Here is a 54,373-nt window from a genome sequence, read left to right as displayed (position 1 = left end):
CGTGAAACTTCTTTACGCAAGCCGCGCGGTGTACGGCGCTGACACGGCCACCGTCAACGCCATCCTGCAAAAGGCAAGGCAACATAATCCGGACGCCGGCATCACGGGCGTGTTGTGCCACAGCCAGCACTACTTCCTGCAATTGCTGGAAGGCGGACGCGAACAGGTCAACCAGCTCTACGCACGCATCCTGCGCGACCCGCGCCACGTCGACGTGACCTTGCTGCACTATGCCGAAATCCAGGAGCGGCATTACTCGGGCTGGGTGATGGGCCAGACCAACCTCGACAAACTGAACGCCGCCACGGTGCTGCGCTACTCGCCCCTGCCGGTATTCGACCCGTACGCCATGCCGGCAAGCAGCACGCTCGCCCTGATCGAGGAATTGGCTTCCTCCGCCGCAGTCCACGGCGGGGCCTGAGCGCAGCGGGTCCGTGATTTCGCTTAAGGCTTGGCCGTGGTGAGGTGAATTCTGTATAATGCTGCACTCCGGAAGCGTGGCCGAGTGGTTGAAGGCAGCAGTCTTGAAAACTGCCGACGGTTAATCCCGTTCGTGAGTTCGAATCTCACCGCTTCCGCCAAAACCTAGAACCAACACGTTTCAACCCGTACCGGAACCCGCACCCCTCCCTATGAGAACGCGGGTTTTTTTGTGCCTACGGGTGCCAACTCGTGCCTTGACAGCTCAGCTTTTTGGGGACATGTTTGGGGGTTACTTCGTTAAAGTTGTCCCGGAAAGTATATAAATTTACCGGTACAGAGCCGGGACAGAACCGGGACAGCCCAACGACGGCCAGCACCACGTCCCTTCGTGTCGATGTCGGCGACGCCCGCTGACCATCCGCTCCCCTGGAATTGGGCGCGAAGAGCATTCCCTGCGCCCCCTCCCGGCGCCGGCAAATCCTTACAGTTGTCTCGATCAATGCGGATGTGGGGATGTGCGAGAATTGCCGGTGGCTCATCCAATAAAGACTGAACAATTCTTAGGCAGTAACGATGCTGACTCAAAACGAAAGGGCAACATGAAGCGCATGGAGCGGGACCCCCTTAAATTCGCTGCTCTTGAGAATTACACTGCGATCGGGCGGAAAAAAGGCTTGCGCCTAAATGATCCACAAGGAATGGAAACGTTCGCTTCGGTAATGATGGAATCTCTCCAGGGCGCGCAAGCGAAGCCAACCATGCTGCATGGGAAGCGAACCGAGGCGCTCTTCGCCTATGTTGCTGGCGCGTTAGGGAATTGCGCTGTTATCAAAACGGAGGATTCTGGGGAAGTCTTCAGCGCTGGTGGAGAGATCCAAGCTCCCGACTACAGACTCATTCTGAATGATGGCACGCGAATGCTCGTTGAGGTCAAGAACTTCAGGGCGAAAGACATGGTTAAACCCTTTAAGCTCAAAATCGACGCCTTCGAAAAGCTAGAAAGGTATGCGAAGTTCGATGGGACCGAACTGAAAATTGCAGTGTATTTTTCTAGTTTTGGACGATGGGCATTGCTGTCGCCGAAAGCATTCGTTCGTTCGGATGACTGCCTCGAAATCACGATGGCCAGCGCGTTGGCAAAAAGCGAAATGGCCACGCTTGGCGACGTACATCTCGCGACAATTCCTGATCTCCGCCTGGAACTTATGGGAAACCCGGAAGAGGCAAATCCTCTGAAAGGTGGCGAAGCTGTGATCACCTTCCGCAGCGCGAAAATGCACGCTGGCGGAATTGCATTAGCCGACCAAGCCTGTCAACAGATTGCGTTCTATCTTATGCGTTATGGCCGGTGGGAGATGACGTCCCACGCTGTTATCGAAGACGGAAAACTGCAGGGCGTTGTACTAACATCGAGCGCAGAAAATCTGTCAGAAGGCCAGCCGTTCGTTTTTATCGGTGAGTTGAGCTCGATGATAAGCGCTGCCTTTGCCGAACACACGGTAGAGGATGGGAAAGTGTCCGCACTTGACATCGACCTAGATCCCGATGCGTTCAGCCCTGGCATCCCCAAGGACTTGAAGGGGCTGGAGCTACCGCTTTGGGCCTTTATCATGCAGCCAAATTACGATTTTGAAGACAACTTTACGGCGCAATTCAAGGGGCGGAAGTAAGGGTCGGCAATTCGATGCAGCTGGACACCTCCCTGCCTAAAGCAGCTACCATAGAGTTAAGTTCGAATGCCTGCTAGTTCAGACTTGATCTCGTATATTGAGAAGGCCGACCACGTAAAAAGTAGTTCCCATCATGGCACGGCTGGGCGAGGTGACACATGAATTGATCTTAGGGCATGACCCTGTTTGTCAGATTGGTGCCCTTGCCCATTCCATTTAAAAGTCCGGACGGTATCCGAGGCTACAGCAATGCGCTTAAGCCTGAATACGAGGAGGGAAGATCATGGACAGGGAATTTGTCGCCGTTGGGATCGATGTCAGCAAGCATAAGCTTGACGTTGCTTTACTGGTAGACGGGAAAATTCGTAGTAAGGCTGTAAGCAACTCAACTGCTGGTTATCACGAACTGAAGGCGTGGCTAACGAAGCAGAAGATTACGCTGGACGATTGCCTGCTCTGCATGGAATCGACTGGGGTTTATAGCGAGCCAGTCGCCACGGGCCTACATGCGCTTGGCTTAACGGTGAGTATTGTGAATCCGGCCCGCATCAAAGGCTTTGGCCAAAGCGAGCTGGTGCGCAATAAGAACGATGGCATCGATGCTGCCTTGATTGCCAGATATTGCGCCATGATGCACCCCGATCCATGGGAGGCACCGCCCCCTGAACAACGCCGGCTAAAGGCCTGGTGTGATCGTCTAAGGGCCTTGAAGGACATGCGTCTGCAAGAGGAGAATCGAATCGAAGCGTGCAACATTGCTGCGAATGCCGAATTGGTTGCTCATATCCAGCAGCATGTGATTTGGCTAAATTCTCAAATAAAACAGATAGAGCACGATATTGACGATCATATCGATCGGCATCCCAACCTGAAACGCGATGCAGAACTAATGACCAGCATTCCGGGTATTGGCAAGACTACTGCCGCTGTAATGCTAGGCCATGTGGGTGACATGCATCGATTCACTAGCGCGAAGGCTTTAGCCGCCCATCTTGGAGTGAGCCCTCGGCAGCGAACTTCAGGCATAGCTGTGCGAGGTCGCACGACCATGAGTCGAACAGGAAACCGTGCGACTCGAAGCGCGCTCTACATGCCAGCTGTCGTGGCAAGCCATCACAATCCTGCATTGCGAATATTCGCCGAACGCCTTCATGCCAACGGCCTGGCCAAGAAGGCCGTAATCGGCGCAGTCATGCGGAAGCTAGTTCACCTCATGTACGCCATTGTCAAATCGGGAATCGCATTTAGGTCCGACTACATGGACCGACAACTTGAAAAGCAAGACAGTATCTGACATGGCGCGGCGTATGGATGACAGCTTCCGTTCCATTGCCCCCGCCGGCGCCTGTCGCATCGATGGAAGGGGTAGGCATGAGCTTGCGAGTTCCGTCTGTGTTGTCGCGGGTTCTAGTCACCTTCTTTAGCTACTGACCACAGCCTGTTACGGACCATCCCTTCCAATTCGTCCATCATCACAAGTCCTTCCGCGCGCAGCTTCTTCGTCGATTCAAAGCGATCGAGCGTCACGCCATACTGAGGAACTTTGTGTTGTCGGATGCGCTCCTCGAACTCCACGTTGCTTGCGCAGATCATTTCGTTGATAGCGCGGAACTTCTCCGTGAAGCCAGCCGGAAAGAAAATGCTGGTCGAGTCGATCTGCCGCCGACATTCGCGCCACGTCTTGTCGCACTCGACAGCCCTTTGCCACTCAGACCATCTCCAGTACTCGTCCTGGCGCTCCTCTCCTTCCAGAGCTTGCAGCTCCGCGCGCTGCCACTCCTCCATACCTCGCTTCACGAGGTGCCGCTCAAGTTCCGCCTCGTTCATACGTCCGACGTTTGCTTGCATCGAGCCGATCGTTGATGCCGACAGGTCGTAAGCGGTTCGCAATAATCGCCAGGATTCCGATAGCGCGGTGAACTCATTGTCATAGAGCTTCTTGGCGCGGTGTACTTCGCGGTCTATTGTTGATTGGACCATCCGAATGGCCTGATCCTGCTCCGCTTTCAAATTCTGTAGTCGTTCGGTGAACTTGTTTTCAAGCCACTTCCCACCAAACCACTTGAACAACCCAAACGCCGCCCCAGCGACACCGATCGCAGTGATACCGAGAAGACCTGCATATTGAAGTACAAGCGCAAAGAGTTGGTTGTAGTCCATCGTATTGGAATGTTCTATGTCAGTTGTCTGAAAACGTGTTATCTATACGCCGTCTGCCGACGGAAGCGGCCGCACTTACGTAAACTTCTTCAGATATCGAGTGAACACCCATCCCTCCACCACAAAGCTCTGCTCTGAATCCGTCCACCGAATTTTTGTCCAGCTGTCTTTCATTTCGAGCACCTGAACAGGCTGACCTCGTGGAATCATCATCGGAAGTGCGGGAGCACTCTTACGTGGAGTGGTGCGGAGCTCAAGACCCTTCTTGTGGCAATCGACGAACCTCAGTTCACTGAGCAACATTGGCGTCAGCTTAAACTCTCGAGCCTGCAAACTAACAGACCTATTAGCCTCGCGCGCTGGTTGGGTCGCAGGGATCGGATCGAAGCGCTCTATCGCTCGCTTTACATACGTGTCCCAAATCGGTGTTAGGGCGAAAAGTAAGAGCGCAAAGAGACAGGGGAAAACCCTTGTCCAGAAAATGGCTGCTTGGTGGGGATCTGATTTGTTGGATCGAACTTCCTGCAAAATGGCGTCCAAAAGTCCCGCGAGCTCACTTAAACTAGCATCAGCTTCGTGCGGTACGACGGCAGCAATAATTTCGCTACCAGCCCCGCCCAACTCCGACTGGAAACTTTCGCCACCATTCAATGCCCAGTGGTCGCGCTCATCCTGCAACGCCTGTACTGTACTTAATATTCTCTCGATACTTGACCATTGGTCAGTAGCACGCTCCAGGCGCGTGGATTCAGCGAGCGCCTGAGCCAATATTCCGAGTGAGCCATCTAAGTGAAACGCTTGGTACTTCTGAAGCGCCGACGTAGACGTTGCGGCGCCCGCTAGATCAGACCATGGGTTAATCGGTGTGACAGCCTTACGCACCGCCTCGATCCAGCGCCATTCGGAAGCCCCCAAATGATCGAGGTTCGTGGCTCGTCGATCGACTTGGTCATAGATGCGAAGCTGATCAGTGATGCGTTGCGCTTCGTTTATCTGTTTTTGGACTCTCTCGTAGGCCTTGGCCAATGGCGAGTGATTGCGCTCGAAAATTGCGTCGAACACCGCCGCTCCCATACTTTTTCTGAGCTGAAAATACGGATCTACCGCTTGCGCCTGCAGTAAGGCCCGCTCCGCCGCGGAATATTGTTCGGTAAGTTTTCTTATGTGCTCAAATTGGTCGCGCGGCAGATCCATGATCGTCCTTTGCAATACACCTGTGAATTGCGCTGGCCGAAGTGCCCGCGCGGAAAATCGCAGTGTACAAGTGAAATTGCTTTCTGAGCAATCCCAAGTATTTGGGTCGTGGAGACTGAAGCTGCTAAGCCAATACGCAACTTTGCGCCGAGAACATTGCGGGAATTGATCCCGCAATGTTGTAGGTCACGCTTAGGCTAAATGAAGCCTCTTTCTACCTGTGGACGTATGCGGTGAGCGATTTGATCCACGCCTCCACGTCTGAAGATTTCCAAGCAACTAGGCGCACGCCCAGCTTGATTGATCCGGGGAATTGCCCGAGCCGCATTCTGCGGTAGATTTCAGCCCGCGATAACCCGGTTCTCTCTGTGACGGTTTGAATTCGCCAGAGACTACTTCCGTTTTCAGATGACATATTTTTGTCTCCAAAACTGAAGGCGCCAACTGGTCGTCGGCGCCGTTGAATTCTTCTGTCCCGCTGGACTTACGCTTCCGGCGTTGGGCGTAGGCTCAGCGCTGAACCGATACGACGGAGTACAGAGGGGCCTGGTTCTCGCAGCGCTTCGATCTGCGTATCCACTTCGTTTCGCCCGGGGGCATGCCGCGAAATATGCTCGCCAAACAGGAGCTTTCCGACGCCATGGGGAGCATTAAAGCGCTCAAAATAAACTTTCGCGGTGTATGGCCCGATTGTCGTCAGCTCAAGTGGTGCGGCGATCGCTACAGTGTTGTTGATAGAAGCGGAACGCCGGCGAAGCGCGTTCTACCAGGCGAAGATTGGGCGTGTCCATTCGTTCAAAGGTCCATGCCATGAAAGCGCTATTCCTCAGCCTCACCGAAGTTGCCGAAGTACTCACCCTCAGCACTGCCACCATTCAGGAACTGGTGCGCGAAAAGCAGTTCCCCCCGCCGCGCAAGCTGTCATCCTGCCGTGTAGGCTGGCTGTTGCGAGAGGTGGAAGCCTGGGCTGAAGACCGTCCTGTTTCCGACTTGCCGCCCCCACCAAACACTGGAAGCACAAAAGCATTTCGCAAAGTTCTTAAAGCTGCGGACGAAATGCACGCGCCAAAAGCGAGTGCTTCCATACAGCGAGGGGTAGATCAAACGGCTGAGCAGGGTAATCGGAAACCGTCAGGTTAGGCCAACCTTTTCGCGAGCAAGAAACTCCCCCTGGGGGTTAAGTTATGATGCAAGCATGTCAATAAACGGGTGCACCGCCATGATTTCCTCAGAGCAGCAAAATTTCGATTTTGATGGTGTGATAACAAGTGCCAACGGGCATGAATTTCCTGCATCTTGCAGGCTGACTCTACCAGACGCCACATGGCAAAGGACTGAAATTCACATTAGCGTTGCGCAGATTGCTGGAAGGCAGTCGCTTCCGAATCCCCTAAATCTCTCTGGCAACGACCGTTACGGAAGACAAGTAACAATTCGGGACATTCATTATCACAGCATCCACTTCGAATTTAATCGCCAGACCGGGCTCGCTGAGATGGAGATCAAACATGTAGGAGAGGTTGAAGTAATTCACGCCATTCCAATTTCGCAGGCTTCTCGTGTTATTAATATTTCATTAAGCGACGCTCAGTATCTGAAAAGCAAGAAAGGAAAATTAGTTGATTCGAAGGACTATACGCGAATTGAGGAACTTTTTTCACTTGACCTTCCCGAACTTGGTCACGGAACGTTTTTAAGACAGTGGCGCTTTTGGCATAACGTCGATAACGTCACTTCAAAGGGGGCGTGCAGCTTTCTTCTAGAACTCAAAGACTTGCCAAAGGGTTTCAATATTGATAGCGCCGCCGAGCAAATACGTTCGGCGCTTTCAATCCCTTCTGTATTCCTCAGGCAACGATTAGCGGTCAACGGGTGGGAAGAACAAGGGGCTACGATTCGTGAGATAGTTCGGCAGCCATTCGCGCCTATTCTACCGAAGAATTTTGCCATGCAGCCATATGAATATCTGGTGCAGGAATCGCAGTTGGAGAATGTCATGCAGCGCGCATGTGTGAACTTTTCTAAGCTTGCGCCAAAGTTAAAGAGAACGGTCGAAAAAATCGCTCTCGGCCTATCTCCTTATAACCACTTAGGCGATGAGGAGCGGTTCCGTGCAATGTTCTATGGATTAGAAAGCTGTAGAAAGCTGACGAGTAAAGTTCCGTCTGCCGAAGTACTAAAAGCAAGGGACGAAGTTCTAGTGGCATTGAAATTCGCCCATAAAGAACTATCCGGAGCAGCGGCCGAGCGAGTTAATGGCTTTATTAATAGCGTCGAAAATGGTCCCAAGGTTGATCTGCGAATTGAAATTGAAGAGGTGTTGGACAATTGGAAGGTTGCACGGTCTGACTTATGGCCGCTGTACGGCAGTGAGGCCGAGCCAGGCCTGGTGAAAATCCGTGATAAACTTTCCCACTCTGGCGGAACTTCTGTCAACAATGATAGCCTGGTCCTTGCTACCTACCATTTGAGCCTGTTGATGGAGCGAATTATCCTTGCCATCCTGGACATACCTTTGAGCGAAACTTTGTTATCGCCTGAGGCATTGAAGATTGATCCGTGGTATGCGAGGGACCGCGTGCTATCGGCCCGACGCGCAGCGTTTACCAAGTCTGTTTGGAGCTAAGAAATCTTTTTTGGGGGCATGTTTGGGGGCATATTTTTGTACTTCAGCATGCCAAACACATTATTCATGCGGCTTTCAGCAGCTTGTTCGACTGCCACCGCTCCGCCAGAATTTTGAAACAAATTCCTGTAACCAAGCGTTTTTTGTTTTTCTAGCACGACCTTTATCCGTCTGTTCAGTCGATCCTTTCTTGCTTGGCATCGATCTCCGCTCGTTTCCGCGATTCGCCGATCCGAATCGAATACTTGTACCTCTCTGTGCTTCTGACTCCCTTGTTATAAATAGTTCTGGACTGTACGCCTTCGTAGCGACAGAGATCAAAACAAATAAAACCGGCTTTTTCGAGGTCGGCAGGCGCTTCCGTTAGGAAGGAATGAACCAAATTGGGAAATCCACTTGCGGTGTCAGTCGGCGCATGCAGGTGTAGGAACTCACCGATCATCGATCCTCTCAGCGTGGAAGAGTTTTTCCGGATACTTGTTGGTTGAACAAAAACTTCGATTGGCGAGGCCGCGTAGTTCACACCGATATGAATCTCCACCGCCAAAAACATGAGCGAATCGACCGCGCGGTTTTCGCTCATATGCACGCCGATATACATGCATCCGTTTTCTTGGCAATGGAAGCCCAAGTCGGAGAGCTTTGCCTTCCGTTCGTTATGAACAACGTCGCCCTCTTTCTGGACGAACGTCTTAACGCTGCCAGCTATGGTCTCCTCGTCAAACGAATTAGAGATCTGTTCGTCGATATACCGCGAAACCCGGTTGCTGCTTGAGGCGATAATGTGCTCGATCGGAATGGGCGACTGCGCATAGGCCCCTGACATCCCAATCGATAGGGCTACAGCCAGCATCTTCATTATTGCCTTCCTTAAGCTACATTGACGCACGCAGTCTACCCGGCATTTCTTTTTTTGCAACTGGCTCGTGCGAGGTTGCCGAACCTTACCCGATGTGCCATATTTCTGCTTTTATCAAGGCTAAAAACATGACCGCTTCCCGCCGCTACAACAAACGCCAACTCAAGAAAAAACACCTGGGCGAATTCCAGGAACTCGGCTTCATGGTCGATGCGAAACTGGTTGGCACTCCTTCCGAATCCGAGCGCGATGGCTTGCTGGTGCGCTTCCTGACCGAGGCGATTGAGGCCAATGGCCTGGCCTTTGGCGGTGGCTACAGCGCGGACTTCAGCGGTTTCGTGGTTTCGCACAAGGCCTACGGCAAGGTTGAGGAAAGCGACCGCAAGCTGGTGCAGGACTGGCTGGCCAAGCAAGCCATGCTGAGCGACGTGAAAGTTGGTGAACTGCGCGACGCTTGGTACGGCTGGGGTTGATCGGGCTTACGCCCGGGCGACAAACTTTTTCGTCGCCCAAGCATTTATGCGGATCGATTTGCCAGTCCATTGCCCGCCGGTGGCCCAGCCCAGTAACGCCACCTTGGCACGCCGCTGCGCTGGCGCACGAATTCGACCGCCGCATCAATATCCTCCACCGCAGCACTGGTACGCACCAACGCCGGCGCCACGGCCAGCGCCAGCTCCATCCCCACCGGCCGTGTGGAGGCGCCGTATCACATCGTGCGTATACCCATCAAAGCCACGCGCCGCCAGGTCGGCCGCCAGCGAACCGGCACTATGCGACCCTGCACTCTTCCAAACTGAACGCACTGATCATGCCGAATAGCCTGGAGCGCGGCACGTCCGCGCATCCGCTGATCGGGCGCGGCAAGTGGCTGGAGGACAAGGAGCGCCCCGGCGCATTCAACCACGCGGCCTGCGGCAATTACCGTACGGCGGATGCGGCGTCCACGCTGGGGCCGTAGGATAGGACTTTGGGTGAGGAGAAGGACAGCGCGCGCGATCCGGCGGTCGCGCGGACATACTGGTGCATGCGCCGGCGGTACGCATGGTGCGCATTCCGGACGCCACCCACTTTCTGCACCTGGAGCGGCCGGCGCGCGGCCGGGCGCAGCTGATCGATGAGGTGGACGCTTTCGTGCCGCGCTAGCAGCCCTTGGGCTTGACGGCGGCAAACTGGCAATCGAGCGGGTGGAAGAATTCGCGCGAGGTGCCGTAGGCTTTGGCGTAGCGTTCGAACAGGCGGTCGATGTCGCCCGATTTGTAGAGGGCGGCGATGCCGCGCTCGAAGGTGTCGCGCTGTTCGGCGGTGCGGAAGACGAACCAGTATTCGTTCGGTTTGCCGATGATATCGTGGTAGGCCAGGTCGAAGTCGCCGTCGCGCAGGTAGGACTGGCGGTCCAGGTAGAAGTGGAAGATGTCCTTCTGCGAAATCATCACGTCCACCTGGCGCAGTACCAGCAGCGGCGATTGCAGCGTTTTCGGTTCCTGGTAGCGCGGGTTGCGCATGGCGGCGTCGCGGTAGGCCTGGCCTAGCATGTCGGAGGCGCCATAAAAGGCGCTCACGCGGTAGCGCGCCAGGTCGGCCACGGAGTCGAGGCGCGGCAACTGGGCGCGCCGTGTGATCGCCACGTTGTGGAAGCTGGTGACCGGCCAGCGGCTGAACACGCCCGGCAACGGGGTGGTCGGCTTGGCGCCGGTGGAGACGTCCACTACGCCGCTGCGCAGCGCCTCTTCGGCACGCTTTTTCGGGAGATAGATGAAGTCGGCGGTCACGCCTTGCGTGGCCATGGCGTCGCGCAGCACCTCGACCAGCAGGCCGCTGTTCCGGTTCGGCATGACAAACGGGGCGATGTCGTCCTGTACGCCGAACTTGATGCGGGGGCGCGCCTCAGGCTCCGCCGCCTGCGCGCTGCAGGTGAGGAGGATGGCCAGGGCGGCGGCGCGGCGCATGGTCAGCCTGCGTGGGCGGCTACGGGTTGCGGCGGCGCCCAGTTCTGCACCAGGGCCTTCTCGAATTCCTGCGCCGGCAAGGGGCGGGAGAACAGGTAGCCCTGCACTTCGTCGCAGCCGGAGTCCTTGAGGAAGGCCAGCTGCTCCACCGTTTCCACGCCTTCGGCGATCACCTTGTGCTTGAGCTGCTGGGCGATGCTGATGATGGTGCTGGCGATGGCGCAGTCGTTGGTGTCGACCGGGATGCCGGTGGTGAAGGAGCGGTCGATCTTCAGCGTGTCGATCGGGAAGCGCTTCAGGTAGGACAGGCTGGAATAGCCGGTGCCGAAATCGTCCAGCGACAGGGTGATGCCCTGCGCCGTCAGGCGGTCCATGATGCCGATCACGCGCTCGATATTGTGCATCAGCGTCGATTCGGTAATTTCCAGCTCCAGCCAGGACGGCTCCAGGCCGTAGCGCTGCAGCGTTTCCATCACGCGGCCGGGCAAGGCGGCGGTGAATTCGCGCGCCGAGACGTTGACCGCCAGGCGCACGGGCGGCAGGCCCTTCTCTTTCCAGTCCTGGGCTTGCGCGCAGGCCGCTTCCAGTACCCATTCGCCGACCTGCACCACCAGGCCGGTGGCTTCGGCCAGGGGGATGAATTCGGCCGGCGGCACCAGGCCGCGTTCGGGGTGCTTCCAGCGCACCAGCGCTTCGGCGCCGATGATCTTGCCGCTGCTGATTTCGAACTTGGGCTGGTAGTGCAACAGTAGCTGGCCGTTGCCCAGGGCCTGGCGCAGGCCCGATTCGATGCGCATGCGTTCCTGCATGCCTTTGTTCATGTCCTGGCTGTAGAAGGCGATGTGCTCGCCCTCGGTGCTGGCGTTATGTTTGGCGCGGTACATGGCGATATCGGCCAGGCGCAGCAGAGTTTCGGCGTCGTTGCCGTCCTGCGGGTAGACGCTGATGCCGATCGAGGCGCCCACGCGCAGGTCGTGGCCGTCGATCAGGAAGGGCTCGTTCAGCGCCGCCAGCAGCTTGTTGGCCACCATGCTCGCTTCGTAGTGCTGGTTGATGTCGAACAGGCCGACCGCGAACTCGTCGCCGGACAGGCGGGCGACGATATCCTGGTCGCGCAGCGCCATGCGGAAGCGCTGCGACACTTCGCGCAGCACGGCGTCGCCGATGGCGCGGCCCAGGGTGTCGTTAATCAGCTTGAAGCGGTTCAGGTCGATGAACATGACGCAGCCGTGCGCCTTGCTGCGCTGGGCCACCGTGAGGGCCTGGTCCACCAGCTTGGTGAGCAGGGAGCGGTTGGGCAGGTTGGTCAGCGCGTCGTAATAGGCCAGGTGGTGGATGCGCTCTTCCGCCTGTTTGCGTTCGGTGATGTCGGTCAGGTAGGCGATCAGGCCGATCGAGCGGTCTTCCATGTCGCACAGGGGCGACAGCGACAGGCTGGCCCAGAACACTTCGCCGTTCTTCTTTTTACGGCGCACTTCCATCAGGCGCCCGCCCTGCTCCAGAAACGGGTCGCCGAAGGTTTCGTCCTCGTCGTCGTAGAGGAAGATGATGTTGCGGCCGACCGCCTCCACCGCCGAATACCCGAACAGGCGCTCGGCGCCTTTGTTCCAGCTGGTGATGAAGCCGTTCAAGTCCATCGTCAGCACCGATTCGTGGATCTGGTCCAGGATTTGCGATTGATGCTGGAGCCGCGCTTCCACCTGCACATAGGCGTGGGTGGTGCGCTGCGCCACCGAATGCACCTGCAGCACGCTGCCGGCCAGGCTGGCCAGGCTGGCCAGGTGCTGCCTGGTCGTTTCAGTGTAGCTGTCGCGGCCCGATACTTCAAAGCGGCCGAAGTAATTGTTATCGAATTGGATCAATTGCGACAGGCCGCTCTCCCAGCCTGGCAGGCCGGCGGCGGGCGTCATGTCGCGCGGCACGTAGCGGCCGTGCGGGCTGCCGGTGACTTCGCGCGCGATGCGGCCCATTTCCTCCACCAGGGCCGGGCCGCGCAGGCGCAGCACGGCGTCGCACAGGGCGGCGCTGCTGGTCAGGAAATCAGACACCGGATGGGCGTACATGCTTACACGTTCCTGCTGACTTGCAGCGCCCAGTGGTAGGCCTGCAGCAGGCTGCGCCAGTAAGTCTCGTTGTCGATGCCGACGTCGTTCAGCGCGCTGCTTTGCGGTTCGTGCATTTCCACCAGGGCCAGCATTTCGCCCAGCGGGCCGCTGCGGTCCAACAGGGCGGCCACCACGTCCAGGTCCAGGTTCAGGGCCGAGACGATTTCCGTCATCGGCATGGCCAGCAGCACGTCCAGCAGCGAGAACACGCCGACCAGGAAAGCCAGGTCCTGCTCGTCGCGGTCGCCCTCATTCAGTTTGCACAGGGCTTCCATCTGCGCGGCGCGCAGGGCGGCCAGCGGCAGCAAGGCATTGGCCTGGCCGTCGTCCTGCTGGCGCGCGTACAGCAGCAGCTGCAGCCAGCGCTGCAGCTGGCGCCGGCCCAGCATGTTGATGGCCTGGCCGAAGTTGTGGATTGGGTTGCTGTTCGGCGCGAAGGCGGCCGAATTCACCAGTTTCAGGAGCTGGTAGGAGAGCGCCGGGTCTTGCTTGAGCAGGGTTTCCAGTTCGCGCGAGTCGGCGTCCTGCGCCAGCAGGCCAAGCAGGGCAAGCAGGCGTTTGCGCGAGGTGCCATCGCCCTGCCCCGCGTCGTGCTCCTGGGCGCGCGGCAGCTCGCCGCGCAGCAGTGCAAAACCGGGCGGCATGCTGGCGGCGTTGCGCGCCAGGTGCGGGCCGGGCAGCGTCATCATGGCCAGGGCGCTTGGCAAGGCTTGGGCGCAGTCGAAATCCAGGCCGCGGATGCCGCACTGGGCGGCGCTGATCGTGACTTCGCCATCGGCCATCAGGCGCAGGCCGCGCTCGGCCAGTTCCTTGCAGCGCTTCTGCACCGCGCCGTCGGCCAGGCTGGCGGCGGGTACGGTGAAGACCATGCGGTCCAGGGGCAGCGCATCGAGTTGCGCCGGTTCCAGCGCCAGCGGGTCGGCCAGGGGAATGTAGTAATCGATGGAACCCAGTTCCTGGGATTCTGGGCATCCCAGCAGGGATTGCAGCACCGGCAGCGTGGCGGCGCAAGGCATTTGAAACGCTAATCCGGCCCACTGGTTGTGGGCGTTCAGGACCGGCTTGATTCCCACCAGCGGAAACGAATTTGAATCAGGCGCAAACATCGGAATCTCGGTGCGGTAATTGCCACAATGGTAAATGTTTTATTGATGTAAAGCAACCATTGTGCGCACACTGCCACACCCGTGTTACAAGACTTGTGGAATATAACAGAAATTGCTCAAAAGTCAGGTTTTAGGCCTTAGAGGCCAGCATCGAATTGCCGGCTTTGTGCCCGGAACGATACATTGATGACTAATTTTGCAATGTTCACTTCCCAAATTGCGCGTGTTGCACGGCAAACTTGATCAATTCTGCCTGCCCCTCGATGCCGAGCTTGCGCTTGATATTCAGGCGGTGGGTTTCCACCGTGCGCACGCTCAAGTCCAATTCGCGCGCGATGTGCTTGTTCGATTCGCCATTGGCCAGGTGGCGCAGCACTTCGGCTTCGCGCGAGGTGAGCTGGTTGTCCTGCGCCCGCGGCTTGGCCAGCTGCTGCGCCAGGTTGGCGCTGTAGTAGATGCCGCCGCCCATCACGGTTTCGATGGCCACCACGATATCCTTGCCCGGTGCGTCCTTCAGCACGTAGCCGCGCGCGCCGGCCTGGATGGCCTGGGTCACGTATTCCAGCTTGTCGTGCATGGACAGGATCAGCACCGCGATCTGCGGGAACTGCTGCTTGAACTGGGCGGTGGCCTCGATGCCGTTGGTGCCGCGCATATTAATGTCCATCAGCACCAGGTCGGGCTGGTGCTGGCGCGCCGCTTCCAGCGCTTCGGCCGCGCTGCCGGCTTCACCCACCACCTCGAACTGCGCCATGGCTTCCAGCCGCGCGCGCAGGCCGTCGCGCACAAGCGGGTGGTCGTCTACTAACAGGATCCTGGTCATTCTTTGCTCCGGATTTCTACCCGCGCCAGCACCACGGTGCCGGCTGGGGAGGATTCAATGCGCAACTGGCCGCCGATGGCTTCCATGCGTTCCATCATATTGCGCAAGCCGATGCCGCGCTTGGGGTGGCCGGCAATGCCCTCTGCATCGAAACCGCTGCCGTTATCGGCAATGCGCAGCGAGATGCGTTCGGCGTCGCCTTCCAGGTCGATGCTGATGCGGGTGGCGCCGGCATGGCGCTCGATATTGGTCAGCGCTTCCTGGGCGATGCGGAACAGCACCGTGTTGGCCACGTCCGGCAGGCGGTCAGTGCAGCCGATGGCGGCGAAGGCCACCTCCACCCCGCTGTGCACGCGGAACTCGCCGGCCAGGTGGTCCAGCGCGGCGGCCAGGCCCAGGTCGTCCAGGATGGCCGGGCGCAGGTTGTGCGAGATGCGGCGCACCTCGCCCAGCACATTGTTCAATTGCTCCACCGTGTGCTCGAAAGCGGCTTTGGCCTTGTCCTGCTGCGCCGGGTTGGCCAGGCGGATGATGGCCGCTTCGATCTGCAGCTTGATCGACACCAGCCACTGGCTGATGCCGTCGTGCAGGTCGCGCGACAGGCGCGCCCGCTCCTCCTCCTGCGATTCGACCACGCGCTGCGCCAGCGCTTTGAGCTTGGCGTCGGCCACCCGGTTGTCGCGGATATTCAGGGCCAGGCCGGATACGCCCACCGCCAGCAAGGCCAGCGCCGCGATGGCGGCCATCCACAGCAGCGTGTTGCGGATATTGCCGCGCTGCTGGGCGTCCACCTTGGCCAGCGCCGCGTCGACATCGTCCAGGTAGATGCCGGTGCCCAGCATCCAACCCCATTCCCTGACCGGGACCACATAGCCCAGCTTGGGCGCCGGCTTGTGGGTGGAGGGCTTGACCCAGTTATAGCGCTCCAGCCCTCCGCCTTCCCGCGCGCGGGCTAACAGGCGTTGGATGGTAGGATTTCCTTCCTGGTCCTTCAACAGGAACAGGTTCTGCCCGACCAGCTCCGGCTGGCGCGGATGCATCAGCGAATTGCCCTGCATATCGTAGACAAAGAAGTAGCCGTCGTCGCCGAAGCTCAGGGTGGACAGGATGCGTTTCGCCTCGTCCAGCGTGGCCTGGTCTTTGCGGCCGGACTGCACCAGGTGCGAAATGGAGTGCGAAGCGAGCGCCACGTAGTGCTTCAGCTCCGCCTCCTTGCTGGCCAGGTAGGCTTGCTGGATGGTGTCGCGCTGCTGCTGGGCGAGCGTGGTCGCCTGGTAGCGCACCGCAACCGCTATCGCGCACAGGGCCAGGATCAGGGGCGCAATCGCCAGGAAGAGGAACTTCTGCCGCAGCTTCATGCCTGCGATTGTAAGCCTGCCGCCGCCCGCCTGTCCTACGTAGTTCTACGCAGCGGCTTTGCGTAGTGGTGCGCTTGTGACAGATATTCGATTCCTGAATACTGGGCATTCATCCATGGAGGAGACCCCAATGAATCCCGTTTTGAAGAAACTTGGCTGGGCAGGCCTGTCGCTGCTGGGCGCCGGCGCCCTGGGCGTCGTGGCGCTCAAGCGCGGCGAGCCGGTCAGCGCCATCTGGCTGGTGATTGCCGCCGTCTGCGTCTACCTGATCGCCTACCGCTTCTACAGCCTGTTCATCGCCACCAAGGTGATGGGGCTGGAAGGCAACCGCCTGACCCCGGCCTACAAATTCAACGATGGCCTGGACTACGTGCCGACCAATAAGAACGTGCTGTTCGGCCACCACTTCGCCGCGATCGCCGGCGCCGGCCCGCTGGTCGGCCCGGTGCTGGCGGCGCAGATGGGCTACCTGCCCGGCATGCTGTGGATCCTGGCCGGCGTGGTGTTTGCCGGCGCCGTGCAGGACTTCATGGTGCTGTTCATTTCCACCCGCCGCGACGGCCGCTCGCTGGGCGACCTGATCAAATCCGAACTGGGCCCAATCCCGGGCAATATCGCGCTGCTCGGCACCTTCATGATCATGGTGATCATCCTGGCCGTGCTGGCGCTGATCGTGGTGAAGGCGCTGGCGCACTCGCCATGGGGCTCGTTCACCGTGATGGCCACCATCCCGATCGCGCTGTTCATGGGCGTGTACTCGCGCTATATCCGCGTCGGCCGCGTCGGCGAAGTGTCGCTGATCGGCTTCGTGCTGCTGATGCTGGCCATCGTCGGCGGCCAGTGGGTGCAGGAAAACCCGGCCCTGGCGCCGATGTTCACCTTCAGCGGCACTGAGCTGACCTGGATGCTGATCGGCTACGGCTTTATCGCCTCCGTGCTGCCGGTGTGGCTGCTGCTGGCGCCGCGCGACTACCTGTCCACCTTCCTCAAGATCGGCACCATTGTCGGCCTGGCGGTGGGCATCATCATCGTCGCGCCCATGCTGCAGATGCCGGCCCTGACCAAATTCATCGACGGCACCGGCCCGGTATGGTCGGGCAACCTGTTCCCCTTCCTGTTCATCACCATCGCCTGCGGCGCCGTGTCCGGCTTCCACGCCCTGATCTCCTCCGGCACCACGCCCAAGATGATCGAGAACGAAACCCATGCCCGCTTCATCGGCTACGGCGCGATGCTGATGGAATCGTTCGTCGCCATCATGGCGCTGATCGCCGCTTCGACCATTGAACCGGGCGTGTACTTCGCCATGAACTCCCCGGCCGCCCTGATCGGCACCACCGCCGAATCGGCTGCGCAGGCGATTTCCGCCTGGGGCTTCCGCGTCACCCCGGAGATGCTGACGCAGACCGCCAAGGACGTGGGTGAAGCCACCATCATCTCGCGCGCCGGCGGCGCACCGACCCTGGCGGTCGGCATGGCGCACATCCTGTCGAACGTGGTGGGCGGCAAAGCCATGATGGCGTTCTGGTACCACTTCGCGATCCTGTTCGAAGCGCTGTTCATCCTGACCGCGGTGGACGCCGGCACGCGCGCCGGCCGCTTCATGCTGCAGGACTTGCTGGGCACCTTCTCGCCAGCGCTGAAACGCACCGACTCCGTATTCGCCAGCCTCCTGGCCACCGGCCTGTGCGTCGCCGCCTGGGGCTACTTCCTGTACCAGGGGGTGGTCGACCCGCTGGGCGGCATCAACACCCTGTGGCCGCTGTTCGGCATCGCCAACCAGATGCTGGCCGCCGTAGCGCTGATCCTGGCCACCTGCGTGCTGTTCAAGATGAAGCGCGCCAAGTACGCCTGGGTCACCATCACCCCGACCGTGTGGCTGCTGCTGTGCACCCTGGTGGCGGGCTGGCAGAAGATCTTCGACGCCAATCCGAAGATCGGCTTCCTGGCGCACGCCGCCAAGTACCAGGGCGCGCTGGCCGAAGGCAAGGTGCTGGCCCCGGCCAAGTCGCTGGAGCAGATGCAGCAGGTGGTGTTCAACGACTACCTCGATGCAGGCCTCGCCGCCTTCTTCATGGTGGTGGTGATCAGCGTGCTGGTGTTCGGCGCGCGCACCGCGCTGGCGGCCTGGAAAGCCAGCCGCCCGACCCACAACGAAAGCCCGGCGCAGTACTCCACTGCCGCTGTGGCCAAGTAAGGCGAATAAGGCCATGTTCGGCGAAATCGCCAAGGCCGGCCGCTACCTCGGGCAAAGCATGCGCCTGATGTGCGGCCTGCCGGAATACGACACCTACGTCGCCCATCGCGAAAGCACCCACCCCGGAGAGCCCGTGATGAGCTACGAAGAGTTCTTCCGCGAGCGGCAAGAAGCCCGCTACGGCGGCGCCGGCAAGCGCGGCGGCTGCTGCTAGGCAATAAATGTCCACTTCGGGGTGAGGAATAAAAGTGGACATTTATTTGGGAAATGTCCACTTTTCTTCCTGACCCCGAAGTGGACATTTTGCTTGGTGCAACGACAAAGTTAGAGGCAAATCAAAGCGTCGAATTTCTTAGCATTTATTCTTTGCCCGATGGAATCGTCCAACGGCGGCGAAAATGCTCAACTTCGAACGCTCCGGCTTAAGCCAGAAACTGACCATCATCTCGGTACTCACCACCGGCAGCGCCTTGCTGCTGGTGTTCCTGGCGTTCGCCATCACCACCATCCACGCCCATACCAGCGAGGAGCGCAAGCAGCTCACCTCGCTGGCTGACGTTATCGGCGCCAACAGCGTCGCTTCGCTGCTCTACACGGACCGTCCCACTGCCGAGCAGGCGCTGGCTGCCCTCGCCGTGAAAAGCGACATCACGCGCGCCGCCCTGTTCGACCGCGAAGGCAAATTGTTTGCCAGCTACCCTGCGCCTGGCACGGATCCGGCCATCGGGGCGGTGGCGGCGCTGGATGCGGGGCGGCTGCGGCAGCTGGCCGGGGGCGAACTGGCGGAGCATGGGGGCCGGCCTTGGGCCCCTTTGCTGCGGCTGTATCGTCCGGTGCGGGTGCGCCAGCATGTGATCGGGGCGGTGATGATCGAGGCGGGCCAGGCTTCGTTGTGGCTGGGCATCGTGCGCAACCTGGGCATCACGGCGGCGGCAACCGGCTGCTCGTTCTGGCTGGCGCTGGTGCTGTCGGCGCGCTTCCGCAAGGGCATTACGCAGCCGATCGGGCAGTTGATCGCGGCGGCCGACAAGGTGAGCAGCAGCCAGACCTATGCGCAGGTGCAGCATGCGCGCCGCGATGAACTGGGCACGCTGATCGATAGCTTCAACGGCATGCTGGCGCAGATCGAGAGCCGCGATACAAAGCTGGCGCAGTACCGGGGCGAGCTGGAACGGCAGGTCAGCATCCGCACGGCGCAGCTGGAGAAGGCGAAGGATGCGGCGGAGGCGGCAAGCCAGGCGAAGAGCGCTTTCCTGGCCAATATGTCGCACGAAATCCGCACGCCGATGAACGGAGTGCTGGGCATGGCGGAGCTGCTGGCGGCGACCGAGCTGACGGAGACGCAGCGCCATTACACCAGCATGGTGCGCCGTTCGGGCGAACACCTGCTGGTGATCATCAACGATATCCTGGACTTCTCCAAGGTGGAGGCGGGCAAGCTGACGGTGGAGTACATTAACTTCAACCTGCGCGAGCTGTTGGACGATATCGAGCATGTCTTTGCGCCGCAGGCGCAGGCCAAGGGCATCGAGATGGAGTTCGCGGTGGCGAACAATATCCCGCTGGCGATCTGCGGCGATCCGAACCGGCTGCGGCAGGTGATCGTCAACCTGCTGGGCAATGCGATCAAGTTCACCGACCAGGGACGCATCACCGTGGCGGTGCGGGTGGCGCAGGAGGATGCCCAGTCGGCGCGCCTGCGCGTGGAGGTGCACGATACCGGCATAGGCGTGTCGCGCGAGGCGCGTTCGCATATCTTCGATTCGTTTTCGCAGGGCGATGGCTCGACCACGCGCAAGCATGGCGGCACCGGGCTGGGCCTGGCGATTTCCAAGCAGCTGGTGGAGCTGATGGGCGGCGCGATTGGGGTCGATAATGCGCTCGGGCGTGGCTCGGTGTTCTGGTTCACGGTGCAGTTCGACAAGCGCCGCGTGGAGGCGGACGATGCCGGCTTCCAGCAGCGCCCGACCAAGGGCTTGCGGGCGCTGGTGGTCGATCGCGAGCCGGAGCGTGCGCTGGCGCTGCAGCGCTTGCTGCAGCGCTGGCACCTGCTGGGCAGCTGCGTGCCAAGTGCGGCCGACGCCCTGCGCGAGCTGCATGCGGCGGCGGCGCGCGGGGCGCCTTACGACGTGGCGCTGCTGGATATGGGGCTGGACGATATCGGCGGGCTGGCGCTGGCGGCGGAAATCAAGTCGGATGCCGATATCGCGGCGGTGCGCCTGATCCTGCTGGCCACCGAGCGCGATGCGGCCGATCCGGTGCAGCGGCGCGCGGCGGGGGTGGCTTTCCAGCTGATCAAGCCGGTGCGTGAGCCGGACCTGTACGACTGCATCGTCTCGCCGGCGCGCAGCAACGACGGCGTGGGGGCGGCCGCCCTGGCGGGAGTGGCGCCGCCGCATGCGCTGCCGCGTGGGCGCGCAGGACAGCGTCCGCGCGCTTTGCTGGCGGAGGATAACCCGGTCAATGTGGAGGTGGCGTCGGCCATGCTGCGCGGGCTGGGCATGGAGGTGGCCTGCGCCGCCAACGGTGAGGAGGCGCTGGCCGCGGTGCGCGCGGGCGACTATGACCTGGTGCTGATGGATTGCATGATGCCGGTGATGGATGGCATGGCGGCCACCGCTGAAATCCGTCGCCTGGAGCAGCAGCGCGGCCGCACGCGCGCCACGCCGATCGTCGCCATCACGGCCAATGCGCTGCAGGGCGACCGCGAGCGCTGCCTGGCGGCGGGCATGGACGATTACATCAGCAAGCCTTTCTCGCAGCAGGCGTTGGCGGACACCCTGGGGCGCTGGATCGCCCTGCCCCGCCCGATGCCGACCGCCCATGCGCCGCCGGCCGCAACGGAGCCGCCGCTGCAGCGCGGCGCGGCCGGGGCGCAGGGGCCTGCCAGCCCGCCGCTGCAGCAGGGGGCGATGCCCGCCGCCGCACAACATGCCGCCGCCGAAGCCAGCCAGCAGCGCGCTGCGGCCCTTCTTCCCCCGCCGCCCGAGCGCGAGCGCCTGCAGGCCCCGGCCGCGCCTGCGGCGGCGCTCAACCCGCTGGCGCTGGACGCCATCCGCGCACTGAGCCCAGACCAGGGCGACGCCCTGCTGCAGCGCGTACTGGACGCCTTCCTGCAGGATACGCCGCGCCAGCTGGCCGCACTGCGCGAAGCCATCGCCGGCAACGACGCGGAGGCCGTGCGCAAAACCGCCCACAGCCAGAAGTCGAGCGCCGCCAACATCGGCGCCGACACGCTGGCAAAACTATTCAAAGACCTGGAGCACATCGGCCGCGCCGGGCAGACCGACGGCGCGGCAGTCCTGCTGGCGCAACTGGAGCTGGAGTTCCAGTCGGTCCGGCAGTCGCTCAGCACCATCCTCGCGAAGGGAGCATGACATCATGGCAGCCCTGTATTCCCCCAAACGCGGCACCGTGCTGGTGGCGGACGATGATCCCGTCATGCGCCTGCTGATGCTGGAAATGCTGGCCCAGGTCGGGCTGGATGCGGTGGAGGCGAGCGATGGCCGCGCCGCCGTGGCCAGCTTCCGCGACAACGCGCCCGACCTGGTCCTGCTGGACGTGGACATGCCGCTGCTGGACGGCTTCTCGGTCTGCCGCGCCATCCGCAAGCTGGAAGGCGCCGGCTCGGTGCCGGTCATCATGGTCACCGGCGGCGACGACCTGCAGGCTGTGACGCAGGCCTATGAAGCCGGCGCCACCGATTTCGTGTCGAAGCCGATCAACTGGCCCATCCTCGGCCACCGCGTGCTGTATGTGCTGCGCGCCAGCGACGCCATCGCGCGCCTGCGCATTGCCGACGCCCACAACCGCGCCGTGCTGGCCGCCATTCCGGACACTTTCTTCCGCCTCAGCGCCGACGGCTACTATCTCGATTACGAAGAGGGCCACGAGCCTGGCGCCGACTTCGCCAGCCGCGAGTGCGTCGGCCGCCACATCCGCGACGTGCTGCCGCCCGCCATCGCCGCGCGCATGCTGGAGCAGCTGTCGGCCGTGCTGCATTCGACCTCCGTGCATTCGGTGGACTACGAACTGACGCGCGGCGGCGTAACCCACCATTTCGAGGCGCGCCTGGTGGGCACTGCCGCCGGCGAGGTGCTGGGCCTGGTGCGCGATATCAGCGAGCGCAAACGCACCGAGGAGCAGATCCGCAAGCTGGCCTACTGCGACAGCCTGACCGGCATTCCCAATCGCCAGGCCTTCCTGGAAACGCTGGAGCGCGAGCTGGCGCGCTCCCAGCGCGAGCAGCGCAAGTTCGCCATCCTGTTCATGGACCTGGACTCCTTCAAGCGCATAAACGACACGCTTGGCCACAATATCGGCGACCTGCTGCTGCAGATCGTCACCGAGCGTCTGCGCGAAACCATCCGCCCGGGCGACCACCTGTGCAGCCTGGCGCGCCTGGGCGGGGACGAGTTCACCATCCTGCTGCCCGACATCGAACGGGTGGACGATGCGCTGGCCGTGGCGCACCGCGTGAAGGACGCCATGCGCCGCCCTTTCGTCCTGGACGGGCACGAGATCTTCGTCACCGCCAGCATCGGCATCTCGCTCTACCCGGAGGATGGCGAGGACTGCACCTCGCTGCTCAAGTTTGCCGACACCGCCATGTACCACGCCAAGAACTGCGGCAAGAACAACGCCAAACTGTACAGCTCGTCGCTGACGATGCAGATCATGAGCCACGTCAAGCTGGAAGTCGGCCTGCGCAAGGCGCTGCAGAACAATGAGCTATACCTGCTGTACCAGCCGCAGGTGGATGTGCCGAGCACGCGCATCGTCGGCGTCGAGGCCCTGGTACGCTGGCGCCATCCCGAACACGGCATCATCCCGCCCAACGACTTCATCCCGCTGGCGGAGGAAACCGGCTTGATCGTGCCGATCGGCGAGTGGGTGCTGCGCACCGCCTGCACCCAGGCGCGCGCCTGGCAAAGCCAGTACGGACAAGCGGTGCGCATGGCGGTCAACCTGTCGGCGCGCCAGTTCAAGGACGAGAACCTGGCGCAGATCGTGCTGGCGGTGCTGCAGGAAACCGGGCTCGATCCCAGCCTGCTGGAGCTGGAGCTGACCGAAGGCACGCTGATGGACAACGCGCTGGCCACGCTGGCCACGCTGGAGCAGCTGCGCGGCATCGGCGTCTACCTGTCGATCGACGATTTCGGCACCGGCTACTCGTCCATGAGCTACCTGAAACGCTTCGACGTACGCGCGCTGAAGATCGACAAGAGCTTCATCAGCGGACTGCCGCAGGACAGCGAAAACGCCGCCATCACGCGCGCCATCATCGCCATGGCGCACGGCCTGCGCATGGTGGTGGTGGCGGAAGGCGTGGAAACGCGCGAGCAGCTGGACCTGCTCAAGCACTACGGCTGCGATATGGCGCAGGGCTACCACCTGGGCCGGCCGGCCCCGCACGAGGACATCAGCCGGATACTCGGCGGCGTGGGATCAGGTGCTGCGGCGGTCTAGCATGGCGCGCGCAATGGTGCCGGCGTCCACGTATTCGAGTTCGCCGCCGACCGGCACGCCGCGCGCCAGGCGCGTCACGGCCAGGCCGCGCGCTTTCAGCATCTCGCTGATGTAGTGGGCGGTGGCTTCGCCTTCGTTGGTGAAGTTGGTAGCCAGGACCACTTCCTGCACCACGCCGTCGGCGGCGCGCGCCAGCAGCTTTTCCAGGTGGATGTCCTTGGGGCCGATGCCGTCCAGCGGCGACAGGCGGCCCATCAGCACGAAGTACAGGCCCTTGTAGGTCAGCGTCGATTCGATCATCGCCTGGTCGGCCGGCGTCTCCACCACGCACAGCAGGCGCGTGTCGCGCGATTCGTCGGCGCAGGTGTCGCAGATGTCGGTTTCGGTGAAGGTGTTGCACAGGGCGCAGTGGTGCACCTGCTCCACCGCCTGGTACAGGGCGCGCGACAGCATGGCGGCACCTTCGCGGTCGTGCTGCAGCAGGTGGAAGGCCATGCGCTGGGCCGATTTGGGCCCGACGCCCGGCAGGCGGCGCAGCGCCTCCGTCAGGAATTCAAAGGACTTCGCCATGGGATCAGGCTTGCTTGAAGGCGCTCAGGGAATCGGCCGTCATGGTGGGGACGAATTCGGTGATCGTGTAGCTGGCGGCGCCGGCTTCGTTGAAGGGGTCGAGCTCGATCACCGCTTCAATATCGGCCCGGCTGTCCGCCGTGGCCAGGATGATGCCGCCGGTGCGCGGCACCTGGCGGCCGGACATCAGAAATATACCGTTGGCATATTGCTCGCGCAGGTACTCGCGGTGCGCGGCGAGGAGCTTGTCGATCTCCTCGGCCGGCTTCAGGTACGTGAGCGTGATGATGAACATGGCCGCGGCTTAGCGCCTTAGAAAGGCATCTTGAAGCCCGGAGGCAGCGGCAGGCCGGCGGTCAGGCCGCTCATTTTCTCCGAGGCGGTGGCTTCGGCCTTGCGCACGGCGTCGTTAAAGGCGGCTGCGACCAGGTCTTCCAGCATGTCTTTGTCGTCGCCCAGCAGGGATGGGTCGATCGATACGCGCTTGACGTCGTTCTTGCAGGTCATGACCACCTTGACCATGCCGGCGCCGGACTGGCCTTCGACTTCGATCAGGGCCAGCGCTTCCTGCGCCTTCTTCATATTGTCCTGCATGGCTTGGGCTTGCTTCATCAGGCCGGCCAGTTGGTTTTTCATCATGGTGTGGTTCTCCGTATTTCGGTGTTGATTATGGGGTTCAGTGCGCGGGCGTCATCGGCGCCACGATCGAGCCGGGCACGATGAAGGCGCCGAAGTCGCGCATCATTGCTTTGATAAACGGGTCGGCGGCGACGGTTTCCTCCGCCGCGCGCTGGCAGTTGTCGCGGTGGACCTGGGCTTCGACGCTGGTGGTGTACCAGGCCTTGCCGATCTCGGTTTCCACGCGCGTGGCGCGGCCGAAGCGCTCGTTCAGGGCGCCGGTCAGTTTTTCCACGTTGGCCGGGGTGGCCCAGGTTTCGATCGGGCAGCGGATGCGGAACACCGCCATATTGCCGTCGAAGCTGCAGCTCACCAGTTCGGCCTGGGTGGCCAGCTGCTGCGCCACGCCGCGCAGCGGCAGGTGGGCGGCCAGCGCGGGCCAGTTGCCGTCCCAGCCCAGTTCCGGCACCGGGGTGATCACGTATTCATACGGCGCCTTCGCTGGCGCGGCGGCGCGCTGCTGCGGCGCGGATGGCGACAGGCCGCCGATATGGTCGGCGCCAGCCGGCACGGCCGATTCTTCCGAGAAGCCGGTGACCCATGGCGGCAGGTCGTCTTCCTCCGCCTGCTGCTGCGGAGGCGCTTCCAGCACGGCGGCGCCGCCCTGCTCTTCCCATGGTGCGGCGGAAGGCGCGGTCGGGGCGCTGGCGGCCGGGGCGTCTTCCCACGGCGCCGGGGCGCGGACTGCGGCTTGCGCGGCGGGCGCGCCGTAGGCGGAGCTGGCGGCCGATGGCGCCGGGGCGCCGCCAGTCGCGGCGCGCATCGCGGCCGCTGCCGGCGACATCGGTGCGGCCGGAGCCGACATCGACGGGCCGCGCGGCGGCGCTGATGGTACAGGCTGTGCCGCCGGGGCCGGCGCGGCTTGCGACGGCGCGGTGGCGCTCGGTGCCGCATCGGCTGCCGGCGCTGCCGGACGCGCTGGCGCCGGTGCGCGCTGGCCGGTGCGGGCAGCGGCAGCGGCACGCGCAGCTTCCAGCGCGGCGTTGATGGCCATCTTCGCCGCGCTCATTGGCGCTGCGGTGGACGCGGGTGCCGCCGGGGCCGGGGCCGGAGCCGGGGCTGGGGCTGGGGCTGGCGGGGCAACTGGCGCGGGGGCCGATGACGCCGGCGCGGGAGCTGGTGCCGCAGCCATCGGCGCGGATGCAGGCGCCGCTGCTGGCGCAGCGACGGCGGGCGCGCTGGCCGGTACAGGGGCTGCTGGTGCGCTGGCCGGGGCCGGGGCCGCGGCAGGCGCCGGAACGGCAGCCAGTGCCGGGCCGCTCGCTGCCGGCGTATTGGCCGCCGCTGCTGGTACTGGTGCAACCTGCTGGACTGGCGGTGCCGGCGGCACAGCTGGCGCGGTGGCGGCAGGCGCCGGCTGGCCCACTGGAACGCTCATGCGGTCCGCCGTCGCCGCCGAAGCGGCCATGGCGGCGGCAGCTGCCGCGCGCGCCGGATTGGCGCCGGCTGGACGTGCCGCTACCGGGGCGCTGGCCGGCTGGCCATCTGCCCCACCGATGCCGGGCCGAAAGGCAAGCATGCGTAACAGGGTCATGGAGAAGCCGGCATATTCATCCGGCGCCAGCCCCAGTTCATTACGGCCATGCACCGCGATCTGGTAATACAGCTGCACTTCCTCCGCATCGAACAGCGCAGCCAGGCGCACGATATCGTTATATTCCGGCAGGTCCGCCGGCACGGCGGAAGGCACGGTCTGCGCCAGCGCGATCCGGTGCAGCAAGGTGCCCAGGTCCTGCAGGGCACCGTTATAGGACAGCGAACGCGAAGCCATTTCATCGGCCACCGCCATCAGGTCGGCGCCATCCTTATTGGCCAGCGCATCGAGCAGGCGCACCAAGTAAGACTGGTCGAGCGCGCCCAGCATGCCCTGCACCGAATCCAGCGTCACCGCGCCAGCGGCGTAAGCGATCGCCTGGTCGGTCAGCGACAGCGCATCGCGCATCGAACCGTGGGCGCCCTGGGCCAGCAGGCGCAAGGCCGGCTGCTCGAAGACGACGCCCTCCTGCCCCAGGATATTCTCCAGGTGGCCGACGATATGCCCCGGCGGCATCTGCTTCAGGTTGAACTGCAGGCAGCGCGACAGCACGGTGACCGGGATCTTTTGCGGATCGGTGGTCGCCAGGATGAATTTGATGTGCTCCGGCGGCTCCTCCAGCGTCTTCAGCATGGCGTTGAAGGCGTGGTTGGTCAGCATGTGCACCTCGTCGATCATATAGACCTTGAAGCGCGCATTGGACGGTGCGTACACCGCCTGCTCCAGCAGTTGCGCCATCTCGTCGACGCCGCGGTTGGACGCCGCGTCCATTTCCACGTAGTCGACAAAGCGGCCGCCGTCGATCGCGGTACAAGCCTCGCATACGCCGCACGGGGTGGCCGTGATGCCGCCATTGCCGTCCGGGCCGACGCAGTTCAGCGATTTGGCCAGGATACGGGACAAGGTCGTCTTGCCGACACCGCGCGTCCCGGTGAACAGGTAGGCATGGTGCAGGCGCCCGGTATGCAGCGCATGGGTCAGCGCACGGACAACGTGCTCCTGGCCGACGAGCGTTTCAAAATTCCGGGGACGGTATTTGCGAGCGAGGACTTGATAGGACATGTGCGCGATTTTACCGTAGATGCCGAGGCAGCGGACAACATTAGACGTTCGACCAGACTTGGACTACACTTTGCATTTTTTGCAACTGCGCAACAGCCATGAAGAAACTGATCTTGTTGTCCCTGCTGGCTATGGCCGGTACCGCCCACGCCCAGGAACGCGATTGGACCACCTACCGCAAAGTCATCGAGAGCCTGCGCCTGGACCGCTTCTACGCCATCCCGCCGGCCGAGCGCGACAAACTGGACATGTACCTGACCGTCAAGCCGGCCAATACCCAGCTCAAGCCGACGGACATGAACCTGACCGTGGTCGCCAACGGCAACCGCTTCGCCCTGCCCGTCGATGAAAAAGGCAATCTGCACCTGGAGCCGAACGCGCAATGGCTGGCGGCGGACGCCAAGATCACCACCACCCATCCCAAGGGCGAGAAAATCTCGGTCAGCTACAACCTCGACGCGGTGGTGCCGGAAGGCACGCAGTGGCAATACAACAAATTAATGGACAGCGTGGCGCAGGGTAACGCCGCCATCAACAAGGTGGCGGGTGCGTTCAGCCTGCTGGCTCCCACCATGCGCTCGGTCCTGCTCAGTTTCGACAAGCCGGCGCAACTGACCATCCAGTCGCGCACGGGGACCAGGCAATACGCCAGCGACGCCAAGCACAAGATCCTGCTGCCGGCCGACAAAGCACTGCTAAAGGAGAATCCGCTGGTGCTGGTGTCGAGCCGCCCGGTACAGGCTGCGCTCGATACGGATTAAAAAAAAGCTGCCCAAGGCAGCTTTTTTCATGAATTCAAAGAGGCGAGCCTGATCTGCGGCACTTGCGGTGAACAGCTTTGGCTGCTTCGTTCCCGACCTGACCAGGTTAACCGTGCCACAATGCGCAGGGGCCCGCCCGGGCGCAATTATAGGCTATAAACCGAGCTGCTGCCAAATTCCATCCACGCGTGCCTTCACCTCGTCGCTCATGGTGATGACGGTGCCCCACTCACGGCTGGTTTCGCCCGGCCATTTATTGGTGGCGTCGATGCCCATCTTGCTGCCCAGGCCACTGACCGGGGAAGCAAAGTCCAGGTAATCGATCGGCGTATTGTCGACTAGCGTGGTGTCGCGCGTCGGGTCGACCCGGGTGGTAATGGCCCAGATCACCTCTTTCCAGTCGCGGATGTTGACGTCTTCGTCCACCACGATAATGAACTTGGTATACATGAACTGGCGCAGGAAGCTCCACACGCCGAACATCACGCGCTTGGCGTGGCCGGCATACTGCTTGCGGATCTGCACCACGGCCATGCGGTAGCTGCAGCCTTCCGGCGGCAGGTAGAAGTCGGTGATTTCGCTGAACTGCTTTTGCAGCAGCGGCACGAACACTTCATTCAGCGCCACGCCCAGCACGGCCGGCTCGTCCGGCGGTTTGCCGGTGTAGGTGGAGTGGTAGATCGGGTCGCGCCGCATCGTGATGCGGTCGATGGTGAAGACCGGGAACCAGTCCTGCTCATTGTAATAACCGGTATGGTCGCCATACGGGCCTTCCAGGCCATGCTCAAAGCCGGACGGATGGTTTTCATCCGGGTAGATATGCCCTTCCAGCACAATCTCGGCCGATGCCGGCACGCGCAGTTCGCTGCCGATGGCTTTTACCAGCTCGGTGCGGCTGCCGCGCAGCAGGCCGGCGAACTGGTATTCCGACAGGCTGTCCGGCACCGGCGTCACGGCGCCCAGGATGGTGGCCGGGTCGGCACCCAGCGCCACGCACACGGGATACGGCTGGCCGGGATTACGGATGCAGTGCTCGCGGAAGTCGAGCGCGCCGCCGCGGTGCGCCAGCCAGCGCATGATCACTTTGTTACGGCCCAGTACCTGCTGGCGGTAGATGCCCAGGTTCTGGCGCTTCTTGTTGGGGCCCTTGGTGATCACCAGGCCCCAGGTGATCAGGGGCGCCACGTCGCCGGGCCAGCAATGCTGGATCGGCAGGCGGCCCAGGTCGACGTCATTGCCTTCCCAGACAATCTCCTGGCAGGGTGCGCCGCGCAGTTCCTTGGGCGACATGTCCCACACGGCTTTGACCAGCGAGCCCAGGCCCATCAGGTCCTTGAAGCCCTTGGGCGGTTCGGGTTCTTTCAGTTGCGCCAGCACGTGGCCGATCTTGCGCAGCTCGCCCACATCGTCGGCGCCCATGCCGAGCGCCACGCGGTGCGGGGTGCCGAACAGATTGCCCAGCACCGGCATGTCGAACCCGGTGGCTTTCTCGAACAGGATGGCCGGGCCGCCGGCGCGCAAGGTGCGGTCGCAGACCTCCGTCATCTCCAGGTGTGGCGAAACAGGCAAGCTTATGCGCTTAAGTTCGCCAATTGCTTGCAGTTGGGAAATAAAATCTCGGAGATCGCGATATTTCATACTTTTTTACGATTTTTTTGCTTCGGACGAGGCGCCTGAGCACTTTTGGTCAAGTCGTTGATTTTATTGGTTTTTGCCAACATGTACACGAGAAAATCATACTCAAAAGTAATAAAGAATGCGCGTGTTAGTATTGACTAGATATATCACCCCTCCTACAATTTGACCTACTTGATGAGGACATGGCCTTTATGCCAACTAAGTTGTCACTCATTACATTCACGGAGTCCGGGCTCCATTAGACATTTTAAGGAGTGTTTTTCGCGAGGCGTCTGCCTCTCCCCCCGGAACAAGTTGTGTTGCAACTGGCCCCAAACGAATGGCCAGCTTAAGCAAACAATAATGGCGTTCTATCCCGTGCGACCTGTGCGGCGGTGGACGAAGATAACACTGATGTAACGACAATGGCACGTCGAATGACCGCGATTTTGCGCGGCGGGGACGCGTTTTGACTCTTACATTTCAGGGGAGTTCTGATGAACAATCAATTCAATGGGCTGCTGCTTAGCGCCCGCCAATGGGCCCGCCAGCCCGCCGCGTGGATTAGCACGCAGAGCATTTCGGCACGCGGCCTGCTGACCGCCGCTCAGTCCATGCTGAGCATCCTCGGCATCGCAGCACTGGTCATGGCGTGCGCCATGGTGGCACGTCCGGACCTGGCCAAGCGCCTGGTCGATGCCCTGCACGGCCAGCCGGCTGTGGCGGCGCAAGTGGTGGTGGCGCCGCCGCTGTCCGAACTGATGGAAGCACCTGCCGTACGTCCGGCCGGCGCCGTGGCAGCAGCGGAAGCGCCGCTGACGCCAGAGGAAAAGGCCCTGATGGGCACCAAGAAGCAGCAGGACGCCGTCACCAACTGGCTGTCCAAGCGTTACCGCGTGGCGGGCGACGCGACCAATATGCTGGTGTCCACCGCTTACCTGACGGCGCGTGAAATCAAGCTGGATCCGCTGCTGATCCTGGCCGTGATGGCGATCGAGTCGGGCCTGAATCCGTTCGCGGAAAGCCCCATGGGCGCGCAAGGCCTGATGCAGGTGATGTCCAAGGTGCATACCGATAAGTTCCAGGACATGGGCGGCGTGCAGGCTGCACTGAACCCGGTGGCCAATATCCGTGTCGGTTCGCTGATCCTGAAGGATTACGTGTCGCGCGGCGGTTCGGTGGAAGCGGGCTTGAAGTCCTACGTGGGCGCTGCTGCTTTCGAGACCGATAATGGTTACGGCTATAAGGTGCTGTCCGAGTATTCTCTGCTGAAGCAGGTTTCGGCCGGCAAGAAGGTGCCTTACATTACTCCTCCGCAGATGGCTGCAGCGCCAGCCAAGCCGAAGGAAGCGCCAACCACTGTGGCGCAGGTTGAAAAGCCGATCAGCGCGGATCAACTGGCCGGCCTGTAAGCGCCCTGCCCCTCTATATATTAGAAGCCACCTGCGGGTGGCTTTTTTACTTGGCGGGAGACAAAGCGGCGACTGTGCCGCCATCGGCGCCTGCCTGCAGCGTGAGCGCCAGGCCGATGCGGCTTGCCAGGCGGCGTGCGATCGACAGGCCCAGTCCGTGGCCGCTGCTGGCGGCGCCTTTCGCGCCGGCCTCGAACAGGCGGGCCTGGATGGCGGGGTCGATGCCAGGTCCGTCGTCTCTGACGGCCAATAGGCCGTCGGCAAAGCTAACGCGCACTGTGCCGGCCTGGGTGTGCTGGAAGGCGTTGCCAATAATATTAGCCAGCACGATGCGCAAGGCGGCTGGCGGCACGCGGAACGATGCTTGCGGCGCAAGCGCCACCTCGACCTCGACCGCCTTCCCCTCCAGCAGGTGGGCCAGCTGGACCACCGTGCTTTCCACCAGCGGCAACAGGGCCACCGGATCCTGCGCACCTGGCAGCGCCCCTGCGGCGGCATCCCCGTGCGCCAGGTCTTCGCGCGCCAGCGCCAGCAAGGTATCGACCGTTTGCGCCATATGCGTTGCGGCGCTGCGGATACGCTGCAGCTGTTGCGCGGCTTGCGGTGGCATGGGCTGGGCGGCCAGCAGGAACGCGGCGCCCTCGATCACTGCCAGCGGCGTGCGCAGTTCATGGCTGGCGTCGCGCGTGAAATGCTGTTCGCGCTCGATGAAGGTGGCCACGCGCGCCAGGGCGTCGTCCAGTGCGCGGGCCAGCGCGCCGATTTCGTTGGCGGGATAGGCGGCCGCGAAGCCTTTCGGCAGCTGGGCCGGTGCGGCGCTGCCGACCAGCTGCGCCAGCGCTTCCAGCGGACGTGTCGCGCGCCATGCCAGCCAGTAGCCCAGGGCCAGGGTCAGCGCCAGCATGACCAGCAGCGATGCGCCGAGCAGGCCAAGCACCAACGGCAGGCGCGGACGCACCAGCAGTTCGCGGCTCACTTCCGCCACCAGCAGCGTCGGCGCCGCCGCGCGCGGCAAATTGAGCTGGCGGACGTGGTAGTGGCGGCCCGCTTCGCCGAAGAATTCGCCGCCCCGCATGACGCCGGGCTGGCGGCGCAGGTCGTCGGGCAGGCTGCTGCTGTCGCGATGCAGGCTGACATAGGGCCGCAGCGGCGCGGCCAACCGGGCGGAGGCCTGCCAGCTCGCCTGCTGGTGCGCGGTTTCCTGCTCCAGCATATTGGCAAAGAACTCGTCTTCCAGCGTGTACATGAAAACCACCGCGAATGCTGAGAACAGCAGTGCAGTGCACAGGGCGATCAGCGCAAAGGCGGCAGTCAGGCGGCGGCGCAGGCTATGCGGGGCCGGGAGCGATGCACGGGCACTCATGCGGCTGCATCCAGGCGGAAGCCGACGCCGTGCACGGTCAGCAGCATCGGCTGCGCGAACGGCTTGTCCAGCGCCTGGCGCAGCTGGTACAGGTGGCTGCGCAAGGCATCCGAGTCGGGCGGATCGTCGCGCCACAGGATCTGCGTCAGCTCGCTGCGCGTCATCACGCGGGGATGCGCCTCCGCCAGCGCCAGCAGGAGCTGGTAAGCCACCGGCTGCAGGCGCAGGGCCTGGCCGGCGCGCGTGACGGTCTGCGCGCGGCGGTCGATGCGCAGGCTGCCGACCGCCAGCGCCGCATCGCGATGGCGCATGGCCAGCGCCTGGCAGCGCGCCAGCAATTCCTCCATGGCGAAGGGCTTGACCAGGTAGTCGTCAGCGCCGGCATCGAAGCCATGCAGCTTGTCCTGCAAGGTATCGCGTGCGGTGAGCATCAGCACCGGCAGGCGGCGCGGCAGGCGGGCGCGCAGCTGGCGGCACACTTCCAGCCCGTCGATGCCGGGCAAGGCCAGGTCCAGCACCAGCACGTCGTAGGGATGTTCGAGCGACAGCGCCAGGCCATGCTCGCCGTTGGCCGCGAAATCGGCGCTGTGGCCGACGCGATCGAAGGCGTCGGCCAGGTTGCGGGCCAACAGCGCGTTGTCTTCGACGACCAGTATGTTCAGCGGCATCCCTATCCTTTGGCCAGGCGCTGCAGCTGGAACGCGTCCGCCACCCTGCCCTGCATGCCCGCCACCACGGCGTGCATCAGCACCAGCATCTTATCAAAGCGCTCCCCTTGCCGGAGTTCGGCGCGCGCGGCGGCCAGGCCATCGTTGTAATAGGCGGCCAGCGCCAGCACGCTGCGTTCCTCGCCGGTTTCCGGCCGGGCGGCGGGCACGGCGCCCAACGCCTTGACCATTTCCTCCGCCGTGGCCCAGGTCGACCAGGGATTCTGGCCGGTGACCAGCTTGCCGTCCACCACCACGTGCCCCACATACTTGGGGGCGGCGGAGAACTTTGCGCCCAGCGCGCGGGCACGGTCTTCCAGCAGGAATGGCAGGCGCTGGCGGGCATCCTTCATCAGGAACAGCTCCTCGTCGTTGGTAAAGCCTGTCATGCGGCGGCCGGCCACCACGCCTAACAGCGCGGCGGGGCCGTGGCACACGGCGCCCAGTACGCCGCCGCGCGCCGCCATGCTGGCGACAATGCGCGCGATATCCGCGTTGCCGGGGAAGTCGAACATGGCGCCTTTGCCGCCGACGAAATAGACAGCGCTGTAGCGCGCCGGGTCGACCTCGGCCAGGCGCACGGTGGCCTGCAGCTTGCGCTGCGCGTCGGCGTCGTTGAGGAAGGCATAGTCGGCATCGCCCATATCGTCGGTATCGATGCGCTCAGGCGGGCGCCCACCCTGCGGCGAGGCGATTTCGACCTCAAAGCCACTGGCCTGGAAGACGTAATAGGCGCGCGCGAGCTCGGTCAGCTCAAAGCCGGCCTTCTTAGTGGAGCCGGGAAAATGCGCGGCGCTCGACACGACCGCCAGCACGCGCCCGCGCGGCGCCACCGGCGTGCTGGCGAGCCAGGCGATATCAGCCGGGCGCGCCTGTGGATTGGCACGCGGCTGCGCATCCAGTCCGAAACTGAGGAAATACAGGTAGCCGGCAGCCGCCAGCAAGACCAGCGTTGCAGCCAGCCAAGCCGCCGCGCGCAGGATTTTCTTGAACATTCGTGCTCCCAGAAAAAAATGGGGACGTACCCCTAAATTAATGGGGTACGTCCCCATTTTCTGGGAAACATTTTGCGCGGGGGCGCGTGAAGCGGATGTGAAGCTGCGGCTTACTTTTTCTTGTCGGCGGCGACTTCGTCGGCGCGCAGCTGGGCGGCCAGCTTGTCGAGCACGCCGTTGACGTATTTGTGGCCGTCGATGCCGCCGAAGGATTTGGTCAGCTCCACTGCTTCGTTGATGACGACGCGGTAGGGAATCTCGATGTGGTTCTTCAGCTCGTAGGCGCCGATCAGCAGCACGGCGTGCTCGATCGGGGACAGCTCGGCCACGCCGCGGTCCACCAGCGGCGAGAAGGCTTCACGCAGCTCGACCGATTGCTTGATGGTGCCGCGCAGCAGGTCGGCGAAGTACTCGCCGTCCGCCTTGTCGAAGCCGTGGGCGGCGCGGATGTTGTTGACCACCTTGGTGGCGTCTTCATTGTTCAGCAGCCACTGGTACAGGCCCTGCAGCGCGAACTCGCGGGCGCGGTGGCGCGGGGTGCGGTTCTTGCTCGGGTTGGCGTGCGTCATTTTGTCGTTCATGTTCTTACCTTCTTGTTGAATTACTCGTCGTCGCCCACGTCCTGGTTCAGCTCTTCCAGGGCGATCGACAGGTTGGCCATTTCGACCGCGCAGCGGGCGGCTTCGGCGCCTTTGACGGCCATGCGGACTTCCGCCTGCTCGTCGTTCTCGGTGGTCAGGATGGCGTTGGCGATTGGGATGCTGTAGTCCAGGCCGACGCGCGTGATGCCGGCGCCGGATTCATTGGACACCAGCTCGAAGTGGTAGGTTTCGCCGCGGATCACGGCGCCCAGTGCGACCAGGGCGTCGAACTGGTTGGACTCGGCCATCTTTTGCAGCACCAGCGGCACTTCCAGCGCGCCCGGCACGGTCACGTGCAGGATGTCTTCGTCGGCCACGCCCAGGTTCTTCAGCTCTTGCAGGCAGGCCGACAGCAGGCCGTGGCAAACGTCTTCGTTGAAGCGCGCTTGCACAACGCCGATACGCAGGTTTTCGCCGGACAGGTTGGTTTCGTAGGTTGCTACGGTCATGGTGGTCCTCTTTTCTAGATTTCGGGTTAAGCCGTGTCTGATCGCTCAGGCGGCAGGTTTGGCCATGTAGCCGGTGACTTCCAGGTTGAAGCCGGTCATCGACGGCATCTTGCGCGGGCTGGCCAGCAATTGCATCTTGCTGACGCCGACCTCGCGCAGGATTTGCGCGCCAATGCCGTAGCTGCGCAGGTCCATGCTGGCGGCGCGGCCGGTCGGGCGCACGTTCTTGTCCAGCGCTTCGAGCTGGCCGAACAGCTGCTCGGCGGTTTCGCCGCAGTTCAGCAGCACCATCACGCCCTGCTCCGCGCCCTTGATCGCTTTCAGCGAGGACGACACGTTCCAGGAGTGGGTGGTGGCTTCGGTTTCCAGCAGGTCCAGGATCGAGACCGGCTGGTGCACGCGCACCAGCGATTCCTTGCCCGGCGCCATCTCACCGTGCACCAGGGCCAGGTGGGCTGCGCCGCTTGGCTTGTCACGGAAAGCAATCATACGGAAATCGCCATGCGCGGTGCGCAGCGGACGCTCGGCAATGCGTTCCACCATGCATTCGTTCTGGCTGCGGTAGTGGATCAGGTCGGCGATGGTGCCGATCTTCAGGCCGTGTTCCTTGGCAAATTCCAGCAGTTCCGGCAGGCGCGCCATGGTGCCGTCATCCTTGATGATCTCGCAGATCACGGAGGCCGGCGTCAGGCCTGCCATCTCGGTCAGGTCGCAACCGGCTTCGGTATGGCCGGCGCGCATCAGCACACCGCCCGGTACCGCGCGCAGCGGGAAGATGTGGCCCGGCTGCACGATATCGCTTGGCTTGGCGCCCTTGGCCACGGCCACCTGGATGGTCTTGGCGCGGTCGGCGGCCGAGATACCGGTGGTCACGCCTTCCGCCGCTTCGATCGAGACGGTGAAGTTGGTGCCAAAGGAGGTGCCGTTCTTGGCCGTCATCATGGTCAGGTCGAGCTGCTTGCAGTGCTCTTCCGTCAGGGTCAGGCAGACCAGGCCACGGGCGTGCTTGATCATGAAATTGATCGCTTCCGGCGTGACGTGTTCGGCGGCCAGCACCAGGTCGCCTTCATTTTCGCGGTCTTCTTCGTCGACCAGGATCACCATGCGGCCGGCGCGCAGTTCGGCGACGATTTCTTCGGTGCTGGAAATGGACATATTTTTTCCTTTGATGTGAGGCACAGGGCGTTTCTTTGTTAACCCGCTATTTTAAAGGATTTGGCGCACTTCCGCCCCGTAAGCGCCACCTTTAGGCGATTTGGCCTAGACTGAATTGCTTTTCTAACCCTAAAGGAGGCAGCGATGAAGACTAGCGGTTCGGCCGTCTGGACTGGCGGCATCAAAGATGGACGTGGGGCAATTAGTACCGTCAGCGGCGTGCTGCAGGCCGCCCCCTACGGCTTTTCCAGCCGTTTCGAAGGCAAACCCGGCACCAACCCCGAAGAATTAATCGGCGCCGCGCATGCCGGCTGCTTCACCATGGCCCTGTCGCTGATCCTCGGCGAAGCGGGCCTGACGGCCGAAAAGATGGAAACCAAGGCCGAAGTCACCCTGGACAAGGTAGCCGACGGCTTCGCCATCACCGCCATCCACCTCGACCTGACGGCAAAAATCCCTGGTGCCGACAAAGCCAGGTTCGAAGAGCTTGCCAATAAAGCAAAAGTTGGCTGCCCCGTCTCCAAAGTCCTGAACACCAACATCACCCTCAGCACCACCCTCCTCTGAGCAGACAGTGTCCGGCCCTTGGGCCGGACGGGCCATCCGGCTGGTTTCCGGGATGCCGAAAAAAAATCCCTTGAACTTTTTAATTGCGACCACTATTATTAAGTCATTGGATGACAACCGTCATCAATAACCAACAAGGAAACCATCATGAACATCAAAGATTCCGTCGTCTTCATCACTGGCGCCAACCGTGGCCTGGGCCTGCAACTGGCGAAAGCCGCACTCGCCGCCGGCGCGAAAAAGGTCTACGGCGCCGCGCGCGATGCCAAATCGATCACCCTGCCCGGCGTCATCCCGGTCCAGCTCGATGTCACCAACCACGACGAAATCGCCGCCGTCACGCGCGAATACAAAGACGTGAATGTACTGATCAACAATGCCGGCATCGTCAAGGCCGGCGGCATCCTGGCCGACAACTCCCTCGAACAGGCCCGCGCCGAGCTGGAAACCAACGTGATCGGCCCGATGCTGCTGAGCAAAGGCTTTGCCCCGACCCTGAAGGCCAACGGTGGCGGCGCCATCGTCAACATCCTGTCCGTGCTGGCCTGGCTGAGCCAAGGCCCGACCAATACCTACAGCATGTCGAAATCGGCTGCCTGGGCCCTGACCAACGGCCTGCGCGTGGAATTGGCGGCACAAGGCACGCAGGTGGTTGGCGCCCACATGGGCTATATGGAAACCGACATGACCGCCGGCTACGATGTGCCGAAGGTCAAGCCGGAAGATGTGGCAGCGCAGATCTTCGCCGCGCTGGCGGAAGGAAAAGAAGAAGTGCTGGCGGATGACCTGACCCGCCAGGTCAAACAGGGCATCAACGCGGAAGTGCCGGCCTACATCGCCGTCTCCCGCGCCGCCTGAGCTGGTGGAACCGCAGCCGCCCGGACGCTTACTGCGCCCGGGCGGCCTCTTTACGGGGAATCATGCCGAGTGTGCCAAGCCAGGCCTCGACCAGCGCCGGCCACTGTGTGATCTGGTGTTCGGTCGGACGCAGCGCAAACGCATGGCCGCCCTGGGCATAGAGGTGCATCTCGACTGCCACATTCGCCTTCCTCAACGCGGCGTAATACAGGAGCGAAAACTCCACCGGGTCGATCGGATCGTCCTGCGCATGCAGCAGGAAGGTCGGCGGCGTCTGGCTGGTCACCCGTATGGTGGGATTCAGCTTGGAGAGATCGGCTTTATAATTGATCGACATATGCCCCGGATAGAGCGAAACCGCAAAGTCCGGGCGGCTACTCTGCTCATCGGCCTTGTCGACAGGCGCGTAGATGCGCTGGTGGCGCGTGCTGACCGCCGCAACCAGGTGGCCGCCGGCCGAAAAGCCCAGCACACCGATCTTGTGCGGATCGATCTTCCACTCCGCCGCGTGGTGACGCACAAGGCCTATGGCCCGCTGTGCATCCTGCAGCGCCGTGTGCACCTTGGGAATGACGCGCATATTGCGCTCCACATCCCAGTGCGGACCCGATCCCGGCACGCGATACTTCAGCAGCACGCAGGTCACGCCGATTGAGGTCAGCCAGTCACAGACCTCCGTCCCTTCCAGGTCAATGGCCAGCACGCGGTAGCCGCCACCCGGGAAGACGACGACAGCGGCACCCGTGTTGCCGCCCTTTGGCGGGTAGACCGTGAGCGTGGGCCGGGTAACGTTGGCGACTTCCAGCCATGGCCGGCCGGCGACCGGGTGGTCATCGCGCAGGCGCATGCTTTCCGGACCCTTGGCGGGCTTCGCCTCCGGTATCACGCCAGGCCAAAGAGGCAATTGCTGCAGGCCGTCCGCCGGCTGCCATGCTTCTGCCTGCGCGCTGGCAGCAACGACCAGCCCCATCAAAGCGAGAATTCTTTTCATTTACTGCACTCGCCCAGCAATCGCCTTCGCAACCCACTTGTCGACGGCGTTTCCCTTGGTTTTGACATTCAGGCCGCTCGTCGTCGCCACTACCCTGCCCTTGGGGTCCAGCAAGGCAAGGGTTGGATAAGCTTTCACGCCCGCCTGCTCGATCAGGGGTTGGGCATCCGCCAGGGTGCGCCAGCCAAAACCTGTGCGCTGGGCGAACTGGCGCGCCTCGTCGCTCGAATCGAAAGTAATGGCCAGCGTGGCGTATTCCTTATTCAGCCCGGCAAATTCGTTCAGCATGGGCACCTCCTTGATGCACGGCGCGCAATCGGCGAAATAGAAGCTCACCAGCGTATAGCGGCCGCGCAGCGCGGCACTATCGACCGTGCTGCCATCGGTCGCGGCCAGCTTGAAATCGGGGAAGACCATTCCTGGCTCCAGCCTGGATTTTGGGATCGGCGACGCGGATTGCGGTGTTTCCAGCTTCAGCACTGCCACGGCTTGCTCGCCGTCCTTGCGCTTGTTCATGCTGAAGCCCGCGCCCGATATCTTCTTCTCAAACTGCGCAAAACTGATCAGCGCCCCCTTGGTATCGCGATACTCGACGCTTTGATAATCGGCCAGGCCCATTTGCTCCCTGAATTTGATTTCAGCGCTGGAGACTGGCGCGGCACAGGCAAGCTGCGGCGCAATAGTGGCCGAAAGTGCCAGGAGAACGGCAGCAATTTTGCAATTCATATCGTTATTAAAAATGAGTTTGATTGAAGCTGGATCAGTTGTAGCTGCCGCCCAGGAAGGCTTGGTAGACGCCGATCGTCTGCGGTTTGGACATTGAGTTCATGTGGCCCGCTTCCTCGACTGCTACGAAGCGCTTGCGAGGATTAGTGACGCCGTCGAACAGTTCGCGCGAGGTGGCAATCGGGGTTTGGACGTCGTTGACGCCGTTAATCACCAGCAGCGGCCCCTGGAAGGCGCGCAACGCGGCGCGATTGTCGATGGCGGCCAGGTCCTGGTCCAGGTTGATGCGCACGAAAGCCTTGGCATACCAGGGGATCTGGTTGTCGGCGTAGGCCTGGGCATTGGTGCCGGTGCCTTCCAGCACCAGCGCATCCAGCTCGCGCTTGGCGGCCAGGCGGGCGGCGACGAAGCTGCCGAAAGAGTGGCCGTGGACGACCAGTTTCCCTTTGGTCGTGGCGCGCACATGGTCGTACAGCGCCAGCGTCTCTCGCTCAAGGTCCGCCAGGCCAAACGGGGAATCCGGGGCTTCGCTGCGGCCAAAGTCGTGATAGTCGAAGCTGATCACGTTCGCGTTCATCTCGGTGAATGGCTTGGAGAACACGCCGCCGTGGGCATCCACACGGACTCCGGAACCCATGAAGTACAGCACCGTGAACTGCGCGTCAGGCTTGCGGACATGGATGCCGCGGCTGATGGCGCCATCGGGATGGGTGAACTCGATATTCTCAACCTGATAGGCCGGCGCAGTCTTCTTCAAATGCGTCACCTTTCCGCTATCGCGCGGAAGGAATTGCTTGGCAGTGAGGTTGACGGTCGAACAGCCGCCAAGTGCGGCAAGCATGGCGGCGGAAAGCAGCAGGCGTGGAATATTCATTGCGGTGTCAGGCGCGTTTAAAGGGACAGCAAGCGTAGCATCTTGCTATCCCCTGAAAACACGCACATTGTCACCGCACGCGCTGATCAGGACTTGAGCGAGAGCATGCGTTCGACGTAGCGGGCGATCAGGTCGATTTCCAGGTTGACCTTGGAGCCGGCTTTCAGGTGCTTGAGCGTGGTGACCTGGATGGTGTGGGGGATCAGGTTGATCGAGAAGGAGCAGCCGGTGTCGCTGTCTTCAACACGGTTGACGGTCAGCGAGACGCCATTCACCACCACGGAGCCTTTATAGGCCAGGTATTTCGCCAGGTCGCGCGGGGCTTCGATCACCAGTTCGTGCGATTCGCCGACCGGCTCGAATTTGCGCACCACGCCCAAGCCATCGACGTGGCCGGATACCAGGTGGCCGCCCAGGCGCTCGGCCAGGGTCAGGGCTTTTTCCAGGTTCACTTCGGTGGTGGTGTCCAGGCCGACGGTCTTGTTCAGGCTTTCGCGCGAGACGTCCACGGTGAAGCCGGTGGCGGTCTTTTCCACCACGGTCATGCAGGCGCCGTTCAGGGCGATTGAGTCGCCCAGGCCGACATCGGCCATCGGCAGGCCGCCGGCGTCAACGTCCAGGCGCACGCCTGCATCGGCGCCGCCAGCCAGCGGGGTTACGGATTTGATTTTGCCGACAGCGGCGACGATTCCAGTAAACATAATGATCTTCAGTGTGGGTTGAATCGGGCAAGGATACGCAAATCGGCGCCGACTTGCTTTACCTCGTGGAATTTCAGGTTGTGCTTTCCGCTCAGCTCCGTGAGCGCGGGCAGCGCAAACATGCCTTGGGCGTCACCCAACAGGGTCGGCGCCAGGTAGACCAGCAGCTCGTTGACGCAGCCTTCGCGGATCAGGGAACCATTCAGCTTGCCGCCCGCTTCCACGTGCAGCTCGTTGATCTGGCGGCGGCCCAGTTCCCGCATCAGCTCCGGCAGGTCGACCTTGCCGTGGGCGTTGGGCAGCACGATGACTTCCGCGCCCTGGTCGCGCAGGATGGCCTCTTTTTCCGCGTGGTGGGCAGCCGCGATGATCCAGGTGCCGCCGCCTTGCAGAACCCGCGCCTGCGGGCTGATTTCCAGCTTGCTGTCGACCACGATGCGGCGCGGCTGGCGCGGGGTTTCGACGGCGCGCACATTGAGCTGCGGGTCGTCGGCCTTGACGGTGCCGATGCCGCTCAGGATGGCGCAGGCGCGGGCACGCCATGCATGGCCGTCGGCGCGCGCTTCCGGGCCGGTGATCCATTGGCTTTGGCCGTTATGCAGGGCTGTCATGCCATCCAGGCTGGCAGCGGTCTTCATGCGTACCCACGGCAGGCCATGGCGCATGCGTTGGAAGAAGCCGATATTCATTTCATAGGCCTGCTCGGCCAGCAGGCCGCTGCTGACCTGGATGCCTGCCGCCGCCAGGCGCGCCATGCCGTTGCCGGCCACCAGCGGATTGGGGTCTTCCATGGCGGCTACCACGCGCCCCAGGCCCTCACGCACCAGCGCGTCGGCGCAGGGCGGCGTGCGGCCATGGTGGCTGCAGGGCTCCAGCGTGACGTAGGCGGTGGCGCCGCGCACGTCGTGGCCGCGCCGCCTGGCGTCCTTGATGGCCTGGATCTCGGCATGGTCCTGGCCAGCGGCTTGCGTCACGCCTTCGCCGATCACCACGCCGTCGCGCACGATGACGCAGCCGATGCGCGGGTTCGGGGACGTGGTGTACAGGCCTTTTTCCGCCCATTGCAGGGCCAGCTGCATGCCTTCGAGGTCGCTGTTGATATTCATATGCTTGCGCAGGTTGCCGGTTCCAGGGCGGGGTCGCACAGCCGCGCCCTGCCCTGCATATTGATCTTGATATTGCGCTGCACGCCGGCCAGTTCAAGGGTGATGGTGCCGAAGTTGGCGGCATTCGGGTGGGCGGCGCGGCAGCTGCGTCCTGCTGCATTATATGCGACGTAAAACGGGGCCGTGGCGTCGGTGAACTTGGCCTTGACCTTGAGGCGCTCGGGCGGCGCCTTGTGGCGGCTGAGGATGGGTTCTCCCTGTTCGACGATGCGGTTGGCATTATTGTCAACAACGATCAGCCAGCCCTGCTGCCAATCGCCGCTTTCGGCCAGCAGGGTGACGACGCGGCGCCGGGCGATGGCCTGGGCGCGGGTTTCGTTGATGGCGGCGAGCAGGTCGGCGGAGGCCGCGCGCAGCTGGCGGCCTGCCAGCATGTCGCTCAGTTGGGGGATGGCGGAGGCGAACAGGATCGAGAGGATGGCAAGCACGATCAGCAGCTCAAGCAAGGTTACGCCGAGCAGGCCGGGAGCGCGCGTTGCGGCACGGCGCGGGCGCGACGCCCTCGCGCGCGCGGCGCGGCGGTCGGCGGCGCCTAGCGCCAGCAGCCGGGGCCGGGGCCGCTGGCGAGGTGCAGGCCGGTGCTGGTGAGGATCAGGCGTTCGCATCGCGGATCCTTGAAGCTGTTGTCCACCTTGGGTGTGCCGGGCGTGGCGACCAGCTGGATGCAGTCGCGGATCTGTTCTCCCTCGCAGGCTTTGCCTTCCACCTCATAAGCACTGGACTTTGGCGCGCGGCCGGACCACCAGCGGAACTGGGCCGGCGCCTGGCCTGTGCTGGCGGCGGAAAACGCCACGTACGTGTTGAAACGGGTGAAATGGCGCTCCTGGTGCTGCATCATTTCCTGCAGTGCGGCCTGGGCCTCGCCACGGCGCATGCGGATCACCGCCTCGCTCCACACCGGCATGGCAACCGCCAGCAGGATGGCGGCGACCGCCAGCGCGACCAGGATGCCGAACAGGCTTTCGCCTTTGCTGCTGGCGGCCTTCATTGCCCGTCCCCCGCGTCCGCTGCATCGTGCAATGCCTGCCAGTCCATGATCTCGCGCCAGCTATGGCGACGCACGGGCAAAGGCGGCTGGAAGCTGGCCTGCAGCACAGCTTCCGAACCCGGGCGGGTGCCGAAACCAATTACAGTCACGCGGTAATAGTGGGCTGGCGGCTTGCCCGGCGGCGTATAGGTGACGCGCTCGACCAGATAGCGCGGGCGGCGGAAGGGCAAAGACGCCTCCCCCACGTCCATCGCCGCGCCGGTCATGGCACCGTACTCCGTGCCGCCGTCGCCGGCCAGGTCCACCGTTTGCCAGGCCGGCGCAGGTGCCGGGCCATCCGCCCCGGCACCCGTTGGCGACACTTCGACCGGCACGCTGAGACCCGCATTGATATCGCGTTCTGCATCCATCATGGCATCCTCCGCAGCCTGGAAGGCGATCAAGCGGTCACGCTCAGCGCGGGCGGCCTTCTCGCCCAGCATGGCGGTGTGCGCCGCCGACGCCCCCAGCGTCAAGGCGGCAAGCAGCAGCAGGAACGTGACGGGAAGCGTGACGCCGCGCTGCTTGTAGTGGCGCATGGCAGGCTCCTAAGGATTGCGCAGCGCGACCGTAGTACCGAAGATGCGGCGCGCACGGTGCCGCATTGCCGGCGGCAGGCTCGCCTCATCGACCAACGCGGCCGCATCGTCGCCCGGCAGCAGCGCATAACTGGATAGCAGCGGGCCCGGACGGGAGCCGCGCTCGCCGTGCAAGAGCAAAGCGATACGGACGCTGGCAACGCGACGCCAGTTGGGCTGCAAGGCTTGCTCCGCCGGCGGCAAGGCGGCATCGCGCGCATCGATGGCGCTGGCGGTGAGGTAGAGGTTGGGGATGCCGTCGCGCGGCGTATCCGTATCCAGGCCATACAGGACATGGAAGGCATCCACCCCGCGCAGCACGGCGTCGGCACCCCAGCTATGTTCACTCTTGTATTTACAGCGCAGTTCCGCCACCCCGTCGCTGGCCTTGGCGACGTAGAAAATGCTCCAGGCCCACTCTCCCGGATCGGCAGGAAAGCCGGCGCAATTGAGCATCGCGCTGCCCGCCTTGGCGCCCGCGCCCGCAATGGCCGCGGACGAAAAGCGGATGGCCAGTACATCGCTACCGTTCACCGATGGTTGCGGCGTCCCCATCCCCGCCGCACCTGTGGCCACGCTGGCATCGTCGCGCCCCTCCACCGCCAGCGGAGGCAACGGGCCTGCAACCGCGTCGGGTTCGCCGGGAAAACCGGCCTGGCGCACAGCCTGGCCGATGATGGCAAGGGCGAACCGGCCATTGTCGTCGATGCGCGTATTGGCCCCGTTGAACTGGAAATCCTGGTTGGAGGCATGCAGCAGCGTCGCCGCCACCAGGGTAACAAGGAGACTCAAGGTCATGGCGATGACAACTTCGGCCACGGCCACGCCGCGCTGACGGCGCCTCATGGCTCGCCTCCGGTCGGCGGCGCGTCGGGCGAAGCCTCAGGCGCAGGGCCGGGCGGCGCACCGGGCGCCGACGCCGCAACGCGCAAGGCGAACTGCGGCACGGTGCTCCCCGCCTGCTGGCTGCGCCAGCCGATCTTGATGGCGATGGGTGCCTCCGCGCCTCCGCTGCAAGCCCACTGCATCGCGGCGGCGCCATCGCGGCAAACGACGGCGCGGGCGGACGGCAGGCTGGCCTGGAGATGCAAGCGGAACTCATCCAGCTCGCGCTGCACGAGGGCCGCCGCATCGCAGGGCGCATCGCTACAGGCGCCCGGCGCAGCCGCCTCCCCCGGCACCGGACCAGGCGCCGCCAGTGCCGCATCGAATTCAAAGCCAAGGTAGGCGGAGGACTGCGTAGCGTTGGCCCGGATGCGGTCCGCGAGCGTGGCAGCCGCTTGCAGGGCTTCGGTCTGCAAGGCCGACTCCTGGCGCGTGCGCATGGCGTGTGCCTGCATCGCCAGCGCGCCGACCAGCCCCACGGCCAGCAACAGCACAGCGACCAGCACTTCCACCATAGTGAATCCCGCAGTTGGACGACGCATGGCGCAGCCCTCCCCTGCTGTTCACATTAGCCAGCAGCGGTCACGCGGATTTGAGGAATATCAAGCCTTGGGATTGAGCTCTTGACCGTCGCCAACTTCTTCGATCGCATCCTGGAATTCCGCCAGGTCCTCGAAGTTTTTGTAGACGGAAGCAAAGCGGATATAGGCCACTTTGTCGAGACGCTTCAGCTCAGCCATGACGAGTTCGCCGACGTAGACCGAATCGACCTCACGCTGGCCGCTGGTCAGCAGCTTCTCCTCGATCGACGCCACCGCCTTATCGACCGACTCCGCCGCCACCGGACGCTTGCGCAGGGCCAGCATCAGGCTGGCGCGCAGCTTATCGGCCGAATACTCGGTACGGCTGCCGTTCTTCTTGACCACATAAGGCATGGTCAGCTCGATGCGTTCCCAAGTGGTGAAACGCTTATCGCAATTGACGCAGCGCCGGCGCCGCTTGATGGCGTCCCCCTCCTCCGACACGCGGGTGTCGAGGACCTGGATATCATCGTGCTGGCAGAACGGGCATTTCATGGGATAGAGCGTCTCTTATTATGTAATGAAAAAGCGCCGGACCTTGCGATCCGGCGCCTTGATAGTACCAACCGCCCGCTTAGGCGTAAACAGGGAATTTATCAGCCAGCACCTTCACAGCCGCTTTCACGCGCTCGATGGTTGCTGCGTCGTGCGGGTTATCCAGCACGTCGGCGATCAGGTTACCCACCTGCTCCGCCTCGGCTTCCTTGAAGCCACGGGTGGTGAAGGCTGGCGAACCCAGACGGATGCCGGAAGTCACGAATGGCTTCTGCGGATCGTTCGGGATACCGTTCTTGTTGCAGGTCATGTGCGCCTGGCCCAGGATCGCTTCCGCTTCCTTACCGGTCAGGTTCTTGGCGCGCAGGTCGACAAGGAACACGTGCGACTCGGTGCCGCCGGACACGATGCGCAGGCCGCGCTTGATCAGGGTCTTGGCCAGCACGTCAGCGTTCTTCACCACTTGCTGCTGGTAGGCCTTGAACTCTGGCGACAGGGCTTCCTTGAACGCCACCGCCTTGCCAGCGATCACGTGCATCAGCGGGCCACCCTGGATGCCTGGGAAGATTGCCGAGTTGATGATCTTCTCGTGCTCCGCCTTCATCAGGATGATGCCGCCGCGCGGACCGCGCAGGGACTTGTGGGTGGTGGAGGTTACGAAGTCAGCGTGCGGCACTGGGTTCGGATACAGGCCGGCGGCGATCAGGCCAGCGTAGTGGGCCATATCGACCATGAAGTAGGCGCCGACAGCCTTAGCGACTTTGGAGAAACGCTCGAAATCGATCTTCTTCGAGAAAGCCGACGCGCCAGCGATGATCAGCTTAGGCTTGTGCTCTTTGGCCAGGGCTTCCATGGCGTCGTAATCGATATCCTCTTCCGGGGTCAGGCCGTAGGAAACGACGTTGAACCACTTGCCGGACATATTCAGGCCCATACCGTGGGTCAGGTGACCGCCTTCGGCCAGCGACATGCCCATGATGGTATCGCCCGGCTTCAGCACGGCAAAGAACACGCCCTGGTTAGCCTGGGAACCCGAGTTAGGCTGCACGTTCGCCGCTTCCGCGCCGAACAGCTGCTTCACGCGGTCGATGGCCAGCTGTTCCACGACGTCGACGTTTTCGCAGCCACCGTAGTAACGCTTGCCTGGATAGCCTTCCGCATACTTATTGGTCAGCTGGGAGCCCTGGGCTTCCATCACGGCTGGCGAAGTGTAGTTCTCCGAAGCGATGAGCTCGATATGGTCGTGCTGGCGCTTGTTCTCGTTCTGGATAGCGGCAAACAGCTCCGCGTCAACGTTGGCGAGGGTGTGATCTTTTGCGAACATGAAATTACTCCAGTTTTTTAAGGCAGATTGGATCGAATCGGGAGCCAAAAAGTGACAGGGCAGCCGAAACGCACGTTTCCATCGTGGCTGCCCAGGCGAACGGCTGTTTGAGATCTCACGTTCCCCGGTGGTTGCCCACCTCTCACCAGCAGCGCAAGCGCCAGCTAGTTTTTCGCCAGTTACGTGAGACAGTAATGGAGCCAAGATTGTAAGTTAAGTAGCAGATAACGGCAACGGTTGTGCCGTTTTCCCCGGAAAACCGCCCCAAACCAGTGCCCAAACCAGTGCCAGGTCTGTCATTCGGACAGCTAGCGCTATCCTTTGATCTTTCTCAATACGCAAAAATGGCCTGAAACGCGTATTGAGAAAGATCAAAGAATTGGTCTGGCTGTCCGAATGACAGACCTGGCACCGGTTTTGGCCGGTTTTGGCCTACAATCAGCGCTTCAATATTGGGAGTTCGACCATGATCGTGTTAGTTACCGGCGCTACCGCTGGTTTTGGCGCCGCGATGGCGCGCGTTTTTGTGCGGAATGGGCATCGCGTTATCGCGGCTGGGCGCCGGACTGAGCGCTTGGAGGCGCTGGCGGCGGAATTGGGTCCGAACTTGTTGCCGGTTAAGTTGGATGTGACCGATAAGTCGGCTATCCTGGCCGCCCTGGCTTCCCTGCCCGCTGATTGGCGTGAAGTCGATGTGCTGATTAATAACGCTGGCCTGGCCTTGGGCGTGAAGGGGGCGCATGAGGCGCCGCTGGAGGATTGGGAAACCATGATCGCCACCAATTGCACCGGCCTCGTCACCATGACCCATGCCTTGCTGCCGGATATGGTGGCGCGCGGCCGTGGCACCATCATCAACCTGGGCTCGGTGGCTGGCCATTACCCGTATCCGGGCGGTAACGTGTATGGGGCGACCAAGGCTTTTGTGGAACAGTTCACCCTGAACCTGCGCGCCGATTTGATCGGCACCGGGGTGCGGGCGACCAATATCGCGCCGGGCCTGTGCGGTGGCACCGAGTTTTCCAACGTGCGTTTGAAGGATGATGCGGCGGCGGCGAAAGTCTATGAGGGCACGACGCCGCTTACGGCTGACGATATTGCAAATACTGCTTACTGGATTGCAACTTTACCGCCACATATTAACGTGAATTTGATTGAATTGATGCCAACTTGCCAAGGTTTCTCCCCCTTCGCCATTAAACGCGGCTAAAATGCCGGCGCATGTAAGGGAAAACCGTAAGCAATTGTTACGATATTGTGCAAATGTCCAAATTCGCCTAATTATTTGGCGTAAAATGTTGCCCATTCTCATTTAGTAGCTGTTCTATCCATATGTCGTCTGTGTTCACCTGGGAGGTCCGTGTCTATTACGAAGACACGGATGCCGGCGGGATCGTCTACTACGCGAACTATTTGAAGTTCTTCGAGCGCGCGCGCACCGAGTGGTTGCGCGCTCTCGGCGTTAACCAGGACATCCTGCTGCGTGAGCACGACGCCATGTTTGTTGTCAAAAACGTCAGCGCGGACTACCACGCGCCGGCCCGTTTGGACGATGTAATAAAATTGACGCTTCGTATCGAAAAGCTGGGCCGTGCGTCGATCCAGTTCGTGCAGGAAGCGTGGTGCGGTGAGCGCCTGCTGAATACTGCCCATGTCAAAGTTGGCTGCGTCGATTCCGCCCTGCGTCCGCGCGCTGTGCCGGATGCCGTGGCTGTCCGCATGCGCGCATAATAATTAGACCGAGAAACAATGAACGTCACCCAAGACCTTTCTTTCATCGCCCTCATCTCCAACGCCCACCTGATCGTTCAGTTGATCATGGCGTTGCTGCTTGCGATTTCCGTCATCAGCTGGACTTACATTTTCAAGAAGCTGTTTGATGTGCGCGGTGCGCGCAAGCAGACCATCGAATTCGAGAAGACTTTCTGGGCCGGCGGCAACCTGCATGCGCTGCATGCGAGCGCCGGCAGCAACCGTGCCAACAGCGGCGCGCTGGCGCGCATTTTTGAGGCGGGCATGGGCGAGTTCATCAAGGGCAAGCAGGCGGCTGCGGCCAGCCGCGATATGGACCTGGGCGCGGTACTGGACGGTGCGCGCCGTGCCATGCGCGCGGCTTTCCAGCGTGAGATGGATGCGCTGGAGGCGCACCTGGCGTTCCTGGCGTCGGTCGGTTCCGTGTCGCCGTACATCGGCCTGCTCGGCACCGTGTGGGGCATCATGAATGCGTTCCGCGGCCTGGCCAATGTGCAGCAGGCTACGTTGAGCGCTGTGGCGCCTGGTATTGCGGAGGCGCTGATTGCGACCGCTATCGGCCTGTTCGCGGCAATTCCAGCCGTGGTGGCGTACAACCGTTTCTCGCACGATATTGACCGCCTGGCGATCCGCTTCGAGAGCTTCGTTGAAGAATTCTCGAACATCCTGCAGCGCCAGTCCCGTTAAAAGGCGAAACTGAAGATGGCTTCTTCCCTCTCCAGCAGCATGCGCGGCGGCCGTGGCCGCAAGCTGAAGTCCGAGATCAACGTCGTGCCGTATATCGACGTGATGCTTTGCCTGCTGATCATCTTCATGGTGATGCCGACCTCGAACAACCCGCAGTCGATCGACCTGCCGCACGCGGAGAAAGCCGTGCGTCCGCCGGATGCCTTCATCCAGGTGCAGGTGAAGCCGAATGGCTCGCTGTCGATCGGCATCGCCGGCAAGGCGGCCGATGCGCCGGAAACCGAGCCGAACCGCGAGGCCCTGGTGCGCAAGCTGCGCGCCCTGCACGAACAATATCCTGAGTACCCGGTGCTGATCGCCGGCGATAAGGAAAGCAAGTACGACGATGTGATTCAGCTGATTTCCGAAGCGAAAAAGATGGGGATTCACCGCGTTGGCCTGGCAACCAAGTAAGGCATGGCAATGACGATGGCAGATGCTGGCGGACCGTACCGTGTGCCCAAGCGGCACACCGGTACGCGCGCGTTTGCGCTCGCCGTGGCTGTGCATGGCGTACTGTTCCTGTTCCTCTGGGTCGGTATCCGCTGGAACAATGAAGTGGTGGGCGTGGATGCCGAGATCTGGGATATGACGACCCAGATGGCGGCGCCCAAGGCCGAACCGGAACCGGAGCCCAAGCCTGAGCCGGAACCCGAGCCGCCCGTGCGCGAGCCGGTCAAGGAAACGCCGCCGCCGGAAGTGGTGAAGCCGCCGCAGCCCGATCCTGAAATCGCGCTGCGCAAGCAGAAGGAAAAAGAGAAGAAGGAACTGGAAGAGAAGAAGCTGGCCGAGCTGAAGAAGAAAAAAGAAGAAGAGAAAAAACTGGCCGAGCAAGAAAAGCAGGAAAAGCTGGAGAAAGAAAAAGCCAAGAAACTGGCGGAACTGAAAGAGAAGGAAAAGCTGGCCAAAGCCCGTGAAGCGGAAATGAAGCGCATCATGGGTTCGGCCGCAGCCGGCTCCACCGGCACGGCAGCCAAGTCCACCGCACCGCGCCTGGACGATGGCTACAAAGCTGCGATCGTGACCAAGATTCGAAGCTTCCTGAACTATCCGGGACAGGAAGATGTCGAAGCTGTGTACACCATCACCCAGCTGCCGACTGGTGAAGTAATGGGCGTCCGCAAGGTAAAATCCAGCGGCGTCGCGGCTTATGACACCGCGATCGAAAACGCGATCCGCAATGCCTCGCCCCTGCCCAAGCGCAAGGACGGCACCGTGGAGCGCGAGATCACGGCGACCTTCAAACTCAAGGAAATGCGGCAATAAGGATCGTGAGAATGATTAACAACGCTAAATATCTGTTTGTCCTGGCCGGCGCGGCGTTCGCGCTGTCGGCACAGGCCCAGCTGCGCGTGGAGATTTCCGGCGTGGGCAGCAACCAGATTCCGGTGGCGATTGGCCCCTGCGCCAATGAAGCGGCGGCGCCGGCCCAGATCTCGGAGATCATCAAGGCCGACCTGACCCGCAGCGGCATGTTCAAGATCATCGACGCGGGTGCGACCACCAATCTGATGCAGCTGGATGCGACCAGCTGGAAGGCGCGCGGCGCCGATGCACTGGCCGCCTGCGCGGTCACCCCGTTGGGCAACGGCAGCTTCGATGTGCAATACCGCCTGCTGTCGACCGGCGCCGGCAATGACCTGTCCGCCATGCGTACCCAGGTGCCGACCCAGTACGGCCGCCTGGCAGCACACAAGATCGCCGACGATATCTATGAAAAGCTGACCGGCATCAAGGGCGTATTCTCGACCCGCATCGCGTACGTGGTCCAGCAAGGCAGGCAGTACCGCCTGGAAGTGGCGGACGCCGATGGCGAGAACGTGATCCCGGCCCTGGTATCGACCGAGCCGATCATCTCGCCTGCCTGGTCGCCGGACGGCACCAAGGTGGCCTATGTCTCGTTCGAGCAGCGCAAGCCGGTAGTGTACGTGCAGAACCTGGTGACCCGCCAGCGCACCGTAATCGCCAACGAAAAAGGCAACAACTCGGCGCCGGCCTGGTCGCCGGATGGCAGCAAGATCGCGGTGGCCCTGTCCAAGACTGGCAATACCCAGATCTTCATCGCCAATGCGGACGGCTCCGGCCTGCGTCGCCTGACCAACGGCTCCACCATCGACACCGAGCCGCAGTTCAGCCACGACGGCCAGCACGTCTACTTCACCAGCGACCGCAGCGGCGGCCCGCAGATTTATCGCATGAGCGTCAACGGCGGCGAAGCGCAGCGCGTGACGTTCGGCAGCACCTACAATATCAGCCCGCGCATTTCCGCCGACGGCAAGACGCTGGCTTATATTTCGCGGCGCGACGGCAATTTCCAGCTCTACGTGTTGGACCTGGAATCGCGCCAGGAGCAACGCCTGTCCGATACCACCAGCGACGATTCGCCGAGTTTCGCTCCGAATGGCAAGTACATCCTGTACGCCACTCAGAACGGCGGCCGCCGCTCGCTGGCCGTGGCATCGACCGACGGCCGTGTTAAGCAGCGCCTGAGCATTCAGGCGGGCAATATCAAGGAACCCACTTGGGGTCCTTTCATGAAGTAAAGAAGTAAAAAGAGAGAAGTAGCACCTTTAACGACCAGGAGAAATAAAAATGCGTAACGTAAAACACGTAGCCTTCATCCTCAGCACCGCAGCCCTGCTGGCAGCTTGCTCCACCCCGAAGCCAGCTGAAAAAGCACCAGAAGTGGTAGAAAAGCCAGCCGCTCCAGCCGCTCCAGCTGCTGACACCCGTAAAGTTGAACCAGTGCAGGCAGCCGTAGACGAACTGGACATCCCAGGCGGCAAGCTGGCCAACCGTTCCGTGTACTTCGACTTCGACAGCTACGTTGTGCGTGAAGACGGCAAAGAAGTGGTGCAGAACCACTCCGCATACCTGGTGAAGAACGCCCAGCGTTCCATCCTGATCCAAGGTAACACCGACGAGCGCGGTGGCTCCGAGTACAACCTGGCCCTGGGCCAGAAGCGCGCTGAAGCCGTGCGTAAGTCGATGGCCGCCCTGGGCGTGCCAGAAGCGCGCATGGAAGCCGTGTCCCTGGGCGAAGAGAAGCCAAAGGCAACCGGTTCCAACGAAGAAGCATGGGCACAGAACCGCCGTGCTGACATCGTGTACAAAGCCAAGTAATCTTCCGGCTTAACATGACGCACAAGGGGCAGCGCGCAGTTTATACTGCGCCCTGCCCCATTTCTTTTTTTGTGCAAGGAAAGAACAATGAAATTCACCAAGTCCGCCCTGATGGCAGCCCTGTTCGCTGCCACCCTGCCCCTGAGCGCCTCCGCCGGCCTCTTCGACGATGAAGAAGCGCGCAAGGCCATCACCGACCTGAAAGCCAAGGTCAGCAAGCTGGAAGCGGACCTGAAAAACCTGATCGACACCAAAACCGACAAGAGCGCCACGCTGGACCTGATCGCCAGCCAGGACCAGATGCGCGAAGAAATTTCGCGCCTGCGCGGCCAGGTCGAAATCCTGCTGAACGAAATCCAGGTGGCCCAGAAGCGCCAGAAGGACTTCTACACCGACCTGGACGCCCGCCTGAAAAAGCTGGAGCCGCGCCAGGTCACCATCGACGGCCAGACCACCTCCGTCAACATGGACGAGCAGAACGCCTACGACAACGCCATGGCCCAATTCAAGGGCGGCGACTACAAAGGCGCCGCCAACGCTCTGCAAGACTTCGTGAAGCGCTACGGCGCCTCGGCCTACGCCTCCAACGCCCAATACTGGCTTGGCAACGCCTTCTACGCCCAGGGTGATTGCAAAAATGCCATCACCGCCCAGCAAGTGGTGGTGAAGAACTGGCCGGACAGCCCCAAAGCCGCCGACGCCATGCTGAACATCGCCAGCTGCCAGATGGAGCTGAAGGCCGTCAACAACGCCAAAAAGACCCTGCAAGACCTGATCAAAGCCTACCCTGGCACTGCCGCCGCCGCTACCGCCAAAGAGCGCCTGAAAGGCAAGTAAGCCGAGCGGCACAAGCGAACAAGGGGACTGACCCTTCGGGTCCGTCCCCGATGCCCGCGATCCAAAAAAGTGCCGCGCAGCATTTGACAGATCCAATAGCCCAGCCTATAATCTCGCTTCTTCTTTCGACGGGTCGTTAGCTCAGTTGGTAGAGCAGCGGACTTTTAATCCGTTGGTCGCAGGTTCGAGCCCCGCACGGCCTACCATTCGAATAGAGGAACCTTGGGTCGTTAGCTCAGTTGGTAGAGCAGCGGACTTTTAATCCGTTGGTCGCAGGTT

Annotated in this window: 56 protein-coding genes, 2 tRNA genes, 1 other RNA gene and 1 riboswitch (1 of these 60 cut by a window edge); of the genes, 26 read left to right on the top strand and 33 right to left on the bottom strand. The window is 62.2% G+C overall.

Annotated features, from left to right (window positions below):
• From ACE3TQ_RS05155 to ACE3TQ_RS05140, 4 genes are all read left to right on the top strand, one after another.
• Positions 1-421 carry the 3' portion of a BLUF domain-containing protein gene (locus ACE3TQ_RS05155; protein ID WP_374580889.1) on the top strand. Its footprint begins 5 nt before the window's first position, so only the last 421 of its 426 coding nucleotides appear in the window; its start codon lies off the left edge, out of view; the stop codon is at positions 419-421.
• 70 nt (positions 422-491) lie between these two features.
• Positions 492-581 (top strand) — tRNA-Ser (locus tag ACE3TQ_RS05150).
• A 441-nt stretch (positions 582-1,022) separates the two neighbouring features.
• The gene (locus tag ACE3TQ_RS05145) at positions 1,023-2,093 is read left to right on the top strand and encodes a hypothetical protein (protein ID WP_374580888.1); all 1,071 of its coding nucleotides are present in this window, start codon (positions 1,023-1,025) and stop codon (positions 2,091-2,093) included.
• 283 nt (positions 2,094-2,376) lie between these two features.
• Positions 2,377-3,387, top strand: coding sequence for an IS110 family transposase (locus tag ACE3TQ_RS05140; protein ID WP_374580887.1), 1,011 nt, complete (start codon positions 2,377-2,379; stop codon positions 3,385-3,387).
• 113 nt (positions 3,388-3,500) lie between these two features.
• Here the strand turns inward: ACE3TQ_RS05140 and ACE3TQ_RS05135 are convergent, their stop codons facing one another.
• The 3 genes from ACE3TQ_RS05135 to ACE3TQ_RS05125 all read right to left on the bottom strand — a co-directional run bounded on the left by ACE3TQ_RS05135 (position 3,501) and on the right by ACE3TQ_RS05125 (position 5,862).
• On the bottom strand, positions 3,501-4,253 hold the full coding sequence (locus tag ACE3TQ_RS05135) for a hypothetical protein (RefSeq protein WP_374580886.1): 753 nt from the start codon (positions 4,251-4,253) through the stop codon (positions 3,501-3,503).
• Between the two features lie 75 nt (positions 4,254-4,328).
• Positions 4,329-5,447, bottom strand: a complete 1,119-nt coding sequence (locus tag ACE3TQ_RS05130) for an SH3 domain-containing protein (RefSeq protein WP_374580885.1) — start codon at positions 5,445-5,447, stop codon at positions 4,329-4,331.
• Positions 5,448-5,661: 214 nt separating this feature from the next.
• Positions 5,662-5,862, bottom strand: coding sequence for a helix-turn-helix transcriptional regulator (locus tag ACE3TQ_RS05125; protein WP_374580884.1), 201 nt, complete (start codon positions 5,860-5,862; stop codon positions 5,662-5,664).
• Positions 5,863-6,257: 395 nt separating this feature from the next.
• Between ACE3TQ_RS05125 and ACE3TQ_RS05120 the strand changes: the two genes are divergently transcribed.
• On the top strand, positions 6,258-6,587 hold the full coding sequence (locus ACE3TQ_RS05120; RefSeq protein ID WP_374580883.1) for a helix-turn-helix transcriptional regulator: 330 nt from the start codon (positions 6,258-6,260) through the stop codon (positions 6,585-6,587).
• 79 nt (positions 6,588-6,666) lie between these two features.
• Complete coding sequence (locus tag ACE3TQ_RS05115) at positions 6,667-8,073, top strand: hypothetical protein (RefSeq protein WP_374580882.1); 1,407 nt, start codon at positions 6,667-6,669, stop codon at positions 8,071-8,073.
• Between the two features lie 175 nt (positions 8,074-8,248).
• Here ACE3TQ_RS05115 and ACE3TQ_RS05110 read toward each other — a convergent pair whose 3' ends face one another.
• Positions 8,249-8,932: a hypothetical protein gene (locus ACE3TQ_RS05110; RefSeq protein ID WP_374580881.1), complete on the bottom strand. Its 684-nt coding sequence runs from the start codon at positions 8,930-8,932 to the stop codon at positions 8,249-8,251.
• Between the two features lie 128 nt (positions 8,933-9,060).
• On the opposite strand from ACE3TQ_RS05110, the gene ACE3TQ_RS05105 reads away from it, so the two are divergent.
• From ACE3TQ_RS05105 to ACE3TQ_RS05095, 3 genes are all read left to right on the top strand, one after another.
• Positions 9,061-9,405 carry a YggL family protein gene (locus ACE3TQ_RS05105; RefSeq protein WP_374580880.1) on the top strand — a complete coding sequence of 115 codons (345 nt, stop codon included), beginning with the start codon at positions 9,061-9,063 and terminating at the stop codon, positions 9,403-9,405.
• Between the two features lie 338 nt (positions 9,406-9,743).
• Entirely contained in the window at positions 9,744-9,893 is a 150-nt protein-coding gene (locus tag ACE3TQ_RS05100; RefSeq protein WP_374580879.1) for a hypothetical protein, read from the top strand.
• Positions 9,894-9,955: 62 nt separating this feature from the next.
• Positions 9,956-10,078: a hypothetical protein gene (locus ACE3TQ_RS05095; protein ID WP_374580878.1), complete on the top strand. Its 123-nt coding sequence runs from the start codon at positions 9,956-9,958 to the stop codon at positions 10,076-10,078.
• On the opposite strand, the gene ACE3TQ_RS05090 is transcribed toward ACE3TQ_RS05095, so the two are convergent.
• From ACE3TQ_RS05090 to ACE3TQ_RS05070, 5 genes are all read right to left on the bottom strand, one after another.
• Positions 10,075-10,881 carry a substrate-binding periplasmic protein gene (locus tag ACE3TQ_RS05090; RefSeq protein ID WP_374580877.1) on the bottom strand — a complete coding sequence of 269 codons (807 nt, stop codon included), beginning with the start codon at positions 10,879-10,881 and terminating at the stop codon, positions 10,075-10,077. The two genes, ACE3TQ_RS05095 and ACE3TQ_RS05090, sit on opposite strands and share 4 nt — an antisense overlap.
• A gap of 2 nt (positions 10,882-10,883) precedes the next feature.
• Entirely contained in the window at positions 10,884-12,944 is a 2,061-nt protein-coding gene (locus tag ACE3TQ_RS05085) for a putative bifunctional diguanylate cyclase/phosphodiesterase (RefSeq protein ID WP_374580876.1), read from the bottom strand.
• Positions 12,945-12,946: 2 nt separating this feature from the next.
• Positions 12,947-14,002 carry an HDOD domain-containing protein gene (locus tag ACE3TQ_RS05080; protein ID WP_374580875.1) on the bottom strand — a complete coding sequence of 352 codons (1,056 nt, stop codon included), beginning with the start codon at positions 14,000-14,002 and terminating at the stop codon, positions 12,947-12,949.
• 295 nt (positions 14,003-14,297) lie between these two features.
• A complete protein-coding gene (locus ACE3TQ_RS05075) occupies positions 14,298-14,915 on the bottom strand; it encodes a response regulator (protein WP_374580874.1) in 618 nt (205 codons plus the stop codon).
• Positions 14,912-16,273: a cache domain-containing protein gene (locus tag ACE3TQ_RS05070; protein ID WP_374580873.1), complete on the bottom strand. Its 1,362-nt coding sequence runs from the start codon at positions 16,271-16,273 to the stop codon at positions 14,912-14,914. The genes ACE3TQ_RS05075 and ACE3TQ_RS05070 overlap by 4 nt, the downstream gene beginning before the upstream one ends.
• Positions 16,274-16,403: 130 nt before the next feature.
• On the opposite strand from ACE3TQ_RS05070, the gene ACE3TQ_RS05065 reads away from it, so the two are divergent.
• The 4 genes from ACE3TQ_RS05065 (at position 16,404) to ACE3TQ_RS05050 (ending at position 23,939) form a co-directional block, all read left to right on the top strand.
• Positions 16,404-18,470 carry a carbon starvation CstA family protein gene (locus tag ACE3TQ_RS05065; protein ID WP_374580872.1) on the top strand — a complete coding sequence of 689 codons (2,067 nt, stop codon included), beginning with the start codon at positions 16,404-16,406 and terminating at the stop codon, positions 18,468-18,470.
• 13 nt (positions 18,471-18,483) lie between these two features.
• On the top strand, positions 18,484-18,684 hold the full coding sequence (locus ACE3TQ_RS05060) for a YbdD/YjiX family protein (RefSeq protein ID WP_374580871.1): 201 nt from the start codon (positions 18,484-18,486) through the stop codon (positions 18,682-18,684).
• Between the two features lie 184 nt (positions 18,685-18,868).
• Positions 18,869-21,847 (top strand): response regulator, encoded by a 2,979-nt coding sequence (locus ACE3TQ_RS05055; protein WP_374580870.1) that lies wholly within the window; start codon positions 18,869-18,871, stop codon positions 21,845-21,847.
• A 4-nt stretch (positions 21,848-21,851) separates the two neighbouring features.
• Positions 21,852-23,939 carry a putative bifunctional diguanylate cyclase/phosphodiesterase gene (locus ACE3TQ_RS05050; RefSeq protein ID WP_374580869.1) on the top strand — a complete coding sequence of 696 codons (2,088 nt, stop codon included), beginning with the start codon at positions 21,852-21,854 and terminating at the stop codon, positions 23,937-23,939.
• On the opposite strand, the gene recR is transcribed toward ACE3TQ_RS05050, so the two are convergent.
• From recR to dnaX, 4 genes are read right to left on the bottom strand one after another with little or no spacing between them, the layout of a single operon-like run.
• Positions 23,919-24,509 carry a recombination mediator RecR gene (recR, locus tag ACE3TQ_RS05045; protein ID WP_374580868.1) on the bottom strand — a complete coding sequence of 197 codons (591 nt, stop codon included), beginning with the start codon at positions 24,507-24,509 and terminating at the stop codon, positions 23,919-23,921. The genes ACE3TQ_RS05050 and recR overlap by 21 nt on opposite strands.
• 4 nt (positions 24,510-24,513) lie before the next feature.
• Complete coding sequence (locus tag ACE3TQ_RS05040) at positions 24,514-24,804, bottom strand: YciI family protein (protein WP_374580867.1); 291 nt, start codon at positions 24,802-24,804, stop codon at positions 24,514-24,516.
• A gap of 17 nt (positions 24,805-24,821) precedes the next feature.
• The gene (locus ACE3TQ_RS05035; RefSeq protein ID WP_374580866.1) at positions 24,822-25,148 is read right to left on the bottom strand and encodes a YbaB/EbfC family nucleoid-associated protein; all 327 of its coding nucleotides are present in this window, start codon (positions 25,146-25,148) and stop codon (positions 24,822-24,824) included.
• Positions 25,149-25,185: 37 nt separating this feature from the next.
• Positions 25,186-27,783, bottom strand: coding sequence for a DNA polymerase III subunit gamma/tau (gene dnaX / locus ACE3TQ_RS05030; RefSeq protein ID WP_374580865.1), 2,598 nt, complete (start codon positions 27,781-27,783; stop codon positions 25,186-25,188).
• A gap of 98 nt (positions 27,784-27,881) precedes the next feature.
• Between dnaX and ACE3TQ_RS05025 the strand changes: the two genes are divergently transcribed.
• Positions 27,882-28,544: a DUF2987 domain-containing protein gene (locus ACE3TQ_RS05025; protein ID WP_374580864.1), complete on the top strand. Its 663-nt coding sequence runs from the start codon at positions 27,882-27,884 to the stop codon at positions 28,542-28,544.
• A gap of 38 nt (positions 28,545-28,582) precedes the next feature.
• On the opposite strand, the gene ffs is transcribed toward ACE3TQ_RS05025, so the two are convergent.
• An RNA gene (ffs, locus tag ACE3TQ_RS05020) (signal recognition particle sRNA small type) lies at positions 28,583-28,681 on the bottom strand.
• A gap of 16 nt (positions 28,682-28,697) precedes the next feature.
• Positions 28,698-30,182, bottom strand: coding sequence for a 4-hydroxy-3-polyprenylbenzoate decarboxylase (gene ubiD, locus ACE3TQ_RS05015; protein ID WP_374580863.1), 1,485 nt, complete (start codon positions 30,180-30,182; stop codon positions 28,698-28,700).
• Positions 30,183-30,658: 476 nt separating this feature from the next.
• On the opposite strand from ubiD, the gene ACE3TQ_RS05010 reads away from it, so the two are divergent.
• Entirely contained in the window at positions 30,659-31,573 is a 915-nt protein-coding gene (locus tag ACE3TQ_RS05010; protein ID WP_374580862.1) for a transglycosylase SLT domain-containing protein, read from the top strand.
• Positions 31,574-31,619: 46 nt separating this feature from the next.
• Here ACE3TQ_RS05010 and ACE3TQ_RS05005 read toward each other — a convergent pair whose 3' ends face one another.
• The 6 genes from ACE3TQ_RS05005 to ribBA all read right to left on the bottom strand — a co-directional run bounded on the left by ACE3TQ_RS05005 (position 31,620) and on the right by ribBA (position 36,883).
• A complete protein-coding gene (locus ACE3TQ_RS05005) occupies positions 31,620-32,936 on the bottom strand; it encodes a sensor histidine kinase (RefSeq protein ID WP_374580861.1) in 1,317 nt (438 codons plus the stop codon).
• On the bottom strand, positions 32,933-33,598 hold the full coding sequence (locus tag ACE3TQ_RS05000; protein ID WP_374580986.1) for a response regulator transcription factor: 666 nt from the start codon (positions 33,596-33,598) through the stop codon (positions 32,933-32,935). Before ACE3TQ_RS05000 ends, ACE3TQ_RS05005 begins: the two co-directional genes overlap by 4 nt.
• An 8-nt stretch (positions 33,599-33,606) precedes the next feature.
• The gene (locus tag ACE3TQ_RS04995) at positions 33,607-34,638 is read right to left on the bottom strand and encodes a type 1 glutamine amidotransferase domain-containing protein (protein WP_374580860.1); all 1,032 of its coding nucleotides are present in this window, start codon (positions 34,636-34,638) and stop codon (positions 33,607-33,609) included.
• A 110-nt stretch (positions 34,639-34,748) separates the two neighbouring features.
• Positions 34,749-35,219, bottom strand: a complete 471-nt coding sequence (gene nusB / locus ACE3TQ_RS04990) for a transcription antitermination factor NusB (protein WP_374580859.1) — start codon at positions 35,217-35,219, stop codon at positions 34,749-34,751.
• A 20-nt stretch (positions 35,220-35,239) separates the two neighbouring features.
• A complete protein-coding gene (gene ribH, locus ACE3TQ_RS04985) occupies positions 35,240-35,728 on the bottom strand; it encodes a 6,7-dimethyl-8-ribityllumazine synthase (RefSeq protein ID WP_374580858.1) in 489 nt (162 codons plus the stop codon).
• Positions 35,729-35,773: 45 nt separating this feature from the next.
• Positions 35,774-36,883 carry a bifunctional 3,4-dihydroxy-2-butanone-4-phosphate synthase/GTP cyclohydrolase II gene (gene ribBA, locus ACE3TQ_RS04980; RefSeq protein ID WP_374580856.1) on the bottom strand — a complete coding sequence of 370 codons (1,110 nt, stop codon included), beginning with the start codon at positions 36,881-36,883 and terminating at the stop codon, positions 35,774-35,776.
• 144 nt (positions 36,884-37,027) lie between these two features.
• Between ribBA and ACE3TQ_RS04975 the strand changes: the two genes are divergently transcribed.
• Both ACE3TQ_RS04975 and ACE3TQ_RS04970 read left to right on the top strand, forming a co-directional pair.
• The gene (locus ACE3TQ_RS04975) at positions 37,028-37,450 is read left to right on the top strand and encodes an OsmC family protein (protein WP_374580854.1); all 423 of its coding nucleotides are present in this window, start codon (positions 37,028-37,030) and stop codon (positions 37,448-37,450) included.
• A gap of 147 nt (positions 37,451-37,597) precedes the next feature.
• Positions 37,598-38,308, top strand: a complete 711-nt coding sequence (locus ACE3TQ_RS04970) for an SDR family oxidoreductase (RefSeq protein WP_374580853.1) — start codon at positions 37,598-37,600, stop codon at positions 38,306-38,308.
• Between the two features lie 28 nt (positions 38,309-38,336).
• On the opposite strand, the gene ACE3TQ_RS04965 is transcribed toward ACE3TQ_RS04970, so the two are convergent.
• From ACE3TQ_RS04965 to glyA, 12 genes are all read right to left on the bottom strand, one after another.
• Entirely contained in the window at positions 38,337-39,299 is a 963-nt protein-coding gene (locus tag ACE3TQ_RS04965) for an alpha/beta hydrolase (RefSeq protein WP_374580852.1), read from the bottom strand.
• Complete coding sequence (locus ACE3TQ_RS04960) at positions 39,300-40,025, bottom strand: TlpA family protein disulfide reductase (protein ID WP_374580851.1); 726 nt, start codon at positions 40,023-40,025, stop codon at positions 39,300-39,302.
• A gap of 34 nt (positions 40,026-40,059) precedes the next feature.
• Positions 40,060-40,899 carry an alpha/beta hydrolase gene (locus tag ACE3TQ_RS04955; protein ID WP_374580850.1) on the bottom strand — a complete coding sequence of 280 codons (840 nt, stop codon included), beginning with the start codon at positions 40,897-40,899 and terminating at the stop codon, positions 40,060-40,062.
• Positions 40,900-40,985: 86 nt separating this feature from the next.
• Positions 40,986-41,600: a riboflavin synthase gene (locus tag ACE3TQ_RS04950; protein ID WP_374580848.1), complete on the bottom strand. Its 615-nt coding sequence runs from the start codon at positions 41,598-41,600 to the stop codon at positions 40,986-40,988.
• An 8-nt stretch (positions 41,601-41,608) separates the two neighbouring features.
• Entirely contained in the window at positions 41,609-42,706 is a 1,098-nt protein-coding gene (gene ribD / locus ACE3TQ_RS04945; protein WP_374580847.1) for a bifunctional diaminohydroxyphosphoribosylaminopyrimidine deaminase/5-amino-6-(5-phosphoribosylamino)uracil reductase RibD, read from the bottom strand.
• A complete protein-coding gene (locus ACE3TQ_RS04940) occupies positions 42,703-43,371 on the bottom strand; it encodes a GspH/FimT family pseudopilin (protein ID WP_374580846.1) in 669 nt (222 codons plus the stop codon). The genes ribD and ACE3TQ_RS04940 overlap by 4 nt, the downstream gene beginning before the upstream one ends.
• Positions 43,299-43,754, bottom strand: a complete 456-nt coding sequence (locus tag ACE3TQ_RS04935; protein WP_374580845.1) for a type IV pilin protein — start codon at positions 43,752-43,754, stop codon at positions 43,299-43,301. The genes ACE3TQ_RS04940 and ACE3TQ_RS04935 overlap by 73 nt, the downstream gene beginning before the upstream one ends.
• Positions 43,751-44,332: a pilus assembly protein PilX gene (locus tag ACE3TQ_RS04930; protein WP_374580844.1), complete on the bottom strand. Its 582-nt coding sequence runs from the start codon at positions 44,330-44,332 to the stop codon at positions 43,751-43,753. The genes ACE3TQ_RS04935 and ACE3TQ_RS04930 overlap by 4 nt, the downstream gene beginning before the upstream one ends.
• Before the next feature lie 9 nt (positions 44,333-44,341).
• Positions 44,342-45,217: a PilW family protein gene (locus ACE3TQ_RS04925; protein ID WP_374580843.1), complete on the bottom strand. Its 876-nt coding sequence runs from the start codon at positions 45,215-45,217 to the stop codon at positions 44,342-44,344.
• Positions 45,214-45,798 (bottom strand): type IV pilus modification protein PilV, encoded by a 585-nt coding sequence (pilV, locus tag ACE3TQ_RS04920; RefSeq protein WP_374580841.1) that lies wholly within the window; start codon positions 45,796-45,798, stop codon positions 45,214-45,216. Before pilV ends, ACE3TQ_RS04925 begins: the two co-directional genes overlap by 4 nt.
• Positions 45,799-45,858: 60 nt before the next feature.
• The gene (gene nrdR / locus ACE3TQ_RS04915; protein WP_374580840.1) at positions 45,859-46,332 is read right to left on the bottom strand and encodes a transcriptional regulator NrdR; all 474 of its coding nucleotides are present in this window, start codon (positions 46,330-46,332) and stop codon (positions 45,859-45,861) included.
• 79 nt (positions 46,333-46,411) lie between these two features.
• The gene (gene glyA, locus ACE3TQ_RS04910; protein ID WP_374580839.1) at positions 46,412-47,656 is read right to left on the bottom strand and encodes a serine hydroxymethyltransferase; all 1,245 of its coding nucleotides are present in this window, start codon (positions 47,654-47,656) and stop codon (positions 46,412-46,414) included.
• An 82-nt stretch (positions 47,657-47,738) separates the two neighbouring features.
• Positions 47,739-47,849, bottom strand: a riboswitch (ZMP/ZTP riboswitch).
• 273 nt (positions 47,850-48,122) lie between these two features.
• Here glyA and ACE3TQ_RS04905 point away from each other — a divergent pair.
• The 9 genes from ACE3TQ_RS04905 (at position 48,123) to ACE3TQ_RS04865 (ending at position 54,300) form a co-directional block, all read left to right on the top strand.
• Entirely contained in the window at positions 48,123-48,866 is a 744-nt protein-coding gene (locus tag ACE3TQ_RS04905; RefSeq protein ID WP_374580838.1) for an SDR family NAD(P)-dependent oxidoreductase, read from the top strand.
• 122 nt (positions 48,867-48,988) lie between these two features.
• On the top strand, positions 48,989-49,387 hold the full coding sequence (ybgC, locus tag ACE3TQ_RS04900; protein WP_374580837.1) for a tol-pal system-associated acyl-CoA thioesterase: 399 nt from the start codon (positions 48,989-48,991) through the stop codon (positions 49,385-49,387).
• A gap of 18 nt (positions 49,388-49,405) precedes the next feature.
• Positions 49,406-50,095 carry a protein TolQ gene (gene tolQ / locus ACE3TQ_RS04895; RefSeq protein WP_374580836.1) on the top strand — a complete coding sequence of 230 codons (690 nt, stop codon included), beginning with the start codon at positions 49,406-49,408 and terminating at the stop codon, positions 50,093-50,095.
• A 15-nt stretch (positions 50,096-50,110) separates the two neighbouring features.
• A complete protein-coding gene (locus ACE3TQ_RS04890; RefSeq protein ID WP_374580835.1) occupies positions 50,111-50,548 on the top strand; it encodes a biopolymer transporter ExbD in 438 nt (145 codons plus the stop codon).
• A 9-nt stretch (positions 50,549-50,557) separates the two neighbouring features.
• Positions 50,558-51,400 carry an energy transducer TonB gene (locus tag ACE3TQ_RS04885; RefSeq protein WP_374580834.1) on the top strand — a complete coding sequence of 281 codons (843 nt, stop codon included), beginning with the start codon at positions 50,558-50,560 and terminating at the stop codon, positions 51,398-51,400.
• A gap of 11 nt (positions 51,401-51,411) precedes the next feature.
• A complete protein-coding gene (gene tolB, locus ACE3TQ_RS04880; protein WP_374580833.1) occupies positions 51,412-52,677 on the top strand; it encodes a Tol-Pal system beta propeller repeat protein TolB in 1,266 nt (421 codons plus the stop codon).
• 49 nt (positions 52,678-52,726) lie between these two features.
• A complete protein-coding gene (gene pal / locus ACE3TQ_RS04875) occupies positions 52,727-53,257 on the top strand; it encodes a peptidoglycan-associated lipoprotein Pal (RefSeq protein WP_374580832.1) in 531 nt (176 codons plus the stop codon).
• 87 nt (positions 53,258-53,344) lie between these two features.
• On the top strand, positions 53,345-54,094 hold the full coding sequence (gene ybgF, locus ACE3TQ_RS04870) for a tol-pal system protein YbgF (RefSeq protein WP_374580831.1): 750 nt from the start codon (positions 53,345-53,347) through the stop codon (positions 54,092-54,094).
• Positions 54,095-54,224: 130 nt separating this feature from the next.
• A tRNA-Lys gene (locus ACE3TQ_RS04865) sits at positions 54,225-54,300 on the top strand.
• The last annotated feature ends 73 nt before the right edge of the window (positions 54,301-54,373 follow it).

The organism is Pseudoduganella sp., assembly GCF_041914865.1.
GTDB lineage: Bacteria > Pseudomonadota > Gammaproteobacteria > Burkholderiales > Burkholderiaceae_D > Rugamonas.
This window is presented reverse-complemented; position numbering and strand designations above follow the sequence as displayed.

Bases quoted from the DNA above. Each gene is read 5' to 3' on its own strand.
- ACE3TQ_RS05145 (WP_374580888.1), top strand. From the start codon at position 1,023: ATGAAGCGCATGGAGCGGGACCCCCTTAAATTCGCTGCTCTTGAGAAT.
- ACE3TQ_RS05140 (WP_374580887.1), top strand. From the start codon at position 2,377: ATGGACAGGGAATTTGTCGCCGTTGGGATCGATGTCAGCAAGCATAAG.
- ACE3TQ_RS05135 (WP_374580886.1), bottom strand. From the start codon at position 4,253: ATGGACTACAACCAACTCTTTGCGCTTGTACTTCAATATGCAGGTCTT.
- ACE3TQ_RS05130 (WP_374580885.1), bottom strand. From the start codon at position 5,447: ATGGATCTGCCGCGCGACCAATTTGAGCACATAAGAAAACTTACCGAA.
- ACE3TQ_RS05125 (WP_374580884.1), bottom strand. From the start codon at position 5,862: ATGTCATCTGAAAACGGAAGTAGTCTCTGGCGAATTCAAACCGTCACA.
- ACE3TQ_RS05120 (WP_374580883.1), top strand. From the start codon at position 6,258: ATGAAAGCGCTATTCCTCAGCCTCACCGAAGTTGCCGAAGTACTCACC.
- ACE3TQ_RS05115 (WP_374580882.1), top strand. From the start codon at position 6,667: ATGATTTCCTCAGAGCAGCAAAATTTCGATTTTGATGGTGTGATAACA.
- ACE3TQ_RS05110 (WP_374580881.1), bottom strand. From the start codon at position 8,932: ATGAAGATGCTGGCTGTAGCCCTATCGATTGGGATGTCAGGGGCCTAT.
- ACE3TQ_RS05105 (WP_374580880.1), top strand. From the start codon at position 9,061: ATGACCGCTTCCCGCCGCTACAACAAACGCCAACTCAAGAAAAAACAC.
- ACE3TQ_RS05100 (WP_374580879.1), top strand. From the start codon at position 9,744: ATGCCGAATAGCCTGGAGCGCGGCACGTCCGCGCATCCGCTGATCGGG.
- ACE3TQ_RS05090 (WP_374580877.1), bottom strand. From the start codon at position 10,881: ATGCGCCGCGCCGCCGCCCTGGCCATCCTCCTCACCTGCAGCGCGCAG.
- ACE3TQ_RS05085 (WP_374580876.1), bottom strand. From the start codon at position 12,944: ATGTACGCCCATCCGGTGTCTGATTTCCTGACCAGCAGCGCCGCCCTG.
- ACE3TQ_RS05080 (WP_374580875.1), bottom strand. From the start codon at position 14,002: ATGCCTTGCGCCGCCACGCTGCCGGTGCTGCAATCCCTGCTGGGATGC.
- ACE3TQ_RS05075 (WP_374580874.1), bottom strand. From the start codon at position 14,915: ATGACCAGGATCCTGTTAGTAGACGACCACCCGCTTGTGCGCGACGGC.
- ACE3TQ_RS05070 (WP_374580873.1), bottom strand. From the start codon at position 16,273: ATGAAGCTGCGGCAGAAGTTCCTCTTCCTGGCGATTGCGCCCCTGATC.
- ACE3TQ_RS05065 (WP_374580872.1), top strand. From the start codon at position 16,404: ATGAATCCCGTTTTGAAGAAACTTGGCTGGGCAGGCCTGTCGCTGCTG.
- ACE3TQ_RS05060 (WP_374580871.1), top strand. From the start codon at position 18,484: ATGTTCGGCGAAATCGCCAAGGCCGGCCGCTACCTCGGGCAAAGCATG.
- ACE3TQ_RS05055 (WP_374580870.1), top strand. From the start codon at position 18,869: ATGCTCAACTTCGAACGCTCCGGCTTAAGCCAGAAACTGACCATCATC.
- ACE3TQ_RS05050 (WP_374580869.1), top strand. From the start codon at position 21,852: ATGGCAGCCCTGTATTCCCCCAAACGCGGCACCGTGCTGGTGGCGGAC.
- recR (WP_374580868.1), bottom strand. From the start codon at position 24,509: ATGGCGAAGTCCTTTGAATTCCTGACGGAGGCGCTGCGCCGCCTGCCG.
- ACE3TQ_RS05040 (WP_374580867.1), bottom strand. From the start codon at position 24,804: ATGTTCATCATCACGCTCACGTACCTGAAGCCGGCCGAGGAGATCGAC.
- ACE3TQ_RS05035 (WP_374580866.1), bottom strand. From the start codon at position 25,148: ATGATGAAAAACCAACTGGCCGGCCTGATGAAGCAAGCCCAAGCCATG.
- dnaX (WP_374580865.1), bottom strand. From the start codon at position 27,783: ATGTCCTATCAAGTCCTCGCTCGCAAATACCGTCCCCGGAATTTTGAA.
- ACE3TQ_RS05025 (WP_374580864.1), top strand. From the start codon at position 27,882: ATGAAGAAACTGATCTTGTTGTCCCTGCTGGCTATGGCCGGTACCGCC.
- ubiD (WP_374580863.1), bottom strand. From the start codon at position 30,182: ATGAAATATCGCGATCTCCGAGATTTTATTTCCCAACTGCAAGCAATT.
- ACE3TQ_RS05010 (WP_374580862.1), top strand. From the start codon at position 30,659: ATGAACAATCAATTCAATGGGCTGCTGCTTAGCGCCCGCCAATGGGCC.
- ACE3TQ_RS05005 (WP_374580861.1), bottom strand. From the start codon at position 32,936: ATGAGTGCCCGTGCATCGCTCCCGGCCCCGCATAGCCTGCGCCGCCGC.
- ACE3TQ_RS04995 (WP_374580860.1), bottom strand. From the start codon at position 34,638: ATGTTCAAGAAAATCCTGCGCGCGGCGGCTTGGCTGGCTGCAACGCTG.
- nusB (WP_374580859.1), bottom strand. From the start codon at position 35,219: ATGAACGACAAAATGACGCACGCCAACCCGAGCAAGAACCGCACCCCG.
- ribH (WP_374580858.1), bottom strand. From the start codon at position 35,728: ATGACCGTAGCAACCTACGAAACCAACCTGTCCGGCGAAAACCTGCGT.
- ribBA (WP_374580856.1), bottom strand. From the start codon at position 36,883: ATGTCCATTTCCAGCACCGAAGAAATCGTCGCCGAACTGCGCGCCGGC.
- ACE3TQ_RS04975 (WP_374580854.1), top strand. From the start codon at position 37,028: ATGAAGACTAGCGGTTCGGCCGTCTGGACTGGCGGCATCAAAGATGGA.
- ACE3TQ_RS04970 (WP_374580853.1), top strand. From the start codon at position 37,598: ATGAACATCAAAGATTCCGTCGTCTTCATCACTGGCGCCAACCGTGGC.
- ACE3TQ_RS04965 (WP_374580852.1), bottom strand. From the start codon at position 39,299: ATGAAAAGAATTCTCGCTTTGATGGGGCTGGTCGTTGCTGCCAGCGCG.
- ACE3TQ_RS04960 (WP_374580851.1), bottom strand. From the start codon at position 40,025: ATGAATTGCAAAATTGCTGCCGTTCTCCTGGCACTTTCGGCCACTATT.
- ACE3TQ_RS04955 (WP_374580850.1), bottom strand. From the start codon at position 40,899: ATGAATATTCCACGCCTGCTGCTTTCCGCCGCCATGCTTGCCGCACTT.
- ACE3TQ_RS04950 (WP_374580848.1), bottom strand. From the start codon at position 41,600: ATGTTTACTGGAATCGTCGCCGCTGTCGGCAAAATCAAATCCGTAACC.
- ribD (WP_374580847.1), bottom strand. From the start codon at position 42,706: ATGAATATCAACAGCGACCTCGAAGGCATGCAGCTGGCCCTGCAATGG.
- ACE3TQ_RS04940 (WP_374580846.1), bottom strand. From the start codon at position 43,371: ATGCGAACGCCTGATCCTCACCAGCACCGGCCTGCACCTCGCCAGCGG.
- ACE3TQ_RS04935 (WP_374580845.1), bottom strand. From the start codon at position 43,754: ATGAAGGCCGCCAGCAGCAAAGGCGAAAGCCTGTTCGGCATCCTGGTC.
- ACE3TQ_RS04930 (WP_374580844.1), bottom strand. From the start codon at position 44,332: ATGCGCCACTACAAGCAGCGCGGCGTCACGCTTCCCGTCACGTTCCTG.
- ACE3TQ_RS04925 (WP_374580843.1), bottom strand. From the start codon at position 45,217: ATGAGGCGCCGTCAGCGCGGCGTGGCCGTGGCCGAAGTTGTCATCGCC.
- pilV (WP_374580841.1), bottom strand. From the start codon at position 45,798: ATGCGTCGTCCAACTGCGGGATTCACTATGGTGGAAGTGCTGGTCGCT.
- nrdR (WP_374580840.1), bottom strand. From the start codon at position 46,332: ATGAAATGCCCGTTCTGCCAGCACGATGATATCCAGGTCCTCGACACC.
- glyA (WP_374580839.1), bottom strand. From the start codon at position 47,656: ATGTTCGCAAAAGATCACACCCTCGCCAACGTTGACGCGGAGCTGTTT.
- ACE3TQ_RS04905 (WP_374580838.1), top strand. From the start codon at position 48,123: ATGATCGTGTTAGTTACCGGCGCTACCGCTGGTTTTGGCGCCGCGATG.
- ybgC (WP_374580837.1), top strand. From the start codon at position 48,989: ATGTCGTCTGTGTTCACCTGGGAGGTCCGTGTCTATTACGAAGACACG.
- tolQ (WP_374580836.1), top strand. From the start codon at position 49,406: ATGAACGTCACCCAAGACCTTTCTTTCATCGCCCTCATCTCCAACGCC.
- ACE3TQ_RS04890 (WP_374580835.1), top strand. From the start codon at position 50,111: ATGGCTTCTTCCCTCTCCAGCAGCATGCGCGGCGGCCGTGGCCGCAAG.
- ACE3TQ_RS04885 (WP_374580834.1), top strand. From the start codon at position 50,558: ATGACGATGGCAGATGCTGGCGGACCGTACCGTGTGCCCAAGCGGCAC.
- tolB (WP_374580833.1), top strand. From the start codon at position 51,412: ATGATTAACAACGCTAAATATCTGTTTGTCCTGGCCGGCGCGGCGTTC.
- pal (WP_374580832.1), top strand. From the start codon at position 52,727: ATGCGTAACGTAAAACACGTAGCCTTCATCCTCAGCACCGCAGCCCTG.
- ybgF (WP_374580831.1), top strand. From the start codon at position 53,345: ATGAAATTCACCAAGTCCGCCCTGATGGCAGCCCTGTTCGCTGCCACC.